The sequence below is a fragment of the Paenibacillus sp. FSL L8-0333 genome (genome assembly GCF_037965665.1).
GTDB classification, from domain to species: Bacteria; Bacillota; Bacilli; order Paenibacillales; family Paenibacillaceae; genus Paenibacillus_AQ; species Paenibacillus_AQ odorifer.
Window position 1 is genome coordinate 2,998,915 of sequence record NZ_CP150186.1, and the last position, 56,849, is coordinate 3,055,763.

At 45.7% G+C, this 56,849-nt stretch carries 64 protein-coding genes and 1 tRNA gene (2 of these 65 only partly in view); 56 read left to right on the plus strand and 9 right to left on the minus strand.

The window, feature by feature from the left end:
* A protein-coding gene (locus NYE72_RS13280; protein WP_036686451.1) for a pentapeptide repeat-containing protein crosses the window boundary here: on the plus strand, positions 1-564 show its 3' portion. Its footprint begins 45 nt before the window's first position; only the last 564 of its 609 coding nucleotides appear in the window; the start codon falls outside the window, past its left edge; it ends in the stop codon at positions 562-564.
* Between the two features lie 405 nt (positions 565-969).
* Here NYE72_RS13280 and NYE72_RS13285 read toward each other — a convergent pair whose 3' ends face one another.
* Together NYE72_RS13285 and NYE72_RS13290 are read right to left on the minus strand one after the other, a co-directional pair.
* On the minus strand, positions 970-2,061 hold the full coding sequence (locus NYE72_RS13285; protein WP_339212078.1) for an anthranilate phosphoribosyltransferase: 1,092 nt from the start codon (positions 2,059-2,061) through the stop codon (positions 970-972).
* A 9-nt stretch (positions 2,062-2,070) separates the two neighbouring features.
* A complete protein-coding gene (locus NYE72_RS13290; RefSeq protein ID WP_036686455.1) occupies positions 2,071-2,667 on the minus strand; it encodes an ANTAR domain-containing protein in 597 nt (198 codons plus the stop codon).
* Between the two features lie 283 nt (positions 2,668-2,950).
* Between NYE72_RS13290 and nirB the strand changes: the two genes are divergently transcribed.
* The 9 genes from nirB (at position 2,951) to NYE72_RS13335 (ending at position 10,874) form a co-directional block, all read left to right on the plus strand.
* Positions 2,951-5,377, plus strand: a complete 2,427-nt coding sequence (nirB, locus tag NYE72_RS13295) for a nitrite reductase large subunit NirB (protein ID WP_339212080.1) — start codon at positions 2,951-2,953, stop codon at positions 5,375-5,377.
* A gap of 13 nt (positions 5,378-5,390) precedes the next feature.
* Positions 5,391-5,708 (plus strand): nitrite reductase small subunit NirD, encoded by a 318-nt coding sequence (gene nirD, locus NYE72_RS13300; RefSeq protein WP_170914222.1) that lies wholly within the window; start codon positions 5,391-5,393, stop codon positions 5,706-5,708.
* A 28-nt stretch (positions 5,709-5,736) separates the two neighbouring features.
* Positions 5,737-6,612: a formate/nitrite transporter family protein gene (locus NYE72_RS13305; RefSeq protein WP_076143994.1), complete on the plus strand. Its 876-nt coding sequence runs from the start codon at positions 5,737-5,739 to the stop codon at positions 6,610-6,612.
* On the plus strand, positions 6,609-7,376 hold the full coding sequence (cobA, locus tag NYE72_RS13310) for a uroporphyrinogen-III C-methyltransferase (protein ID WP_038570588.1): 768 nt from the start codon (positions 6,609-6,611) through the stop codon (positions 7,374-7,376). The genes NYE72_RS13305 and cobA overlap by 4 nt, the downstream gene beginning before the upstream one ends.
* A 437-nt stretch (positions 7,377-7,813) precedes the next feature.
* Positions 7,814-8,623 (plus strand): glycoside hydrolase family 73 protein, encoded by an 810-nt coding sequence (locus NYE72_RS13315; protein ID WP_339211856.1) that lies wholly within the window; start codon positions 7,814-7,816, stop codon positions 8,621-8,623.
* A gap of 20 nt (positions 8,624-8,643) precedes the next feature.
* Positions 8,644-8,928 (plus strand): holin, encoded by a 285-nt coding sequence (locus tag NYE72_RS13320; protein WP_076101776.1) that lies wholly within the window; start codon positions 8,644-8,646, stop codon positions 8,926-8,928.
* A gap of 112 nt (positions 8,929-9,040) precedes the next feature.
* Positions 9,041-9,463 carry a hypothetical protein gene (locus NYE72_RS13325; RefSeq protein ID WP_036686469.1) on the plus strand — a complete coding sequence of 141 codons (423 nt, stop codon included), beginning with the start codon at positions 9,041-9,043 and terminating at the stop codon, positions 9,461-9,463.
* Positions 9,464-9,585: 122 nt separating this feature from the next.
* On the plus strand, positions 9,586-9,690 hold the full coding sequence (locus NYE72_RS13330; RefSeq protein WP_080742482.1) for a sporulation protein YjcZ: 105 nt from the start codon (positions 9,586-9,588) through the stop codon (positions 9,688-9,690).
* Between the two features lie 227 nt (positions 9,691-9,917).
* Positions 9,918-10,874: an alpha/beta hydrolase gene (locus NYE72_RS13335; RefSeq protein WP_339211857.1), complete on the plus strand. Its 957-nt coding sequence runs from the start codon at positions 9,918-9,920 to the stop codon at positions 10,872-10,874.
* A 211-nt stretch (positions 10,875-11,085) separates the two neighbouring features.
* Here NYE72_RS13335 and NYE72_RS13340 read toward each other — a convergent pair whose 3' ends face one another.
* Positions 11,086-12,354, minus strand: coding sequence for a site-specific integrase (locus tag NYE72_RS13340; RefSeq protein ID WP_339211859.1), 1,269 nt, complete (start codon positions 12,352-12,354; stop codon positions 11,086-11,088).
* A gap of 512 nt (positions 12,355-12,866) precedes the next feature.
* On the opposite strand from NYE72_RS13340, the gene NYE72_RS13345 reads away from it, so the two are divergent.
* On the plus strand, positions 12,867-12,992 hold the full coding sequence (locus NYE72_RS13345; protein WP_339211861.1) for a hypothetical protein: 126 nt from the start codon (positions 12,867-12,869) through the stop codon (positions 12,990-12,992).
* On the opposite strand, the gene NYE72_RS13350 is transcribed toward NYE72_RS13345, so the two are convergent.
* Positions 12,970-13,398 carry a helix-turn-helix transcriptional regulator gene (locus tag NYE72_RS13350; protein ID WP_076275789.1) on the minus strand — a complete coding sequence of 143 codons (429 nt, stop codon included), beginning with the start codon at positions 13,396-13,398 and terminating at the stop codon, positions 12,970-12,972. The two genes, NYE72_RS13345 and NYE72_RS13350, sit on opposite strands and share 23 nt — an antisense overlap.
* 110 nt (positions 13,399-13,508) lie before the next feature.
* On the opposite strand from NYE72_RS13350, the gene NYE72_RS13355 reads away from it, so the two are divergent.
* The 10 genes from NYE72_RS13355 (at position 13,509) to NYE72_RS13400 (ending at position 19,910) form a co-directional block, all read left to right on the plus strand.
* On the plus strand, positions 13,509-13,727 hold the full coding sequence (locus NYE72_RS13355; RefSeq protein WP_076275788.1) for a helix-turn-helix transcriptional regulator: 219 nt from the start codon (positions 13,509-13,511) through the stop codon (positions 13,725-13,727).
* A 141-nt stretch (positions 13,728-13,868) separates the two neighbouring features.
* Positions 13,869-14,174: a helix-turn-helix domain-containing protein gene (locus tag NYE72_RS13360; protein ID WP_339211862.1), complete on the plus strand. Its 306-nt coding sequence runs from the start codon at positions 13,869-13,871 to the stop codon at positions 14,172-14,174.
* Between the two features lie 10 nt (positions 14,175-14,184).
* Positions 14,185-14,364: a hypothetical protein gene (locus NYE72_RS13365; RefSeq protein ID WP_339211863.1), complete on the plus strand. Its 180-nt coding sequence runs from the start codon at positions 14,185-14,187 to the stop codon at positions 14,362-14,364.
* Positions 14,339-14,497, plus strand: a complete 159-nt coding sequence (locus tag NYE72_RS13370; RefSeq protein WP_339211865.1) for a hypothetical protein — start codon at positions 14,339-14,341, stop codon at positions 14,495-14,497. Before NYE72_RS13365 ends, NYE72_RS13370 begins: the two co-directional genes overlap by 26 nt.
* The gene (locus NYE72_RS13375; protein ID WP_339211866.1) at positions 14,494-15,045 is read left to right on the plus strand and encodes a hypothetical protein; all 552 of its coding nucleotides are present in this window, start codon (positions 14,494-14,496) and stop codon (positions 15,043-15,045) included. The genes NYE72_RS13370 and NYE72_RS13375 overlap by 4 nt, the downstream gene beginning before the upstream one ends.
* Positions 15,046-15,383: 338 nt before the next feature.
* Positions 15,384-15,623 carry a hypothetical protein gene (locus NYE72_RS13380; RefSeq protein WP_339211868.1) on the plus strand — a complete coding sequence of 80 codons (240 nt, stop codon included), beginning with the start codon at positions 15,384-15,386 and terminating at the stop codon, positions 15,621-15,623.
* Positions 15,624-15,642: 19 nt separating this feature from the next.
* Positions 15,643-16,044, plus strand: coding sequence for a hypothetical protein (locus tag NYE72_RS13385; RefSeq protein ID WP_339211870.1), 402 nt, complete (start codon positions 15,643-15,645; stop codon positions 16,042-16,044).
* Positions 16,041-17,234, plus strand: coding sequence for a DUF2800 domain-containing protein (locus tag NYE72_RS13390; protein WP_339211872.1), 1,194 nt, complete (start codon positions 16,041-16,043; stop codon positions 17,232-17,234). The genes NYE72_RS13385 and NYE72_RS13390 overlap by 4 nt, the downstream gene beginning before the upstream one ends.
* Positions 17,235-17,287: 53 nt before the next feature.
* Positions 17,288-17,884: a DUF2815 family protein gene (locus NYE72_RS13395; RefSeq protein ID WP_339211873.1), complete on the plus strand. Its 597-nt coding sequence runs from the start codon at positions 17,288-17,290 to the stop codon at positions 17,882-17,884.
* A gap of 70 nt (positions 17,885-17,954) precedes the next feature.
* Positions 17,955-19,910 carry a DNA polymerase gene (locus NYE72_RS13400; RefSeq protein WP_339211874.1) on the plus strand — a complete coding sequence of 652 codons (1,956 nt, stop codon included), beginning with the start codon at positions 17,955-17,957 and terminating at the stop codon, positions 19,908-19,910.
* Between the two features lie 67 nt (positions 19,911-19,977).
* On the opposite strand, the gene NYE72_RS13405 is transcribed toward NYE72_RS13400, so the two are convergent.
* Positions 19,978-20,877, minus strand: a complete 900-nt coding sequence (locus NYE72_RS13405; protein WP_339211876.1) for a hypothetical protein — start codon at positions 20,875-20,877, stop codon at positions 19,978-19,980.
* Positions 20,878-21,025: 148 nt separating this feature from the next.
* Here NYE72_RS13405 and NYE72_RS13410 point away from each other — a divergent pair, with 148 nt between their 5' ends.
* The 7 genes from NYE72_RS13410 to NYE72_RS13440 all read left to right on the plus strand — a co-directional run bounded on the left by NYE72_RS13410 (position 21,026) and on the right by NYE72_RS13440 (position 26,670).
* The gene (locus tag NYE72_RS13410; RefSeq protein ID WP_339211878.1) at positions 21,026-23,398 is read left to right on the plus strand and encodes a virulence-associated E family protein; all 2,373 of its coding nucleotides are present in this window, start codon (positions 21,026-21,028) and stop codon (positions 23,396-23,398) included.
* Between the two features lie 269 nt (positions 23,399-23,667).
* The gene (locus NYE72_RS13415; protein WP_339211880.1) at positions 23,668-23,955 is read left to right on the plus strand and encodes a VRR-NUC domain-containing protein; all 288 of its coding nucleotides are present in this window, start codon (positions 23,668-23,670) and stop codon (positions 23,953-23,955) included.
* Positions 23,945-25,321: a DEAD/DEAH box helicase gene (locus NYE72_RS13420; RefSeq protein ID WP_339211881.1), complete on the plus strand. Its 1,377-nt coding sequence runs from the start codon at positions 23,945-23,947 to the stop codon at positions 25,319-25,321. The genes NYE72_RS13415 and NYE72_RS13420 overlap by 11 nt, the downstream gene beginning before the upstream one ends.
* Before the next feature lie 5 nt (positions 25,322-25,326).
* Complete coding sequence (locus NYE72_RS13425; protein ID WP_339211883.1) at positions 25,327-25,950, plus strand: DUF1492 domain-containing protein; 624 nt, start codon at positions 25,327-25,329, stop codon at positions 25,948-25,950.
* A 121-nt stretch (positions 25,951-26,071) separates the two neighbouring features.
* Positions 26,072-26,147, plus strand: a tRNA-Pro gene (locus NYE72_RS13430).
* 80 nt (positions 26,148-26,227) lie between these two features.
* Positions 26,228-26,470, plus strand: a complete 243-nt coding sequence (locus NYE72_RS13435; protein ID WP_339211885.1) for a hypothetical protein — start codon at positions 26,228-26,230, stop codon at positions 26,468-26,470.
* Positions 26,467-26,670, plus strand: coding sequence for a hypothetical protein (locus tag NYE72_RS13440; protein ID WP_339211886.1), 204 nt, complete (start codon positions 26,467-26,469; stop codon positions 26,668-26,670). Before NYE72_RS13435 ends, NYE72_RS13440 begins: the two co-directional genes overlap by 4 nt.
* Before the next feature lie 30 nt (positions 26,671-26,700).
* Here the strand turns inward: NYE72_RS13440 and NYE72_RS13445 are convergent, their stop codons facing one another.
* Positions 26,701-27,045 (minus strand): hypothetical protein, encoded by a 345-nt coding sequence (locus tag NYE72_RS13445; RefSeq protein ID WP_339211887.1) that lies wholly within the window; start codon positions 27,043-27,045, stop codon positions 26,701-26,703.
* A gap of 90 nt (positions 27,046-27,135) precedes the next feature.
* Between NYE72_RS13445 and NYE72_RS13450 the strand changes: the two genes are divergently transcribed.
* The 15 genes from NYE72_RS13450 (at position 27,136) to NYE72_RS13520 (ending at position 40,917) form a co-directional block, all read left to right on the plus strand.
* Entirely contained in the window at positions 27,136-27,606 is a 471-nt protein-coding gene (locus tag NYE72_RS13450) for a transposase (protein WP_339211888.1), read from the plus strand.
* Positions 27,603-29,054: a terminase family protein gene (locus tag NYE72_RS13455; RefSeq protein WP_339211889.1), complete on the plus strand. Its 1,452-nt coding sequence runs from the start codon at positions 27,603-27,605 to the stop codon at positions 29,052-29,054. Before NYE72_RS13450 ends, NYE72_RS13455 begins: the two co-directional genes overlap by 4 nt.
* A 222-nt stretch (positions 29,055-29,276) precedes the next feature.
* Positions 29,277-29,495, plus strand: coding sequence for a hypothetical protein (locus tag NYE72_RS13460; protein WP_339211891.1), 219 nt, complete (start codon positions 29,277-29,279; stop codon positions 29,493-29,495).
* Positions 29,492-31,597, plus strand: coding sequence for a hypothetical protein (locus tag NYE72_RS13465; RefSeq protein ID WP_339211892.1), 2,106 nt, complete (start codon positions 29,492-29,494; stop codon positions 31,595-31,597). The genes NYE72_RS13460 and NYE72_RS13465 overlap by 4 nt, the downstream gene beginning before the upstream one ends.
* A gap of 57 nt (positions 31,598-31,654) precedes the next feature.
* Positions 31,655-32,620, plus strand: coding sequence for a hypothetical protein (locus NYE72_RS13470; protein ID WP_339211893.1), 966 nt, complete (start codon positions 31,655-31,657; stop codon positions 32,618-32,620).
* 14 nt (positions 32,621-32,634) lie between these two features.
* Positions 32,635-33,054: a hypothetical protein gene (locus tag NYE72_RS13475; protein WP_339211894.1), complete on the plus strand. Its 420-nt coding sequence runs from the start codon at positions 32,635-32,637 to the stop codon at positions 33,052-33,054.
* A 20-nt stretch (positions 33,055-33,074) separates the two neighbouring features.
* Complete coding sequence (locus NYE72_RS13480; protein ID WP_339211895.1) at positions 33,075-34,037, plus strand: Mu-like prophage major head subunit gpT family protein; 963 nt, start codon at positions 33,075-33,077, stop codon at positions 34,035-34,037.
* Positions 34,038-34,088: 51 nt separating this feature from the next.
* The gene (locus NYE72_RS13485) at positions 34,089-34,286 is read left to right on the plus strand and encodes a hypothetical protein (protein ID WP_339211896.1); all 198 of its coding nucleotides are present in this window, start codon (positions 34,089-34,091) and stop codon (positions 34,284-34,286) included.
* The gene (locus NYE72_RS13490) at positions 34,267-34,656 is read left to right on the plus strand and encodes a head fiber protein (RefSeq protein WP_339211898.1); all 390 of its coding nucleotides are present in this window, start codon (positions 34,267-34,269) and stop codon (positions 34,654-34,656) included. The genes NYE72_RS13485 and NYE72_RS13490 overlap by 20 nt, the downstream gene beginning before the upstream one ends.
* Positions 34,657-34,669: 13 nt before the next feature.
* Entirely contained in the window at positions 34,670-35,272 is a 603-nt protein-coding gene (locus tag NYE72_RS13495) for a hypothetical protein (RefSeq protein ID WP_339211899.1), read from the plus strand.
* A 2-nt stretch (positions 35,273-35,274) separates the two neighbouring features.
* On the plus strand, positions 35,275-37,278 hold the full coding sequence (locus NYE72_RS13500) for a polysaccharide deacetylase family protein (protein WP_339211900.1): 2,004 nt from the start codon (positions 35,275-35,277) through the stop codon (positions 37,276-37,278).
* A 168-nt stretch (positions 37,279-37,446) separates the two neighbouring features.
* Entirely contained in the window at positions 37,447-38,667 is a 1,221-nt protein-coding gene (locus NYE72_RS13505) for a hypothetical protein (protein ID WP_339211902.1), read from the plus strand.
* Positions 38,668-38,732: 65 nt separating this feature from the next.
* Positions 38,733-39,290: a hypothetical protein gene (locus tag NYE72_RS13510; protein ID WP_339211903.1), complete on the plus strand. Its 558-nt coding sequence runs from the start codon at positions 38,733-38,735 to the stop codon at positions 39,288-39,290.
* The gene (locus tag NYE72_RS13515) at positions 39,287-40,687 is read left to right on the plus strand and encodes a hypothetical protein (protein WP_339211904.1); all 1,401 of its coding nucleotides are present in this window, start codon (positions 39,287-39,289) and stop codon (positions 40,685-40,687) included. Before NYE72_RS13510 ends, NYE72_RS13515 begins: the two co-directional genes overlap by 4 nt.
* Positions 40,688-40,704: 17 nt before the next feature.
* Entirely contained in the window at positions 40,705-40,917 is a 213-nt protein-coding gene (locus NYE72_RS13520) for a hypothetical protein (protein ID WP_339211905.1), read from the plus strand.
* On the opposite strand, the gene NYE72_RS13525 is transcribed toward NYE72_RS13520, so the two are convergent.
* The gene (locus NYE72_RS13525) at positions 40,904-41,170 is read right to left on the minus strand and encodes a hypothetical protein (protein ID WP_339211906.1); all 267 of its coding nucleotides are present in this window, start codon (positions 41,168-41,170) and stop codon (positions 40,904-40,906) included. The genes NYE72_RS13520 and NYE72_RS13525 overlap by 14 nt on opposite strands.
* 68 nt (positions 41,171-41,238) lie before the next feature.
* On the opposite strand from NYE72_RS13525, the gene NYE72_RS13530 reads away from it, so the two are divergent.
* The 12 genes from NYE72_RS13530 to coaD all read left to right on the plus strand — a co-directional run bounded on the left by NYE72_RS13530 (position 41,239) and on the right by coaD (position 53,358).
* Positions 41,239-42,015: a hypothetical protein gene (locus NYE72_RS13530; RefSeq protein WP_339211907.1), complete on the plus strand. Its 777-nt coding sequence runs from the start codon at positions 41,239-41,241 to the stop codon at positions 42,013-42,015.
* Between the two features lie 41 nt (positions 42,016-42,056).
* On the plus strand, positions 42,057-42,581 hold the full coding sequence (locus tag NYE72_RS13535; RefSeq protein WP_339211908.1) for a hypothetical protein: 525 nt from the start codon (positions 42,057-42,059) through the stop codon (positions 42,579-42,581).
* 61 nt (positions 42,582-42,642) lie between these two features.
* The gene (locus tag NYE72_RS13540; protein WP_339211909.1) at positions 42,643-44,223 is read left to right on the plus strand and encodes a hypothetical protein; all 1,581 of its coding nucleotides are present in this window, start codon (positions 42,643-42,645) and stop codon (positions 44,221-44,223) included.
* A gap of 92 nt (positions 44,224-44,315) precedes the next feature.
* Positions 44,316-44,603: a transglycosylase SLT domain-containing protein gene (locus tag NYE72_RS13545; RefSeq protein ID WP_339211911.1), complete on the plus strand. Its 288-nt coding sequence runs from the start codon at positions 44,316-44,318 to the stop codon at positions 44,601-44,603.
* A gap of 10 nt (positions 44,604-44,613) precedes the next feature.
* Positions 44,614-49,278, plus strand: coding sequence for an LPD38 domain-containing protein (locus NYE72_RS13550; protein ID WP_339211912.1), 4,665 nt, complete (start codon positions 44,614-44,616; stop codon positions 49,276-49,278).
* A gap of 63 nt (positions 49,279-49,341) precedes the next feature.
* The gene (locus NYE72_RS13555; protein ID WP_076275754.1) at positions 49,342-49,626 is read left to right on the plus strand and encodes a hemolysin XhlA family protein; all 285 of its coding nucleotides are present in this window, start codon (positions 49,342-49,344) and stop codon (positions 49,624-49,626) included.
* Positions 49,627-49,629: 3 nt separating this feature from the next.
* Complete coding sequence (locus tag NYE72_RS13560) at positions 49,630-50,265, plus strand: lysozyme (RefSeq protein WP_339211914.1); 636 nt, start codon at positions 49,630-49,632, stop codon at positions 50,263-50,265.
* A gap of 14 nt (positions 50,266-50,279) precedes the next feature.
* Positions 50,280-50,558 carry a holin gene (locus tag NYE72_RS13565; protein ID WP_339211915.1) on the plus strand — a complete coding sequence of 93 codons (279 nt, stop codon included), beginning with the start codon at positions 50,280-50,282 and terminating at the stop codon, positions 50,556-50,558.
* 144 nt (positions 50,559-50,702) lie between these two features.
* Positions 50,703-51,377 (plus strand): hypothetical protein, encoded by a 675-nt coding sequence (locus tag NYE72_RS13570; RefSeq protein ID WP_339211916.1) that lies wholly within the window; start codon positions 50,703-50,705, stop codon positions 51,375-51,377.
* A gap of 88 nt (positions 51,378-51,465) precedes the next feature.
* Positions 51,466-51,804 (plus strand): YolD-like family protein, encoded by a 339-nt coding sequence (locus NYE72_RS13575; protein ID WP_339211918.1) that lies wholly within the window; start codon positions 51,466-51,468, stop codon positions 51,802-51,804.
* A gap of 449 nt (positions 51,805-52,253) precedes the next feature.
* Positions 52,254-52,862, plus strand: a complete 609-nt coding sequence (rsmD, locus tag NYE72_RS13580; protein ID WP_036686473.1) for a 16S rRNA (guanine(966)-N(2))-methyltransferase RsmD — start codon at positions 52,254-52,256, stop codon at positions 52,860-52,862.
* Positions 52,846-53,358 (plus strand): pantetheine-phosphate adenylyltransferase, encoded by a 513-nt coding sequence (gene coaD / locus NYE72_RS13585; protein ID WP_036686476.1) that lies wholly within the window; start codon positions 52,846-52,848, stop codon positions 53,356-53,358. The genes rsmD and coaD overlap by 17 nt, the downstream gene beginning before the upstream one ends.
* Here coaD and NYE72_RS13590 read toward each other — a convergent pair.
* A complete protein-coding gene (locus tag NYE72_RS13590; protein WP_339211920.1) occupies positions 53,336-54,562 on the minus strand; it encodes a nucleoside recognition domain-containing protein in 1,227 nt (408 codons plus the stop codon). The genes coaD and NYE72_RS13590 overlap by 23 nt on opposite strands.
* Before the next feature lie 152 nt (positions 54,563-54,714).
* Between NYE72_RS13590 and NYE72_RS13595 the strand changes: the two genes are divergently transcribed.
* Entirely contained in the window at positions 54,715-55,752 is a 1,038-nt protein-coding gene (locus NYE72_RS13595) for a SepM family pheromone-processing serine protease (RefSeq protein ID WP_339211921.1), read from the plus strand.
* On the opposite strand, the gene NYE72_RS13600 is transcribed toward NYE72_RS13595, so the two are convergent.
* On the minus strand, positions 55,742-56,849 hold the 3' portion of the coding sequence (locus NYE72_RS13600; RefSeq protein WP_076273825.1) for a nucleotidyltransferase. It continues 131 nt past the right edge of the window; the window shows 1,108 of its 1,239 coding nt (coding positions 132-1,239); its start codon lies off the right edge, out of view; it ends in the stop codon at positions 55,742-55,744. The two genes, NYE72_RS13595 and NYE72_RS13600, sit on opposite strands and share 11 nt — an antisense overlap.

The following is a 56,849-nucleotide window of genomic DNA, read 5'->3' on the forward strand; positions in this document are numbered from 1 at the left end:
CAAGGAAGCTTGCAGGATGGTGAGTTAAATAACTGCACATTCGAGCAATGCTCCTTCAAAGGCACTTCTATGGAAGAGATGAACTCTATTGGCTGTCGATTTATTGATTGTGATTTTACAGGAGCCATGCTTAATGCGTCTCACCATAAAGGTTCAGCTTTTACCAATTGTAAATTTACGGGAGCGAACCTGTTTGTATCTAAATTTGAAGATTGCAAGATGGTAGGATCGGATTTCTCAAACGCTTATTTGGACGGAATCTCGCTGCTTGGAGGGGACTGGTCGTACACGAACCTTAGACATACCAATCTAAGCAGACAGGATCTGCGGGGGATTCGATTTACAGAAGCGGATTTAATGGGCTGTAATTTGCAAAAAAGTGACTTGCGTGGAGCGGATTTGAGCCGTGTACAATTGTCTCAATGCAAGCTTAAGGGAGCGGATATGCGGGAAGCGATTGTTGAAGGCATTGATTTAAAGAGTCTGGATCTACAGGGAGTGCGGATGGATATGGAACAGGCGGTACTCTTGGCACGTTCATTTGGGGCAAAAGTAGGGAATTAGTAAATAGGGGCATCAGTTGCTAGTACTTTAGCGATGGGTGCTCTTTTTAATTGAATTTGAAGGATTTCATCAGGAAAGATGCCTAAAGACCTCCGCTAGCAAACCAATGCTTAGAGCGGAGGTGGTGGCAAACGCAGATTATTATAATTAACTCACTGCTGAACCTATGTATTATTGCATATGAAATATTATGCGTTAACGTAACCGTTTTCTGGGTTTTGCCCACCATTTGATCCATAAGAATCCATCATCATCACGAAAAAACTTTATACCTACCCAGCGTAAGGGTGTCCATACTTCTTTAAAATAATATGAAGGCATAGTCTGTTAGACCCTCCTATATAGTAAATTATTACTATATATTACGCTAATTCTACGGGATTCACAAGCTAGATTTACTAATAATTACATATTGTCCGGGTAAAATGAGGTGATAATGCATTGTGCAGGACCTAAGGCACCGCTTGTGCTACCGAGAAGTGCACCCCTCCATTTCACATATACGCTCCAAGCTTCACCATTATCCAATAAGCTTTTGCAGGTATACAGCCCTTCCTCGATAGAGTTGACCTTTCCAGCTAGATGTAATCTTGCTGCACCGTTCAGTAGAGTTTGATTATAGAAAGCCATGTGACCGCCGCCCTGTAGAACTGCCTCAGCTGTCATTAGCTGTTGATGTGGTGTCCAATGGACTTCAGGAACAATTGTATCCAAACCAAATCCTTCCGGATCAATAATATCAAGAGCCGCCACACCGTTCTCGACAGTGTAAACGCGGGTAGGTCGGTCGATGAAAAGATCCTCGGAGCCTTCCACCCCTTGGACAATTAACGCCTTTTGATAACCAAGCTTTATGAGTAATCTAGATAATCGGTCAAAGACTGTATTATGGTATATCCCGAAGATAATAAAAGGAGAGCAGGCATAGTCAATCAGCTTCTCGGCGGTGTTGAATAAGGTTCTCATACCAATTTCCTCACGGATGCTGCGAAGGTCGCCTAGAGGAGGGCACCATTCTTCAGCATCGGCAAATAGTACATTACTCTTGTTAGCAGCTGAAATGGCTTTTGTACGTTCTAGCGCAGTTTTCTCAATCCCAGATTGATAGATGATATCTTGTAAAGTGATTCCCCATTTAGGAGGCAGAGAAGCAGTACCGTGTAGTGTGACTGGCAGTCCGGCCGCGGACAATAGAAATGCAGTGGGAAAAGTTGCGATGAATGAGGATTTTCTACCATCATAGGGTCCGGCGCAATCAAGACCTTTCGCAAAAAGGGGTTCGCGATGCGCATATTTACGTAAAACGTAGACGAAAGCTTCAAGTTCTTCTACGCTTTCTAGCTTAATCCGCTCAGCAGCCAGAAAGGCTCCAATCTGAGCAGGAGATGCTGTTCGTCCGAGTATAGATTCTGCGGCATATGTAGACTCTTCATAATTTAAATCTCGGGCGCCTCTTTTGCCTCGGGCGACTTCTTTTAAAATGTTGATCATAGGTATATTCCCCCCTTAGGTTTGATCTTGCAGTAATTGATAGACTCTAACGATTGAAGTAGCTACATCAACCATACGTTTACGTTCATTCATTGCTTGTTTACGGAGAAGATCATAAGCTTCAGATTCGGAAATATTCTTGACCTTGGACAGGATACCTTTAGCCATATCAATCCATTTCCGTTCTTCGATTCGAGCATGCAGCTGTTCTCGCTCTTTACGCCATTGTTGTCTTTCGAAACATTGCTTGGCACTGAAATGAAGGATCCAATGAATCTCCTGTGAGAGCATGGAAGGCGATAATACACCATCCACCATGATATTATCTTCACATGCAGCAAGTGAAAGTGTGGCTGTTTCGTCAGTACACCACCAAAGGATTGGTGCAATCTTATGACTCATAAGTAAAGTACCCCAGCTATTGATCTCTGTGATGGGTAAATGGAGTATGGAAGCATCAGCGTCTTTGATCCGTGCCACAGCTTCTTCTTGTGTAACGGCCACTGTGACAATATATCCGGAGGAACGGAGAATGGCATCCGTTTTACTATTTGAGCGCTCGGCTGTGTCCTTCTCTGTCGTGCTATTCTGAATAATCAACAGGGAATGCATAGTTCGACGCCCTTTCTTAATCGTTATGTTATTTTATATAACACAGAAACGATGGGTTGTCGACGAATTTAAGATTTTTAAATTTTATATGTCATAATTGTTGACGTTCTCTGATTCCTGTTGTATAGTCGGTTTAACAAATTAATCATTCACGAATACAACGGTGTATTCGACTGAAGCGGCAATGGTGCCTGCTTTCACTTATCGCAATGGAAATGTAAGTTTCCGTGTGGAGTGGAGCGGGCTTTTTGGGTTTTCCAAACGGAGAGGAGAGATATAGATGATAGCTGCGCGCAAGAAACTGGTGTTAGTCGGCAATGGAATGGCGGGGGTTCGTACGATTGAACATTTGCTCAAATTAAATCCTGAGGGGTATGAGATTACCATCTTTGGTTCGGAACCTTATCCTAACTATAACCGGATCATGTTATCTTCCGTTCTTGCTGGTGGAGCGAATATGAGTGAGATCATCATCAATGATCTGGAGTGGTATCACAGCCAAGGTATTAAGTTGTATATGGGACATACGGTGACTTCAATAGACAGTGAGAGTCGAAAGGTATATTCCGATAAGGGGATCACTGCCGAATACGATGAGTTAATCCTAGCTACAGGATCGAATCCCTTTATGTTGCCTATACCGGGTGCGGATAAAGAAGGGGTCATTGCTTTTCGTGATATTAAGGATTGCCAGATCATGCAGGAGACTGCAGGATCTTATAAAAAGGCGATTGTCATCGGTGCAGGCCTGCTAGGGCTGGAAGCGGCTAGAGGTCTGTTACATCTGGGAATGGAAGTCACTGTAGTGCATATCCACGATTATATTATGGAGCGCCAGCTGGACGAAGCTGCATCAGTAATGCTCAGAAGAGAGCTGGAAGCTCAAGGAATGAGATTTCTGCTCCATAAGCAGTCCGAGGCGATTTTAGGTAAGAAGAGAGTAAGAGGTTTACTATTCACAGATGGTAGCACAGCCGATGCGGATCTTATTGTCATGGCAGTTGGGATTAAACCAAATGTTGAATTGGCAAAGAAAAGTGGTGTGCAGATCAACCGCGGAATTATCGTAAATGATTATATGGAGACGAATATCCCCGGTATCTTTGCTCTGGGGGAATGTGCCGAGCACCGAGGAATCGCTTATGGTCTGGTAGCTCCTTTATATGAACAAGGTGCCGTATTAGCAAAAAGGCTGGCTGGAGTTAAGGTTGAAGGATACATGGGTTCTGTAACTTCTACCAAGCTGAAAGTATCTGGTGTTGATGTATTCTCAGCAGGACAATTCACCGAGCCGGACGGATCCAGGGCGCTGCGATATCAGGATGAAATAGAAGGAGTCTACAAAAAGCTAGTTATACAAGATGACATGTTAATCGGGGCAGTACTATTTGGTGATACCAGCGACGGTGCTCACTTGTTCTCGATAATTAAGAATAAAGAAAATATTAGTGGAAGAGAAAAGGAACTGTTATTAGGAATCTCAGCGGATGTGTTCTCATCGACGCAAGGGAATCGGTTGGAAGTTATGCCGGAAGATGAAATCATTTGTGGATGTAATGGTGTTTCGAAGGGGACTATTGCTGAAGTGATTGAGTCTGGAGGCTGTACCAGTGTAGGACAAATTAAGGCGTGCACCAAAGCATCCGCTTCCTGTGGGGGCTGTAAACCACTTGTAGAAGGGTTATTGCAACTCTATGCAGGTGATGCGGTCACCGTAGTTAAAGAAGGAATATGTGGCTGTACAACGCTGAACCGTGATGAAATTGTTTCTGAGATAAAAAGAATGAAGCTAATGACAGTTAAAGAAGTGATGAATGTTCTGGAGTGGAGTCAGGAGGAAGGTTGCGCGAAATGCCGCCCGTCGCTGAACTATTATCTGGGCATGTTGTGGCCTGAGGAATATATAGACGAGAAAGAGTCTCGTTATACAAACGAGCGATATCACGCCAACATTCAGAAGGACGGGACTTACTCTGTGGTTCCGCGAATCTATGGGGGGGTAACTTCACCTGCAGAATTGAAGAAGATTGCAGAGGTTGCCGAGAAATTTGCTGTTCCTATGGTGAAGTTTACTGGAGGACAAAGACTAGATTTGCTTGGCGTTAAGAAGGAAGACTTGCCTAAGATGTGGGAGGAGCTTGATATGCCTTCCGGGCATGCTTATGGCAAAACGTTACGTACAGTGAAGACCTGTGTGGGGTCTACCTTCTGCCGATTTGGCACTCAGGATGCGATCAGTATGGGGATTACACTGGAAAAACAATTCGAACGCCTGAATACGCCGGGTAAAGTGAAACTTGCGGTTTCCGGATGCCCTCGTAATTGTGCGGAAGCGACGATTAAAGATTTTGGTGTTGTGGCGATAGATGGTGGATGGGAACTGCATATTGGTGGGAATGGAGGGGTACATGTGCGGGCCACGGATCTTCTATGTGTGGTGAAGACTGAAGAAGAGGTAGTTGAATGGGCAAGTGCGTTCTTACAATATTACCGTGAGCAGGCCGGCTGGAATGAGAGAACTGCACACTGGGTCGAACGAGTAGGGGTAGACAATATAAAGAAAGCTCTTGAAAGTCAGGAGGAGCGCTTGGCGCTCAAAGAACGAATTGAGACAGTGCTGGGGCTCACTACTGATCCTTGGAAACAAATTGTGAATGAGCCAGAACTACGTAAGAATTTCGAAGCTATTGCACAAATAGAGAGTGTTTAAAGGGGGGCTAATGATGACTATAACCAAAATGCTCGTTGGTAAAGTAACTGATATTGATACAAGGGGTTCACGAACTTTTAGGGTCAATGACATGGAGATCGCGTTATTTCGACTTTCAGATGGTGAGGTTCTTGCGGTAGAGAATAAATGTCCTCATAAAGGTGGCGCATTATCCGAAGGGATGGTATGTGGTACGAAGGTTCACTGTCCTCTGCACGACTGGAAGATTGACCTGCATAGTGGAGTTGCTATGGAGCCGGATAAAGGCTGTGTTGTTACATTTGATGTAGAAATTGATCCTAATAGTGGTTCGATCTATGTAACCATTTAAAGAAAAGACCGTTGAAGGGGGATTAATCATGGATTATATCAAACCACGTGAAGTGCTGAACGCTATGATTGAAAGCGGCAAGAACAAAGCAGAGTTATCTATCCTGCAGTTATTGGTGAGAGGCAGTCTGGGTGGAGCGATTCTGGCTTGTGCTACTACACTTGCATTTACAGCTGCGGCGCAGACCGGGATTCCTATGGTAGGAGCTATTATTTTTCCGGTAGGGTTCGTAATGATTATTCTACTTGGTCTAGAGCTAGTGACAGGCAGTTTTGCGCTGATCCCTCTGGCGGTTCTGGAAAAGAAGACAACAACGAAGCGGATGTTGAACAACTATTTATGGGTTATATTCGGACATCTGCTCGGTTGTGCGGTATACGCTGTTCTTTATGGCCTTACGATTACAAAAATGGGCACAGATATGAGTCATCCAATGATTCAAACCCTCATTAATACAAGTGAGGCCAAGACCATTGCCTATAAAAATATGGGTGGAGACGGAATGCTGTTAGTTATTATTAAAGCCATGCTCTGTAACTGGATGGTTACCTTAGGGGCTGTTATGGCTATGACTTCGAGCTCTACCTCCGGTAAAATCATTGCCATGTGGCTGCCAATCCTAACTTTTTTTGGACAGGGGTTTGAGCACACCGTCGTAAATATGTTCGTGATCCCTGCAGGGATGATGCTGGGAGCGAGTGTTAGCTTTGGTGACTGGTGGTTATGGAACGGCATTCCTGTTCTCCTTGGAAATTTTATTGGAGGTGTTCTGTTTACTGGAATTCTATTCTATCTCTCTCAAAAAAATTTCAAGGGCAGTCGCTTAACTCCTGCGTCTGATGTATCGACGGGTCGCGGAGATTCTGTTGTGCTGGAACAGGTTGTGTTGGAGAAAACGATATGAAGCCGGGATGCGTAGCTATAGTTGGAGCGGGACCGGGAGATCCAGAACTTATAACGATAAAAGCGATGCGGCGAATCCAAGAAGCAGACGTTATTTTATATGATCGCTTGGTAAATGAAGAATTGCTTAACTATGCCAAAGCCGGAGTAGTAGTAATCTATTGTGGTAAATCTCCAGGCCAGCATTCAATGTCACAGGAGAAAATTAACGGGCTACTCATTCAATATGCTAGCGAAGGCCGTAGAGTCGTCCGACTCAAGGGTGGAGACCCCTTCGTATTCGGCAGAGGCGGGGAAGAAGCACTGGCTGTCGTGCAAGCTGGTATTCCTTATGAAGTCATTCCGGGTATAACTTCCGCAATCGGTGTAGCCGCTTCCGCTGGAATTCCCCTGACACATCGTGGTATTGCAGCGTCTTTTGCCGTCGTCACGGGTAGTCGCTGCCCTGAGCATGTTGCCCCTATACAATGGAACCGGTTAGCACATAGTGTAGATACTCTTGTTATTTATATGGGAGTTAGTCAATTAAGCCATATTCGTGAACAACTCTTAATACACGGAAAAGATGCCCAAACACCGATTGCGTTGATTGAGAATGGTACATTTGCTTGCCAACGAACAGTGACAGGCACGCTGGAGAATATCGATAAGCTGGCAGTGGCCACAAAGATTAAAAATCCTGCTCTTATTATAGTAGGGGAAGTTGTGAAGGTGAGAGAGCAGCTGATACATTTACAGGGATTAGTGAGATCGGAAATTAGCTAAACACGGGAAAAGTGCTTGATCACAGTGGATAGCAGATGTCGATGTCATGAAAAGATAAAGGAGCAGCGGTTCTCCAATAATAGGAGAACCGCTGCTCCTTTTTTGGAGCGTTGTTTGGCTGCTTTTACACCGCCGAGTCATATTCAGTCTGCTTAAGCTTAAGGACCCGGATGACGTTATTAGCATGTATTTAACCATTTGAGCATGGTTTCGGACCCCAGTGACACTATTCCATATGAAGAGCATGATATTGAGTGATTTTGGTGCCAATTGCGGCTATGGAGTCCGTTAACATTCCAAATGTGAGCTAATGCTGCGTATAAGGTCAGCTGAGTCCTATAGCGGATACGAATCTAGTAAAAAAACAATGTTAGTAGGGGATAAGCACAGTCATTTTATGATGCCTCGCATTTAATAAATGGAGAGGATGTGATGAGATGACAGAAGGCGAGTTTATAGCGAAGATTGCAAATTTTGCTGTAAAGGACATGCAGCTCACTAAGGTTCCCGCTTCGTTAACCATTGCTCAAGCGGCTCTGGAGTCAGGCTGGGGCAGCAGTGGATTGACTGTGAAAGCGAATAATTTGTTTGGGATCAAAGGAAGTGGACCTGCTGGCAGCATTACTGTACAAACTACTGAATATATTAACGGTAAAGCTGTTAAAGTTAATGCCCCTTTTCGAGCCTACAACAACTGGGGAGAATCTATCGCGGATCACTCCGACTTGATTGTGAATGGAGTCTCATGGAATCGCAACCTTTACAGCAAGGTTCTCGGTGCGAGTGGCAAGGTGGCCGCACAAGAGATTGCCGCAGCTGGCTACGCTACTGATCCGAACTATGCAGCTAAGCTGATTCAAATTATGAATACCTATAATCTGTATAAATATGATGACAAATCCATGGGAGGAGATGATGAGATGTCCGCAGAGGATAAGCAAAAGCTTGTTAGTCTAGAATCGGAAGTAAAGGAACTGCGTGCCCTTATTGCAGTTCTTACAGCTAGCAGGGATACGTTGAAAACAGGTGTGCAAGAACAGGGGCAGTCGATCACTAAGCTTACAGATCGGGTGGCATTAAATGAAAATCGAGCAGTCATGAATGTCCCTGCATGGGCTGAGGCGGCTGTGAAAACAGCGACTGCGGCAGGACTTCTCGATACTCCATCGGGTGGCAGTTACGATTTCTATCGCATATTAACGGTGCTGAACCGTGCAGGTTTACTTGTAACAGAAAGTGAAAAATGAAATAAGGAGGATTAAAAAACATGTATAACGATGCTCTCAACAGTGTGCTTGCCTTTGCTTCAGTCCTAGCTGTTTTTGTAATGGCACTAGTACAACTTGTGAAGAATAGCATTGAACTTCCGCGGAACATTGTGCCAGTTGTGGGGTTGGCTATTGGCTTGCTGGTTGGAGCAGTTGCCTATCCGTTCACTGATATGAATCTGATTCTGCGACTCTGGGCGGGGGGGCTTGCGGGACTATCAGCGACCGGGTTGTTTGAACTGGCGTTTAATAAAAGGGATGGGACGAAAAAAGATGATAAATAGATTTTGCCTATGAGTTTTATAAAACAATCGTTTTACACTGGTAATGTGGCTATGCATTCTATCGAGAACACTAATATATTATGGTATGCCAATATATAAAGGGGGTGCAACGATGGGAACTTACCTTGATGCAAGAACATCTCAAAATGCCAGCCTCGCCAACTCTATATCTATTCCTATTACGGTACTTAACACGCCGCAGCTCTTTGGACAGATTGGGTTGTTAACGGCTGGAGTGACTACCAATCCACGCGTTCTTCTTAAAGGAACGATATCTGTAACGCTTCCGTTAGCTTTAGTAGGTATCACAATTACGATTGTAAGAGGAACTTTGGCTACTGATCCAAAAGTGTATTCTGCTACTTCTACTTTTTCTCTTAGTCTTCTGGCTCCGCAAGTAATAACCTTTTCAGCAGCGGATTTCTTACCAGCCATTACACCTCAGCTCACTTATACAGCATTTGTATCTTCTAATCTTCTCGGTACAGTACGTGTGGGTCCGGAAAGCTTTGATGGTATTTTAGTTTCTGATTAGATGTTGAGCTCATAACCTCGCTGGTAGCCCAGTGGAGGTCTTTTTTTTAACCGTACGCCCAATCTTCTAGGGGGATAAATACATATTATATATTGTATTCTAAATACGGAGGAGGTCTTCTCATGGGTGCTGAATATGGTCAGGTTGGTGGCGCTTTTACTTCTACAGGCGCAATCTTAGTATTGTTCATCTTATTAGTAATTATTACAAGTGCATGTATGTTCTAAATTTCTAAAATAGCAGGGCTCCATGTTGGCATTTTGCCGACTTGGGGCTTTTTTTGTAAATGTTGTGTCCATTAAAGCAATATAAATTAATAAATTAAAAGAATACTAATCACGTAGTGAATAACATGAGTTTACAATACTGTGATTTTGAATATTCAAATATACATGGTATCTTAGTCTGATAACATAGATTAATACTGTTAAATTTTATTTAGGAGAGAGCTAGTTTGAAGAAAAAAATGATGATCGGAATTTCTTCTGTTATTGTACTTTTAATCATTGTTGTGACTGTGGGAAGTTTTTATTTCTATCATGTTGCTATTGCACGTGCTTCAAAGGATTTCTTAAATGAAAGCCCTGACCTGCAGTCCAGTCCAGAGGTAGAACAATCTAAAGATACCTCGAAGGCAGACCAAGAGTGGTGGGATACCCAGAGCTTTGATAGATGGGAGATAGATTCTGATGACGGAATACAGCTTAAAGCGTACTATTTAGCTGCCCCTGAACATTCCGATAAGACAGTGATTGTTGCTCATGGGTATGCTGGAAATGCAACTCAAATGAGTGGATATGCCAGAATGTATTATGAGAGACTTGGATATAATATTTTGCTGCCGGATGCCAGAGGACATGGTGAAAGTGGCGGTGACTATATCGGATTTGGATGGCCTGAACGTAAGGATTACCTGAAGTGGATTCAGAGTGCCCTAAAAGCAAATGGTGAGGATACACAGATCATCCTGCACGGTGTTTCCATGGGGGGAGCTACCGTTATGATGACAAGCGGAGAGGATTTACCAGCTAATGTTAAAGCAATTGTGGAAGATTGCGGTTATACCTCAGTGAAGGACGAGCTTACCTTTCAATTAAAAAGAATGTACCATCTCCCCGCCTTTCCAATTGTAGATACGACCAGTATGCTAACAAAGATTCGGGCAGGTTATTCCTTTAGTGAAGCCTCGGCTTTAGAACAGGTGAAGAAATCTAAAACGCCAACCCTGTTTATTCATGGCGATAATGATACTTTTGTTCCTACGGAAATGGTTCATACCGTATATGAAAATAGTCCGGTCGAGAAGGAGCTTTACATCGTTCCTAATGCGGGCCACGGAGAAGCTTTCCGCATGGACCCGGTTAAGTATGAGAGCGTAGTTACTGAGTTTATCGGAAGATTTGTGAAATAGTTGCTGCTGAAAAGGCTGCCGAAAGGGTAGTCTTTTTGTGTTTATAAAACCGTTAAACATAAATTCGGGGCCCTATCTCTAGGGCCCCTTTCATGGGAGATGATAAGGAACCTGTTTTTACACATCCGTTATACTTAATAAATGCCCGTGTTAAAAGGGTTTTATAAAAATTTAGTTCATACAATATCACACTGTATCACACTATATAAAATCATTTGCCACCTTCTGTGCCACCCTGAGAGGCAGAAGAAGGCCTTTTTGCAAAGACATCATCGAACACCGCAGCTGCTGCCACATCAGCGGACTCTATAACATGTCCGTATACATCCATTGTGGTGCCTATCTTGGAGTGTCCTATTCGCTTAGATATAATCTTCGCATGAATCCCACGGTTAATCAGAATTGTAACTGAGGTATGCCGGATATCATGAAATCGGATATATCTTAAACCGTGCTTCGCAACAAAACTTCTCCACTTATCCGTGATTGTCTTAGGGTAATAAGGCATACCAGTCGGGTGGCAAAAGAGAAAACTATACTTTTCATTGACCCATTCCTCAGAATTCTCTTCACGCATCTTGTCCCATACTGCTTTATACTCCTGGAGCTCAATCATCAAAGACTCTGGGATATTGATCCTTCTGATCGAGCTTTCATTTTTAGGTCTTTTTATATTTGGTACGGAGTCCTTGAAATTAGGTATGGATTGTCTAATCTCTATCTGTCTTTTCTCAAACTTTATGTGCTTCCACTCCAGTCCCAACAACTCAGCTCTTCGCATCCCCATAGTAAAAGCAAGGCTAATTAATACGCCGAACTGAAAAGTTGAACCATTTTTAAACTGCATCGGACCAGATTCCAATGCTGAGAATACTAAGTTTGACTCTTCTTCGTCATAAACGTTAATGATCTTTCGAGGTGCCTCTTTCGGTTTTGGTACATCACTCATCGGGTCGGGCTTTAACCCATACCATTCAGTAGCCTTTACGAACATACTCTTCATGACTCTGTAGACATAAACCTTAGTAGGCGCACCAACACGTTTTTTCTTATCCTTCAACTCTTTAAGATCTTGGATAAATTCAATTATCTCAAAAGAAGTGATGTCATTTATATAGGCCTCTTTAAAGTAGGGAAGTATACGTTTTTCAGCATGATGTAAGTAACTCGTTTGCGTGGTATCTTCTAAATCCACGAGTACAAATTCTTGTTTCCAGCGTTCAATCAGTGTTTCCATCTTTACCTTATTGCTTCTACTTACAGCTTTAAGTCCCTGTTCAGTGTGTAGACCTAATTCAGCCATAAACTTTATTAACTCTTTCTCTGCAACCCGTTTTGACTTGGTGTGAACAACTTTAGTTTTTCGGACTCTCTTTTTCTTTCGTGTTCGATTGCCGTTTTCATCGAGCTTGAAATCTGTCGGTTCCAAGTCAACAACTAACCTATATGTGCCATTATCTCTTTCCTCAACCCATGGCATATAAACGCCTCCCTTATTATGTTAAATATTGTATGTAATTACCGCTGTCCAATGTGGGTAAATATGCCAAAATTCGACAACAAATGTTGTAAGAGTCTGCTATATTAGGTATGTGAAGTAATAATATACGTATGTATGTATTTAACAGTTACGATTTATCGGAACTTTACCGTAAGAGCAGCTACGCTACTCTGCTACCGCCAGCCCCACACAAACAGATCATCCACACTACATCGGAGGTGATGAGCTATTATTATAGCCCGCGTGATTGTAATGTTGTATTTCTGAAGATTAACAATTTCAGAAATACGCTGTTTACTTATACCGGTTACTTCAGCAAGCCATTGCTGATTTTTCCCTAGTCGGTGTAAGTGTTCGGGGATGCGGCAGCGTACGGGTATAGGCTCCATCGTACGTTACCCCTTATTTAATTATAGTTTATTTGAGATTTACGAACAAGCGTTCCTGTGTTACTATAATATTACAATCTTCTATGACTGGACGTGACACCTATGAATGACGAATTCATGGTTATATTTGGCGAATTTGAAGAGCTAGAAGATGAGCGCCCAGAAGATGTGTTCGCTTTTATAAAAGAGACTTACAAAAGACAACTTAATCTTCAGCAACAATCCTAATCATCTTTTCTAACATTTCTTTCTTATGGGGATCGGTTAAGTCGATTTTATACTTCTCAACTAGCTCCCTAATCACTCCTTCGGATACTGTCTTTGGTACTTCTGGAGTGACTCGTTTTTGAAGATCATTTTCTAGTTGTTCATATACCGACTCATCGGTGTAGCCATCGGCGTACATATCACTGGTTAAAGTTAAAATGCCTTCAGAATGTGGGCGCCCTAACAAGAAGTCCACAGTAACCCTGTGAAAGACAGCAAGCTTATCGAGCATTTCAATATCAGGATTTGATATGCTTTGTTCCCAAGCATTGTAACGAGCTCTTTTAACACCTAATGCTTCAGCCATTTGTTCTTGGGTAAGACCTTTTTTATTTCTTAATGCGGCGATCCTCTGGCCCAACTTCATAGTCTTAATCAAACCTTCCTTTTTAAATGGTAATTTTTTTATCAAAATGTATTGACGATAATATTATTATCAAATATAATCAATGTACGGCAAAGGAGGTGGTGAGTAATATGACCAAACGGCGACTGAAACTAATCGCTTGTCGTGAGAAAATCGGTGATCGAAAAAAAGTTGCCGCTGATTTAAACATCTCTGTTGTTTATCTTAGGATGCTTGAAACCGGAGCGTTAAAACCAGGTCGCGACTTGATGCTTAGGATATCCAATTATTTTGAAAAGCCTTTGGAATACCTGTTTCCCGATTTGTTTTCTCAAGACGGGTCTGTTTAGCTATGCCCTACATGATAATATTATTATCTTTCCTGATTATAGGCGATAAAAATATTATCGTCAATATGGTGACCTAAAATTTTCTTTTTTATTCCAATTGATAATATTTTTATCAATTTAGCGGCTAGGAGGAAAATTACGATGACCGCGAACGATTTAATTAGTGAGATTAAAGAGCGGCTTATTGCAGAGATAATGCCGGTTGCAAAAAAGAGCGCCGATATACAGTACGCTGACCGAATTAAAAAAGCTACATTATCTGCTGATGAAGCAGCTGAGTATATCGGCATCTCTAAAACTCTTCTTTACACAATGGCTAAGGAAAAAAGAATCCCGTGGTTCCCTGTAGGGGTTGCAGGGTCACAGAAACCCCAAATGCGATTTAGGCTATCGGCGCTGGACAGCTGGATGGATGACCAAGAAAAGATGAATTATCAGAACTCTTGAGGTGATTAAATTGCAAATTAACATTCAAGCCGAATTGGCTGCTGCTAAGCATCACCTAGATCGTGCTATCCAGGCAAGTGATACCCATCATCTTAGTAAGCTTGGTGCAGCACGATATGAAATCGTTGAAACAATGATTCGGATGCATAAGGAGGCTGAAATAAATGCCGCAACAAGCTGTGTCAGCTGACCAGATGTGGAGACGTATGGAGCTTCGCCGAAGACGGTGGCAAATCCAGAATGGACGTTTGCTAGTAGATGAGCCTGAGGCTGCGGTCTGGTGGCTGAATCGAGAGATCGCGGAATTGGAGGCGGGACAGTGAAGACTCTGCACTTTACTTATGATCCATTAGCTCTTATCAGAATCGTTCTACAACGATTTGTGGAAGAGACGATTCAAGGGAAGTTCTACAAAGCGAAGCAATTTGCCTGTTATGAATACCTGACAAAGCTATCCGATGAAGGTTTGGAGAATCTGCTTCATGAGTACACGAAGCGACATGAGCTTGAAGCCATCACCTTAGCAGATTGGCGGAAAGACGGGAAGCTGATCTTCGACATCATATTTGAACTTCCGGAATACCAACAGCTTGAGATCGACTTCAAGAAGCGTGGATATGGATCAACGGGTCTCGGAGTACTAGATGTGGGGAGAAACACCTTCTATGACTGCGCGTTCGTTCAGCACTGGCCGACAATTCAGCGCATCATTGAAACAGAATACCCCAGATATCATGAACCACTTCAGAAGATGTATATCTTCGAATCCCTGATGGAACATGACGGGGTAACTCGTGAAGAATTGGAAAACTTCATCACGAATAACTTTGAGCTGTTCGGTGGCACCAAGCCGCTACAGGAATACTTGTAAGTCCATGAGGGGGAGGTGAGACAGGAAAATGAGTAAAGTAACTGGTCCACTTGAAGTTGTTGATTATTGCGCTAACCCGAAATGTGAAGCCGAAATTCTACTAGGTCAAAGAGTTGTAAAGCACGGAAAGGATCTCTACTGCGGTAACAACTGTTTGTGTAGGGCCTTGGTGCTGTTGTGATCAAAGCAGACGATAACCTTGAAAGGGGTGATGCTTCAAGTGAACACGAAAATGACCCAACGGGGTAGGAGCCGTTAGGTCATCGATTCAAATATTACATTATGAAGCCAGTGTAACACTTAACGAATTATCTTTCAAGATGAAGGAAGGGATAAGAATGATCGGAATCCATCCTATTCATCGCCGCTTAGCTGCACTTACATTCAAGTCTGATATCCAACCGCTCTCTGAAGCAGAGCAAATCGAACTATTCCAATGTCTTAAAGTTAACGCACAGATTGTCTATCAACTTGATAAATACAAGTCTTTGTCCTTTTTGGCTCATGAGACTGGTGATTTTGATTGGGAAATGGATCTGTGTGCAAGGATCGAAGCTATTGAGAACCGCATGAAATAAAAATTAGGAGGACTCATACATGCCCGTACAAATAACGATTACTGGTGAAAACGCGAAGGAAGCCTTGCAGGAGATTGGTGGGCTGGCATTTGCTTTGGTTGGAGCTGCTGCACCGGAAACCAATAAGTCAGCTAAGACCCAGACACAGACCGCGCCGAAAACTACTGAAAAGAAAATAGAAGATCCTGTGAAAACTCAAGTCAGTTCTGAGCCGGAGACTCATCAAAAAGAGGTCACTGGTGACAAGGAGAACATTCCTACTATTGTGGAGCTCCGGGAAAAAGCTGCGGCAGTTGCTAAAGCGGATAAGGCAAACGGTCCAAAAATCAAGACTATGCTTTCTGAGTATGGGTATGACGCCGTGTCGAAAGTGGATGAAAAAGACCGCGCAGCTGTCATGAAAGCTTTGGAAGTTATATGAATGCCCCTGCTCACAGTGAGCGGGCTCATGCCCTATTAGGCGCTTCGAAAGCTAGTCAATGGCTCAACTGTCCACCTAGTGCCAAGCTGCAAGAGACCATCCCAGAGTCTGAAAGTGATTTTGCCAAAGAGGGCACTGTCGCTCATGAGTTGGCTGAGGTAAAACTGCAGTTGCTCCTTGTGCCGAATAACTCCAAACGGCGTAAGGAGCTAGAGAAGGTGCTCGCCAAGGTGAAAGAAAATCCATTCTACTGTTCAGAAATGGAGTCAGCTACTACCGATTACACCGATATCGTGGCTGAGCGCTTCATGACTGCGAAAGCTCGATCTGTGGACGCCGTGATCTTATTTGAAGAACGGCTGGACTTTAGTGAATGGGTGCCGGATGGTTTTGGCACTGGTGACGTTGTGATCATCAGCGATGGTGTCATGGAAGTTATTGACCTGAAATATGGAAAGGGTGTATCGGTGTCAGCTATCGGTAACTCACAAATGCGACTCTATGCTTTGGGCGCTTGGCAAGCTTATGACTTCCTCTATGGAGTTGAGGAGATCCACATGACTATTGTCCAGCCTCGCCTGGATTCAGTCAGTACCGACGAGATGGCAACACTTGCATTGTTGGAGTGGGCAGAGAATATTGTTCGTCCGGCTGCTGCACTGGCCGCGGTTGGAGAAGGCGAGTTTGCTCCCGGTGATCACTGCCGCTGGTGCAAGGTGAAAGCGAACTGCCGCGCTCGTGCTGATGCGAACATGGCTGCTCTGGCTTATGAGTTCAAAGACCCGGCGCTACTGACCTTGGAGGAGGTCGGCTCCATCCTATTCGTAGCAGAACAGCTTAAGACTTGGGCGAAGGACGTAGAGGACTATGCGTTTTCTCAGGCTAAGAATGGGCAGCAGATTCCACTTTGGAAGTTGGTAGAGGGGCGGAGTAATCGAGTCTTCTCAGATAAAGAGGCGGTCAAGACAAAGTTACTAGACGCTGGATTTGAGGCTGATAAGATCCTCAAGCCGCGAGAATTAGTGGCACTGGGAGAACTGGAGAAAACGATTGTTGGCAAAAAGCAGTTCAAAGAGCTGCTTTCAGATTTGGTCATTAAGCCATCTGGCAAACCAGTTCTTGCTCCAGAGAGTGATCCACGGGCAGAACTTAACAGTGTCGATAAGGACTTTGCGAACGAAGAGTTCTAAAACGTAAACACCTGAAAAATTCATAATAGAAACCCATAAAGGAGAATGTTCAAATGGCAGAGGTTAGCACAAAGATTATTACTGGTAAGGTTCGCCTGTCCTATGCAAATGTCTGGGAACCGACAGAAGATGACGGTGGTGTGCTCTGGTACAACACATCTATCCTTATTCCAAAGGATGACAAAGACACGCTTCGTAAGATTAAAACAGTTGTAGATCATCTCAAGGAACAAGCAAAGGCCAAATATAACGGCAAGCTTCCAACGAATTTCAAATCACCGTTGCGGGATGGTGACGATGAGAAACCAGACAATCCGGAATACGCCGGACAGTATTTCTTTAGTGCTAAGAGTAAGAACAAGCCTGGGATTGCGAAGCCTGTTGGGAAGAACGGAGACGGAACAACAAAGTTCCAAGAAATCAGTGATACTACAGAAGTTTATTCTGGTTGCTATGTCAGAGTCAGCATTAACTTTTACCTTTTTGACACTAAGGGTAACAAGGGTATTGCAGCCGGTCTAAATAATATTGTCAAGGTGCAAGACGGTGAGTTCTTGGGCGGACGCAGTAACCTGAATGATGATTTTGCAGGAGTGGAATTCGATGACGACATCGTAGATATCAGCGGTGATGAGGACTTTTTGAATTAATCAGTCTAGAAGGGGATGCCGCAAGGGTCCCCTTTTCTTAACCATAAATACCGGAGATGGAGGAAGGAATGTGACTGTTCTTCAAATAGATGTAGAAACATTCTCAAGCGTGGACTTAAAAAGCTGTGGTTTGCACAAGTATGTCGAATCCTCAGATTTTGAAATTTTACTATTTGCTTATGCCTATGATGATGAGCCTGTGACGGTTGTAGATCTTACCGACTTTCAAGAACTGCCAGACTTTATTCTTAATGATCTGATTGATCCAGCTATTACAAAGACCGCCTTCAATGCAGCATTTGAACGAGCATCTATTAAACGTCATTTCGGAGTCGAGTGTAATCCGTTTCAGTGGCGTTGTACAATGGTCCACTCGCTGACACTAGGGCTTCCAGGGTCGCTGGATCAATCGGCTAAGGTTCTGGGGCTTGATGCACAGAAGGACAGCAAGGGTAAGGCACTGATCAAGTACTTCAGCGTTCCCTGCAAGCCTACAAAAGCCAATGGTCAGCGAACACGGAATTATCCGCACCATGATCCTGAGAAGTGGGAGGATTACAAGAGTTATAACGGTCAGGACGTTGTTGTTGAACGCGAAGTACGGTGGAAACTGGAGCGTTTCCCTGTTCCAGAACGGGAGTGGCGATTGTGGGCACTAGATCAACGGATTAACGATTCGGGCGTCCGACTAGACCCGACACTGATCCATCATGCAATTGCTTGTGCGGAGCAGTACACCGCTCGATTGGTCGCTGAGGCTCGGGAGCTAACAGGACTGGATAATCCGAACAGCTTGTCTCAGGTGAAGGCCTGGTTAGCTGAACGCGGGCTGGAGACGCCTGACGGGATGGGTAAGGAGTTTATGCCTGTACTGTTGGACGCCGCACCTGACGAAGAGACACGGCGCATGTTAGAGCTTCGACAGGAAATGGGAAAGACCAGTAATTCAAAGTATGACGCCATGGCGCGGGCTCTTTGTTTGGATGACAGGGTGCGCGGGATCTTGCAGTTCGCAGGTGCCGGCCGCACTTGGCGATGGGCTGGACGAAATGTCCAGATGCATAACTTGCCTCAGAACCACATCGAAGATCTGCAGCTTGCGCGGGAAGTGCTCCGGTCTGGAGATTATGAACTCCTTGAGCTTTTATATGGCGCGTTACCGTTTGTACTTTCTCAACTGGTCCGAACAGCACTGATCCCTTCTGAAGGTAGCACTTTCAAGGTTGCAGACTTTGCAGCAATCGAGGCTCGTGTGATTGCTTGGCTGGCTGATGAACTGTGGGTACTGGATGTATTCCAAGGACACGGCAAGATATATGAGGCTACAGCTTCCCGTATGTTCGGTGTTCCTCTTGAAACCATCGTTAAGGGCCATGAGAACTACCGTTACCGTGCGCCGGGTAAAGTCGCCACGTTGGCTTGCGGCTTCGGGGGTGGGGCAGTGGCACTGGAGAAGATGGATAAGAACAAGGAAATTTCGCCAGATCAATATGATCGACTGGTTAGACAGTGGCGGGATGCCAACCCAAAGATTAAACAACTCTGGTATCGTGCAGAGGCTGCGGCAATGGAAGCTGTTCAGTGTAAATCGATAGTAGAACTGGCGCATGGAGTTCGTTATCGCTATGCAGGCGGAACATTGTTCGCAGACCTACCGAGTGGGCACAGCCTTTCGTACCCGCAGGCAGAAATTAAGTTTGATTCCAAGTTTCAAAAAGACGGTCTGTCCTTCTACGCACTGAATGACCGTAGTCAATGGGTTCAGCAACGCACCTGGGGTGGAACATTAGTAGAGAATTTAGTTCAAGCAATTGCTCGTGACTGTCTGGCTGAGAGTATGTTTCGCCTTGATGATGTTGGCTACACAATTCCACTACATGTTCATGATGAAATTGTAGCAGATTGTCCGAAGGGATTTGGATCGGTGGAGGAGATGACGGAGATAATGAGTCGGCCGATTGATTGGGCGCCAGGACTGCCCTTGAAGGCAGCCGGCTTTGAATGTGAGTTTTACCAGAAGGATTAAAAATAATCTCGAAATTTGTACTTTCAAGATGTAAAGTGCGAGGTTAGTACTATATTTAAAAATTTAATCACAGTGCATTTGAATTTTTAGTAGAATTCCCCAAACTTTTAACAAAAATATAGTTATCTTCTAGAGAATTGGAATCTACCTTTTTAATTAGATTTTTTTGCTCAGCTTTGGATATTACTGTATCTGCTATACTTTCAGCGATATCAGTGTCCATCTTAGGGAAGCGTAGTAGTCTAATTAAATTCGTTCTTCTTCTGCCTCTGCCTCTGTAAGAGTCCATTAAATAAATCATCAAATGTTCTTTAGTGAAGATTATCGGTACTGACTCTTCAGTATCATTTCTTACTTCATTAGCTATAAAACTTTTAAAAACTTTATTCTGATAGAATGCTGTATTCGTATTTCGCAGAAATCTTTCTTGCTTTTGTTCAAAACTGTATAAACCATACCATAAAATCACAGTTCCCATTAAAGCGTAAAACCAAATATAAGTAAACATTAAGCTTTCTACGTTAATTAACTGACCTAAAATAGGGTGATCTTTAACTTGATTGGGGAAAATCCACATTGCACTAAGTACCGCAGTTATAGTTGCAGTTGTGATTTTTGGTAATCTGAATTTTTTTCTAATAACTCCCATACTTCTATCCACTCTTTGAGCAAATATTAGGTCAGTGTCTCTACTACTTGTTGTCTGTGCTATTTGCTTAGTAAATGTTTCAATAAGTTCTTTTGCATCATTTACTGTTATTAAAGACGTACCAGATGCTGTTTGTTTATCAATAAATTCTATCGCACCATTGTACTTATAGTATTGTTCTTCGGTATCCGGATCAATAAATGCTCCGCCATTTTTATCAGGATGAATAGCCGCCATTTTTTTTACTAATTCAGTTCTTAATTCTAAGAGAGTGTATCCTTTTAATTCAAAATCTCTTTTGATTGACTCTATGTCCATGTATATTCCTAACACCTTTCTGTGCTGAATTGTTAACTAAGGGATAATATACCATAGAAAGATTGGAAGGTGAATATTGGAAGTGAGTGCTGTATTGAAATAACCAGAACAGTATTTATTTGAGTAGAAAACAGATTGAGGTGACACCATGCAAGAGCTAGATATCAGCTTTGGTAAGAGCCGAAGCGACACCAACTGGAAAACAGAATACTTGTCATGGGACGAATTTGTAGACCGGCTACGCAAAGTTCGCCGGACTGCCGAGACGACCGCCGAATATGATCGTTGGGATAATATCCGGCGCGGTAATGCCAAGGATGGACCTGCATTTGTTGGCGGACTGGTTCGAGGTGGTCGGCGCAAAAAAGAGAACATCGACAGTCGCTGGCTGATTACACTGGATGTGGATCACGGGGATGAAGATTTCTTCTCCATGGTAGATCTGATGATTGGTGGCACCGCCTACGCGATTTATACCACTCATAGCTACCGTCCCGATCGGCTTAAGTACAGGTTCATTCTTCCTGCAAGCCGGGCAATGACACCGGATGAATACGCAGCGGTCAGTCGGAAGATGGCAGAGATAATCGGTATGTCCTATTTTGACAAGACAACATTTGAGGTGCATCGACTGATGTTCCTCCCCTCTTGCTCTAAAGATGCTCAGCCGCCTGAGATGGTGGTTGCTGAGGGTGAACCTGTAGACGTTGACGCGTTTCTCGCAGAGTACACAGATTGCGCCGATGTGATGCAATGGCCGAGACATCCAGATGAGAAGTCAGGCCCACAACTTAACAGTAAGAAGGTGCAGGATCCCCGGGAGAAAACCGGAACGATCGGACTGTTCTGCCGGGCTTATGATATTGAGGAAGGCATAGCGGAGTTTCTTTCCGAGGAGTATAGTCCGGGTTCTATGCCTTACCGCTACACATACAACCGAGGCACCAGCGGGAACGGCTTGGAAGTCTTCCCAGATCAGGAGCTCGCTTATTCACATCAAGATAGTGACCCGGCAGCGGATGGTCGCAGTTACAATATATTTGACCTAGTTCGTATTCATAAGTTTGGTCATCTAGACGAACGAGTGAACGAGAAGACCAATATCTCCAAGTTACCAAGCGTTACGGCTATGGAGTCCTGGGCTATACAGCTACCAGAAGTTAAACGGGAGCGCATGGCGGAGATCCAGGAGTCTTTCGGTGAATTCAACGATGATCCGGAGGAAGACAGGGAAACTGAAGACGATTCTTGGAAGGATAAACTGGAGTTTCATAGTAAGACTGGTGATTTGCTTTCAACCGCAGGGAATGTGGAACTGGTGTTGTCGCACGAGGAGTGGCGTGGGGTGCTCGGATATGATGCTTTCGGTAATACGGAAGTGATCCGGCGCCCGTTGCCCTGGAGAGATCGAGAACGTGCTCACTCTGATTACGAACCTTGGCTTGGGGCAGATGACAAACGACTGCAACACTGGTTCGCCAAAGTACACAAGCTGCGCGGTGCTGCTACCATTCAAAACGCTTTTACTGAGGTCGCCCATACTAATAAGTTCCACCCCATAAAAGAATACATCGAAGAACAGACATGGGATGGAGTGTCCCGAGTAGATACGTTCTTTATTGACTATCTGGGCGCTGATGATGATCACTATGTCCGGCAGGTGACCCGAAAGTCGATTCTGGCAGCTGTTTCGCGGCTTTACCGACCTGGATGCAAGTTTGACGAAATGCTAGTACTAGTAGGTCCGCAGGGAGCCGGCAAGAGTAGTCTTTTGGCTAAGCTGGGCCGTAAATGGTTTAGTGACTCTCTGCGCACGTTCGAGAATAAGGAAGCCGGGGAGCATCTACAGTCTGGATGGATCTTTGAGATTGGAGAATTGTCAGCCATGAAGAAGTCTGAGGTGGATGAGGTTAAGGCGTTTCTATCGAAGACTGAGGACCGTTACCGGGTGGCCTATGACCGCCAGGTGTCGGAGTTTCCTCGCAAATGCGTTTTCTTTGGAACAACAAACACCCGTGATTTCTTGAGAGATACCACAGGGAACCGCCGCTTTTGGCCTGTAGAGGTGTTTCCTGATAGAGCAAAGTTTAGCCATTGGGAGCACTTAACAGATAACCTGGTAGGCCAGATATGGGCGGAGGCGCTACAGCTATTTAAGGCGGGGGAATCTTTGGCGCTGGATAAGCTTTCTAAAGATGAGGCGCTGCGGCTGCAAGCTGCACATATGGAAATTGATCCGCGCGAAGGTGTTATTCAGGAATGGCTGGACAGCCCTGTTGGTGATGAGTTCGGGGAGATCATGGGTGATCAGCGTAATCGGGTGTGTGCATCCCAAATATGGACAGAGTGCCTACACAATAGAACCGGGCAGTTGTCCAGGTGGGAGGCTCGTGAGATATGCGACATTATGCGCCGCATGCCAGGGTGGGTAGAACGCAAAGGTAAGGCCCGCATACCAGATTACGGGGTGCAGCTAGTTTTTGAGAGAGCTTCAGCATTGTATCCATATCTAGTGAAATGAAGCAACACTGTGGAAACATCGGCAACACCGTAAGTTGCTTCATGTTGCTGATAGTTGCCATGAGAATAGTAGCCTGTGGAAACACCACAAACCATTGATACATCAGAATTTATATTCATAGGTTGCTAATGTTGCTATATAAACTCTCTGTAACAATGAATATTAAATAGCATAGGAACAGGTAATATATGTAAATACGTATTCCTATGCTAACGTGAATAGCGCTCTATACGCGTGCACGTGAACCAACAGCAACGGAGGTTTTGATTATGCTGGAAAGAGAAATAGAATCTGCGCTTGGTAAGTCAGTCAAAGCTCTCGGAGGTCTTTACTGGAAATTCGTCTCCCCCGGGATGAACGGCGTACCGGATAGAATAATTGCTTTACCTGGCGGGCTGACCGTATACGTTGAGCTGAAGAAGCCTGGAGAACAACCCAGACCTTTGCAGCTGAAACGTCACCAAGAGCTTCGTGAACGTGGGCACCTGGTATACGTGATTGATACACTTGAAGGTGTACACGCCTTTATCCAAGAGGTGTGCATCCATGGAGTATAAGGCTCACACCTATCAGGATTACGCAACACTCCGGATCCTGGACACCAACTTTATCGCCTTGTTGCTTGAAATGGGTCTTGGGAAAACGGTAAGCACCTTAACAGCCATTGACCGATTACTATATGACCTTTTCGATGCGTCACGGGTACTAGTCATCGCACCACTTCGAGTAGCAGAAGACACTTGGGCACGGGAGACTGCCAAATGGGATCATCTGCAGCATTTGCGAATCTCAAAGGTACTGGGCAGCGCAGTCGCCCGCCGCAAAGCACTGAAAGCTGATGCGGACCTTTGGGTCATCAATCGCGAAAATGTGGAGTGGCTTGTCAGCGAGTATGGTAGTGAATGGCCGTTTGATACGGTTGTTATCGACGAATTGTCCAGTTTCAAGAATCCGAGTTCCAAAAGGTTTAAGGCACTGCGAAGAGTACGGCCCTTCATGAAGAGGGTCATCGGTTTGACGGGCACACCCGCACCAAACGGACTAATGGATCTTTGGGCACCCATGTATCTGCTGGATCAGGGAGAACGCCTTGGTAAGACGATCACCAGTTATCGGGATCGATATTTCAATGCTGGTAGTCGCGGTGGACATGTGGTCTACGAGTGGAAAGAGAAGGAAGAAGCTGAGGATCGGATATACGAAGCGATCGGTGATATCGCCGTCAGCATGAAGGCTGAGGATTGGCTAGAGCTTCCTGAGCGAATTGATCGCACAATTCCGATTCCGTTATCTCCAAAAGCCCGGGAGCAGTACAAGAAACTAGAACGCGAGCTGCTACTGCCGTTCATTGATTCCGATGTCGTGGCGAACACTGCCGCCGTACTGTCTGGGAAGCTGCTGCAAATGGCATCGGGAGCTGTGTACGACGAAGACAAAGGTGTTAAACATATCCATGATGCAAAACTAGATGCATTAGAAGACATTATCGAAGCAGCTAACGGTAAGCCTGTCATGGTGTTCTATAACTTTAAGCACAGTCTAAGTCGGATCCAAGTCCAGTTCCCACAGGCGCAGATCCTACGAAAAGGAGCAGCTGGTAATGAAGATATTAGGGCTTGGAACAATGACGAAATCCCGCTGCTGCTGCTTCATCCGAAGAGTGCAGGACATGGGCTTAACCTTCAAGATTCTAGTTGCCGGACTGTTGTATGGTTCGATCAGATTTGGAGCTTGGAGGAGGACCAGCAGGCTAATGCCCGTGTGCATCGGCAGGGAGTTAAACATAACATCGTCGTGGTCCGGCTGGTGGCCGAAGATACAATGGACGGAGAAGCAGTTGATGCACTGGAACGTAAAGCTGACGGTCAAGATTCTTTAATGGCAGCTGTCAAAGCACGAATTGATAAAATAGCAAAGGAGTGAGCTCCATGAGCAGTATAGAAGATAAAACGGTAGAGCAGCGAGTCATTGAGCAGCTTAAGGAGTACCCACAAAAACGAGCACGAATAATGGCTCTTTCAACGTACAGCATTGGTTCTGGTATTATCGTCAACCGGCTGGAGGAAGATGATCAGCTTCAAGAATTGCATCGGCGTTTACGGGATCTGCCGAGTTATCTATATCTCAACAAGAAAGAACAAAGGTTGGAAACTACCGCGCATGCTTATCTAACCCGATACCCAGCTGGTTTAAAAGCACAGTTGGAGGCGATCCCGACTATTGGTGCAGATGCCGAGGATGAAAAGCTGCTGCGGGAGCTTCGTCGGAAGGTCAAAAGGGTAATTGATGCCCGAGGTTGTAACTTGAACCAACTGGAAGAAGTACTGGAGCGCGTGGCAGAGCTTCAGGATCTTCGAACTGAGGTCGACTGGATTGACGGAGTGCTGGAATTGTTGGAGGAATATAAGCCAGGTTACCCAAGGATTATGCGTATGATATTTTTCGAGAATAAGACCAATCAGGAAATGATGGACGAACTGAAAATGTCAAAGTCAGCTTTTTACAAAATCAAGCGGAAAGCGATTAAAGAATATGTGTCTTTAGCAAGATAGAAGAGAACTGCACTTTTTGTGGACAATTTACGGACTAAATTAGGAACACAAGCCCTTTTTCCCGTGTTAAGATGATATTGTGAAATAGTTGTAAGAGAGGGCAAAACCCTCTCTTGATTGCACGGATGTGGAGAAGTTTGGCCGTTCTCGCCTGTCTTGGACACAGGAGCTCACAGGTTCAAATCCTGTCATTCGTATTGATTCATAACCTAGCTTCACACTAAGCCGCTACCGGATCTCGGAGCGGTATTTTTTATGACTAGAGAGGATGATTTGATTGGCTAAGTATCGCAAGAAGCCAGTCGTGATTGAAGCCATCAAGTTTGAAACAATTGGTGATGTGTATGACTTTACTGAAGGTAATATGACGCAGCCGTTAAACGGAAAAGTAGGGATAATTACGCTTGAAGGAACGATATGGGCATCACCTGGAGACTACATCATCAAAGGTGTAAACGGTGAGTTCTATCCTTGCAAACCTGACATCTTTGTAAAAACTTATGAGGAGGTAACCGAATGAATCCAGTAATCGAGAACAATTTCAGCTACCATGCCCCGAAACCTGAACAACCTGATATTTACGAACAGATCCGTGAGAAGGCGAAGGAACTGGCCTATTTGATCGAAGAAGTAACGCCGAAGAGCCGTGAGCAGTCCCTGGCAATGACAAACCTAGAACAATCCGTATTTTGGGCGAATGCGGCTGTAGCGAGGAACTAAAAAGAGCCCCTTAAAGGGGCATCGTTAAATTTAATACGGTGCGTTGATATGATGTTCTAAACTAGAATAAACATGGTTCAATGTACTTTTATATTCATCTAGTTGACTAACCATCTCTTTGTACTTTTGACGGGATTTGTCCTTAATTGAAATGGAATTAAATATAAGATTAATGTCATATAACAATGAGTCAATACTTGGTACAAGGTCATCATGGTTAGAAGCGAAACCATCGAGTACTACACGATCATCAATACCGAAATCAGGCACATCAGGATCTAAGTCGATGTATTCCATCGCATTGTTATAGTATTTTGAAATGTCATCGAAGCGTGTAAGTAAGATTTTAAAAGTATTATTGTTAACTTCAGGCATTAATGCACCAGCTTTCAATTTTTATTGGGATGCTGTTCTTGGAATTAAAGATACCCTAAGGTTAATTAAATTGTAAAGGAGCTGCTTGTGATGGCGGTAAGCAAATATCAATCTCATGTCGAACCCAAATTGCTACTCATCCAAGCATGGGCTCGTGATGGGTATACCGAAGAGCAGACTGCGCTGAAGCTTGGCGTGGCTTATTCGACGTTCAGGGTATACAAGGATAAGTACCCGGCACTTTCGGCAGCCTTAAAAAAAGGTCAAGAGGTAGCTGACGTTGAGGTAGAGAATGCCTTGTTCAAACGGGCAGTTGGATACCGATATGACGAAGTGATCAGGGAGCCTGGAACTGTTGTTGATGAAGAGACAGGAGAAGAAAAGCGCGTGATGGTCGAGACCAAGCGCGTGACCAAAGAGGTGCAGCCGGATGTTACTGCGCAGATCTTCTGGCTGAAGAACCGGAAACCCGAACAGTGGCGGGATAAGAAAGACATTGATGCTAATGTGGATGGCAGCCTAAACGTTGTTTTTGCGCCAGGAATGGAGGTATCTGAATGACACAGACTGTGGTTATTCCTTATAAGCCACAACCGCGTCAACAGGTGTATCATCAGACCAATGACATTGACGAGTTGCTGTACGGCGGCGCTGCTGGTGGCGGTAAATCAGAGGCAACGATATGGGATGCACTGAAGTATGCCATGCAGTATAAGGGCAGCCGACAAATTATCTTTCGGCGAACCTTTCCGGATCTCCAGCGTTCAATCATCGCCCGGACGATTGTGGTTTACCCTAAGGAGCTCGGAAAATATAATCAGTCAAAGCATGAGTGGGTGTTTGTTAATGGCTCTGTGATCGAGTTAGCCTACTTTGACAGTGACATGCATAAGGCCAATTATGCCGGCGCTGAGTACGATGTAATCCGCTGGGAAGAAGTTACACACTTCGAAGAAGGTTGGTACACTTTCATGTTATCACGGCTACGGGGATCTACTCCATATCCTAGATATATCAAGAGTACAACCAATCCAGGAAGTGTTGGCCATGCTTGGGTGAAGAAACGATTCATCGACATTGGAGAGTGGGAAAAAGTGCACCACATCCACGAGACGAATGACGAAGGAGAGTTACTGTACCACCCTGATACAGGTGAGCCAATCATATCTAGACGTATTTTTATTCCCGCTAAAGTACAGGATAACCCAGCATTGCTGGAGGCTGATCCCAATTATATCGTCCGGCTTATGCAGCTTCCTGAGCAGGAACGAAAGCAGCTGCTAGATGGGGATTGGGATACCTTTGCGGGTCAATATTTTAGTGAATTCAGCCGCTCTTTGCATATTGTGGAACCATTTGATATTCCAAAGACATGGAAACGATTTAGGGCACTGGATGAAGGTTATACAGACCCATTCATCTGCCTCTGGATTGCTTTGGCACCTGATGGTACAGCCTATCTCTATCGAGAGTTAGCCAAGACAAAGCTGCTAACGTCAGAGCAAGTAGGACTAGTGCGGCTTAACAGTCCCGTCACTGAGGAATATGAGTACAACGTGGCTGATACAAGTTTCTGGAACCGATCAAAAACGGAAAAGATTACGCCGGCAGAAATATTTGCTCAGAAAGGCGTAACACTCATCCAGGCAAAGAAGGAACGAGTTAATGGCTGGAAGCGTCTGAGAGAGTGGCTACATCCTTATGATGCCATTGATCATGTAACAGGAAATGTCTACAAGGCAACCAAGCTGAAGATATTCTCCACTTGCATTAAGGCGATCGAAGCTATACCATCCATGGTTCACGACGATAAGAAGGTCGAGGATGTGGCAGCTCATCCGCTGGATCACATACCCGATGCGCTTCGATACTGGTGCATGAGTCGCGCGACGGATACAAAGGCTACAGAAGCCTGGTCAGCAGATCCAGATCAGCTCAGTGATCGGCGCCGTGATTTTGAATCCGACGATGATGAGGACGAGCCTTTCAAGGTTCAGGGCTTTTGGTAATTCCATATACAGTGTTTATGCAAGACTACTGTACAAAAGACAGAGTTTGGTGAATATGTCCAGCACTGAAAACCCTTGATACATAAGGGTTTCATTCACGAAGTAGATAAACTCCATATGCATACGTTATACATTTACCCATAAACCCGCGCGGTTGTGGGGTTTTTGTTTTTCAGTATTAAAACGATTATACAAACTTTATGCAGAGGGAAGGCGATAAAAATGGTAATTGGACTGGTAGCGATGACCTTTGCGGCTATCGCTTTTTCTGCGTGGCGGCTGCAGGTACAGGATAGGATTATCGTCGATCTGCAGAATCGTCTGATGGCTCGCAACTACACTGAGTATGCGGCACACCTTCCACGGGTAGAGCGGCCGCCAGAGGAACAAGAATACAAGCCGAAGTCCTGGTATGACGATGGAGTAGGTGATAACGAATGACATTAATACAGAATGCTTATGATCGTCTCAAAGGGATATTCGATAACGAAGACACCAAGCAACGTACCGTGGATCCAAACACTCCCGAGCAGCAGGTGCTGTATGAGACGGTGATGTCCGACTTTAATGTGTTTAAAGCCGATCGGCAACCTGTGGAAGATTACTGGCGTGAAGAGCAGCGTTTCTATAAGGGGGATCACTGGTATGGACTTCGTTCAGATAGTACTTCCAGGCAGCGGCCCAACGCGGTCGAGAATATTGCCTGGTCACAGATCGAAGCTATTGTCGGTAAGCTTTGTGGATGGATGCCTTATCCGGACTTCGAGGGCGTAGAGCCAGGAGATGATTCTGCTGCTCGAAACCTAAATGATTACGTGCCTAAGGAGTTACGGCAGATTAAATTCAAGGCCAAACACATCCGCGCAGTACGGAGGATGGTCATTCATGGGCCGCTGATCTATAAGACAATCTTTGACCCTAGCATTGAAGGTGGCAGAGGAAAGAATCGATACCAAGGCCGCAACGATATCATTCCGGTGGATCTTGGCAGCTTCTACCCTGACCCACGTATTAGGGATTTTCTGTATCTACAGGATGGAGCAGCACACATCATTAAGGTTCCTCAACCGCTAGAGTATTTCCGCAAGCGTTGGCCTGAGCAAGGAGCCAAGGTGGAGCCTGACAACGGTGGCGGAGAGGATGTTTTCGAGGTAGACGGAATCAGTTCCGATGGTTTTAACCATGACGTTTCGCTAGGTTCTCCTAATAAAGCTGAGCGCCGGCAGACTGCAGGCCTCATTGAGTATTGGTACCGAGGCCTGCCAAAGATTGTGACACAGGAAGATAACGATCTGTTCACAGAGGCAGCTGCTGACAAACTAGCCCACGGTGTAGATCCTTCCGAGGATATCGCCAAAGCAGCAGGTAACATGGAAGGCATTCACTGTATTTACGTTTCAACTTCTGGGGTGTTCCTGGAGCATAAGGCGTATATGTATGACCATGGCCAGTATCCCTTCCAGGCACGTACTCTGTTTCCGGACGAGGCAAATCTATGGGGCAAGGGGTTCATGCGCGATATGATTAAGCCCCAGATCTTCAAGAACAAATATGCTGAGATCGCCATCGAAACCATGGCCAGACAGGGCAATGGAGCGATCATGTACGAGGATGGAGCTATCACGAAGCCACAGACCTGGCAGGAACGTCGTAGCCAGCCGGGTGCCATGCTCCCCGTAGCGCAGGGACGGCTGAATGACGTTAAGGAGATCCAAGGTACCAATATCCCAGGTAGTCTGTTTAACGCCCTGTCTTATTACGACGAGATGTTGCAGAAGGTCCCGGGGCAGTTCGATAGTTCCAACGGTGCTTCCAATGCTAGTGTAACCAGTGGAGAACAGGCTAAAGCTCTTATGTCAGCTGCCGGTACACGTCTTAATACTGCATCGGACACCATCCAGGAGACGCTGGAGGAAGTCTTTGGGCAGTACATTGAATTGATGGCACAGTTTTACACTGAGGAACGTATCGTGCGCGTCACTGGACGTCAGGTATCCATAAGCCGGGATTCCATTGTAGGATCCGTTCCTGCATCGTATGAGACAGGCAATGAGGTTCCCGATCCAGTGTCAGGTGAACCGATGCCAGAGGAATTATCCGTCAAAGAAGAGTATGTGCCTGAGTTTGATATCACGGTGCATATCGGGACGGAGAAGCCGCAGGATCGTGAATACTGGATGCAGCTCGCCTTTAATATGCTGCAGGTGGTTGACCCGATCACCAAGCTACCGATGATCGATGCAGAGGGCATCCGATACGTCATCCAGAACGGTCGTATGGAGCCAATGGACGTTATCAAGGAACGCATTGAGCAAGCATCTGGTCGCGAACAACAGATGCAGGAACAGCTTGCCCAAGCCCAACAAGCTGTGCAACAGAATCAGGCGCTTCAACAGCAAGTGGCTCAGCTTCAAGGTATGAGTCAGCAGCAGTATCAAGAAGAACAACAGTTTAGCCGCTCCATCCAGCAACAGAAAGTTGACCTAGAGGCCGCGAAGGTCGCTAGTGGATTGATGCAAAATATACAGCCTGGCCAAGGGTGAGAATCCTTTGGCCTATTTTACTGCCGCCAGCCATAGCGGATAAGGAGGATGTTTGTAATGGGAGACACAATCGACCCGAACGCCAGCCATAGCGAAGAGGTAGAAGATCAGTTAGACAATGAGGACGAGCAGTCAGTTAGGGATTATTACAAGGCTTTTGGCATTGATTATTCCGAGGATACTGACGAAGATCCTGACAATGACGACCTTGAAGAAACAGATGAGGAAGTAGATCCCGCCATAGATCAGCTGCCGGCATCTGGAGTTAAGGGAGTTACCGTCAAACATAACGGACAGGACGTAACAGTCGATGAAGAAAAGGTTCCAGAGTTCCTGCAGATGGGTCTCAATTATGACAAGATCAAAGGCCGTAATCAACAATACGAGAGCGCTTTGGATCGCCTTGCACACCAACAAGGATATAAGGATCATGCTGAGCTACTGGCTAACCTCGACAAGATCGAACAACAGCAAGTGCAGCGCCAGCAAGATCAATTTGATCAGCTGAAACAGCGATTGCGCCAAGAAGCTGAGGACGCCGCTATTGATCCGGATGCCTTAGAGCAGTATTTAGACAACCATCCCATATTGAAACAAGCTCGTCAGGTGATTGAGCGTGAACAGACAGCTCAGCAGACAAGGCAACTGGAGACTGTGCAGCAACAAGCCGTACAGGGCTGGGAGTCACTCTTTGCTAAATATCCTGACTTAGCAGATCAAGTCAATGCAGACGGTACGGGGGCAACCTGGTTGACTGCTGACATGCAGGCAAAGCTGCAGAGAGGCTATGACCCCATAGATGCTTATGAGCTAGTTCATCGTGATAGCTTGACGGCTGTAACCCGCAAGCAGGCCAAACAGGAGGTCATCAAGCAAACCCGACTGAATAAGCGTGGACAATCGCTTGGTGCCGCAGGAGCTCCACTGGAAGCTGAGGTTCCTCAAGAGTTGCAAGATGCTTTCAAAATGTTCGGACTAGATCCGAACGAGGCCGCAAAGTATTCCAAGAATTTTAAACGATAAGGAGGCGGTATGTTATGCCGCAAGGATTCAGATACGTATACAACGATTATGGTAAAGATCCGACTCGGATTACTGAGTTCCTCATGAAGGATGATGAAGCCGGTTCTGCAGGTGAGGCGATCAAATTAGTGTCTGGACGAGTAACAAAGGCGGCACCTACGGATCCCATCGCGGGTTTTTTGACTGCAAATGTAGTTGCAGGTACCGATAAAGAGACGGAATTCATCTTGGCTCGCGAAGGTGACTGGTATGACGCTCCTTATTCGGGTAGCCCAGCTGCTGGTTTTGTTCAGGGTGTGACCGGAGTGGTGCTGGCAGCAGATGGCTTGTCTGCGAATGCAGCTACTGTCACCGGCGGGGCATTGTCGGTGTTGTCGATTAACACAAATAAAAAGACTGCGCGGGTTAAAGTTAAGAACCGCCAGTTCTCTTAAGAGAGAAAGGGGACTAAATTATGCAAACTGCACTTCGATGGGATCCGAGAGTTCTGGAGCCTGTATTTAAAGGACTCTACAATCAAGCTATGAAGAATAAGAAAGACTATATTAAGCTGATGTACAATGTCACCAATTCCACGAAAGCTATGGAGTCTTATAACGGAATCGGTGGAGAGGGCCTGATGGAAGAGTGGAAACATTCTAACAACCAGGTTTTCTACGAGGACATCGACGAATTGTGGCAGAAGGTCATCAAAAACCGCAAGTTCTCCGATGGACGAATCATCGAGAAGGACTTCGTGGAAGACCTTCAGCTGACAGAGATCAAGCGCCGTATTGTGTCCCTCGCGGATGGGGTTTACAAGACACAGCAGTTACAGGGTGTGGAGTTCCTGAATAACGCTTTTGCTGCTACAGGCCCGAACTGGCGCGGACGTATTGACAGTTATCTCGGACCTGATGGAAAGCCTTTGGTGGCGACAGATCATCCGTATAGCCCAACCAATAGCACAGATACCCAATCAAACAAAAGTACGCAGCCTCTAACGGTCGATTCGTGGGACGAGACTGCGGTGGCAATGCAAGAATGGAAAGATGACAAGGGAAATCCAATGGCGGTTATTCCAGATACGTTGATTGTTGCTCCATATAACGCTCGTGCAGCTTTCAAGATCGCTGGTCTTCCAGATAAAGATCTGCCAGCCTACGAACCAGGAAGCAATCACTTCGACGCTAACATGTACCAAGGGCATATCAAGGTTATCGTCAATCCGTTCATTAATCCGTCCAAGCGTAAGAACTGGTTTGCGGTGGATTCGGCACGCCTTCAACAATTTAATATCTGGCAATGGCGCCGGAAGCCAGAAGACGGTAGTATTACAGACTTTGATACCGAGGTCACAAAGCATAAGGTTGTTGGTCGCTGGGCATATGGCTTTATCAACTATTCATTCATTTACGGCCATGAAGTTACAGAATAATCAACTGGCGGGGGCTTAGCGGCTCCCGCTTTATTGTTTGGAGGAATGAACATGCCATATCCTTTTCGAGATGAACTGGATGTATTGAACGCCATTTATGCCGAGCTTGTACAGGCCAAAGGACAAATCTCTCGAAAACCTTCCAGCGCATCGATCCGATACAGCCGACGAGTACGCTCACGTGCAATATCAGTAAAGACTACAGCCAAACCGAAAGGAAGTGTTAAGAATGTCACTACCAAAAAGTAGAATGCCAGACTTTTATGAAGTAATAGCCGCAGCTGATGCACCGGCGCTGCCTCACGGGAGGTATCCGAGTTACATTGTGTTCCTGGATGCCGAGGGCCAACCGATTGACCTTGGTGGATCTACTGTAGTCGCATGGTCTGCGATTACGGGAAAACCTACTGTTATTGCTGCCGGAGCCGATGCTGCAGCTGCACGTACAGCTATTGGAGCCGGTACACCCTATACACTACCGGCTGCTACGGCTTCAGTGTCCGGAGGAGTAAAACAGGCAGCCACACAAGCAAGCAGCACCGCTACAGACGTTGCGGGGTTAGTGGCTGACCTCAATGCGCTTCTTGCCAAACTAAAGTCTGCCGGAATCATGGCTTAAGGAGCGACGCCACATGAAGGTTAGTGATGTAGTAGAAGAGATTATTGAGAAGTCGCCGCACTTCCTATCTCCGCAGTCCATTCTGCGAAAGGTCACAGCAGTGCGTGATCGACTGTTGCGTCAGTCTACGGCAGCTCAGCGGCAATCCGGTACAATCTGTACGGCCATTGACTTGCATAAGGGACAGATTGAATATGTTCTCCCATGCTCACCAGATTCTGTGGTGGATGTGGATGTCCGAGTTTCTGCTTATCGAGGTGGAGACTGTAAAGACTATCGACGTATTTCGCTCCGGCAGTTCGATCAGAAGGCTAACAAGTCCTATTACTATTTCACGGCTGGAAAAATCGGAATCATGCCGGTACCAGAGTACGATACGGCATACGGAATTAAGATATTCCACCTTCCTGTTCTGAACCCGTTGACTTTCGAAGATATGGAAGGTGACACAGGATTTGATCCGGATTATGACATGCTCCTGGTGTATGGCGTTCTGAGGGAGATAACCAGTGGAAACGAAGCACAGGAGAATAACACAAAGTACCTGCAGCTTTTAGCTGATTACACAGCAGCAAATAGCGGGTATGAGACTCATGAAGTGAAAGAGAGGTGGTAGATATGAGCGACCGTTATCCATGGCGTGATACAAGTGAAGACATTAGCGCAGGGAAGCCACCTCAGTGGGAAACACCAGGAGGCGCTCAGGAGAAAGTAGATACTGGGATTGAGGACTTCGCCCAGCTTCCTGAGATTGGGGTGGTGGACAACTCTATTACAGCTCGCAAGATCCGTCCGTCCGCTGTAGTCACGGAAAAAATCGCCCCGAAAGCAATAACGCTGGATAAGATGGCTCCGGCTCCTCTGGATGCTGCAAATCATACCTATACAGGCGTAGTGGCCGCTGCTACAGTTAAAGAGGCCATAGATAAATCCAGTGACCGGGTGGAATACTTCATCGAGCATAGCGGGGACAGTGTTGTTGAACTTGTGGATGCACGCATTCCAGAGAACGGCGCACCCTATCCAAAATTAGGGGATCGGCTCAATGCCACTGATACGCAGTTGGCGGAAACTGTCGATATTATGCAAGGACGAAGTAACTATATAGGTGGTATGTTTACGATTGTTGATGATGATTCACCAAATACCTTTTTTACTCGCTGGAAGCCGATTCTTGATGCTACTGATATTAAAATAAGCCAGGCTGTGAACACGTCATTCGTCGGCACATCGGGGCATATGACATTAGCGCAGCTTAAACAGCTCAAGGCAGAGGGTCATGATATTCTGTCTCACGGTTATACGCATCCAGACTTGAATACGACCTCACTCGCAGATATTGAAACAGAGTGGCAATTAAGTAAGCAGTATCTTATTGATAACGATCTCGGAGACGGCCTGGGGCTTGTTTATCCTACAGGATTGTTTAGTATATCTGATCCTGCAAAGGCAATAGCCGTAAAGGCTTTGACTCGAAAATATTATCGATACGGAATCGATGCAGTCGCGGGCGCCACAGCAATTAATACTCTACCTGTGGATAGCTTTGAAGTGCTTCGGATGTTTGTCGATCCGGCAACCGTTACCTTAGCTTCAATAAAGACATATATCGATGACGCATTTGCTAACAATAAATGGTACATTTTACTTACCCATTGCGGGTTGAGCTGGAACGACACCACTAGTCCAACCAACCTGACGGCTATTATTAATTACGTCAAAGGACTTGGAATGCCGATTCTAAATTATAGAGAGGCAGAGGAGCTTGTCGGTAACTCCATCAGCCAAGGAGATACACGCACTAAGAATTTCAGCTTTGTGGGTAAGAACGGAGCAACTCGCAACTCGGTAATCGCAAATCGAACAGCTTTATCCAGAACGATGACGGTAAGCAGCATGGATGCACCGATCTCAGAATATGAACCGTACTCGCGAACTACCACTTCAATTACAAACTTGCAGGATACATTTTTAAGCGGCGGCGGTGTGATGGAAGTAACCCGAGGGAATGTCGCTTACTCTTTTGCACTCTTCTATCCGGCGCTGAACACCTCGGTGTATAGACGATATTGGCAAGACGGTAGCTCTACATGGTCAGCTTGGAAACAAGTCGGTGATATAACTCCAGCATACGCTATGAAAAGCGGTGGTATGAATGCCGCAATCTCCGAATATGAGACGCACAAGCTTTCTGCTGTACAAATACCTTCAGGAAGTGATTCTTTCCTTTCCACAGGCGGTGTGCTGTCTGTGTATCGTGGCGATACGGCCTACTCCTACGCAATTTACCATCCAGCGCTTAGCAATAAGATGTATAAGCGGTACTGGATTGATGGTAGCTCAACGTGGTCGGCTTGGACGGAGATCAGCGACACAGTGATACAGGCTACGAACATGGACGCAGCCATCACAACGTACACGGCTAAAAAGTGGACGGACGTACAGGTCGCCGCAGCTCAAGATACACTCTTATCTGCTGGTGGCTTAATGCGAATTTATCGGGGTGATGCGTTTTACTCTTTTGCACTGTTCTATCCTCTCAATTCGGATGCCGTGTATCGGCGTAGATGGACCGAGGGTTCGAGTTCTTGGACGACATGGGTTAAGATAAGCGTTGTATAAGATGTATTGCAGTAATTGCTAAATTAAACAACCTATTAGTAAAAGAGTGGTACACGCGCCGCCCAGGTAATATTGGCATGTTTGAATAAATGAGTTAAATATAATTGTTTTCCTTTCAATATTGGTATAGTATCCTAGTGGTATATATAAGGATATGGAGGATTAAAATTGAAAAAAATACTTATTTATTTCATTCTTTTGTTTCTTAGCAGCTCATTGTATCTAACCGATAAGTTCAACTCATTGGGAAGTGTAATGATATCTGCTATGGTTTTGTTGATAGTTCCTATTATTCTTTTGTCTGGAAAATCTAAATTTAAAGCGAACCCCACTAGTTTGTTTATCATGGGCTTGTATTTATTAGCCTGCGGATTTTCGGCAATTCACAATACAGACTTGAGCCTATTATTTAGTGCTGCTATGCTATTTATTTTATACATTGCAGCACTCGTAATTATCCCTGCCATGGGTGTGAATGTTAATAAACTTGTATTTCGTGCGCTCTTTATAAGCCATTTACCAATTATCGTAATACCTCTAGGTTTAAGTGGTTTAAACACTTCTCCTTACCGTGGTATATTTTACAATCCAAATTCTTTGGGGAGTGTGGCAGCAACATTATTTATTGCTTTTTTCGCATTATACACATACAAGCTAGAAGAATCTCTCGCTAATAAAGTAAAGTTTAGGCAAGGAGTCATCTATTTAATCGCTTTATTTTTATTGCTATTCTTAATCATTCTATCTGGTAGTCGGACTAGTCTTTTAGCAGTAATGATCACCGTTTTAATAGGGACATTTTTCTTATCTGTAAGGCTAATAAAGGTTCGGAGATTTTGGGCGACACTATTGAAAACTGCCGTTTTTACAATGATTGGAGGTGTGTTTTTATTTTTACTAATAAGACTAACACCTGTGTATACTTACTTTTATAATAACATTTTATATAAATTTGAACTTAAACTTGCTCGCGGTGATGTACTAGACCAACGCAGTTTATCATGGTCTCAAACTATACGTGAAGCTGGGTTATTCGGTCAAGGAAGTGATTATTTTAATACTCGCACCGTTGTGGCAGCACACAATACGTTCATAAATATCTTAGGTGAGACTGGATGGGTATCACTGATATTTTTCGGAATTTTCTTGGTTTATGTTTTTTTTGCGGCCTATCGATATGCTATAAGTGACATAAAAGACAAGTATAAATACCTTCCTTTACTGATGATTTTCGGTTTTACTTTAATGTCTATGGGGGAAGTAATGTCATTTAAGGTTAGTATGCTTGTAATGTTCTTCAGTCTTGCATCGACAGTAGATTATAAACTTAGATTGCCTGAGTTATCAGAGAATCAGAAATATGATCAAAAATTGATTAGGTTTCAGTAGGACCATACTGCGCAACAGTCTCTTCATTAAAAGAGGCTGTTTTTATTTTGAAAGAAGGTGATGTCTTGAACATCCAACAGATCATTACTGAGGCCGACATCCTGGTCCCGAATGATGTGCCTACTACCGATAAGGCAGTGGCATTGACGGGAATCAACCAGGATTTTTTTAATGTCGTGAAGATCCCGAAGATTGCTCGTTTCACATCAGTAGCAGCTCAGGGTGATTACACGCTGTCATCGGATGTGCGACAAAAGAATATAGACCTGTTGATGATCGGAATGTTCCGGTACATGAGCATGGATAGTGCAGCCATTACGCCGAGGCAGAACGCCTTCAGCTTTGATGATGCCTCTCATGTTCTCTCTGTATGGCCGGCTCCATACGGTACGCTAGAGGGTTTTCTACGCTACTACCGGATTGGGACAACCAACTTTTCAGCGGATAATCTTTCCGCAATTCCAGATGCGCCGGAGGAGTACCACTGGACTTATGTGTTAGCGCTGGCAGCTTACCTTGCAAATACACAGGATGACGTAGGCAAGGCAGCCAACTATGAGGATCAATATAAAGCAGCGTGGAACGTGGCGGCTCAGAACTATCAAGTGGGTGATTCCAAATGAAGCCGATCCAGTATGGCAAGACGCAGGCTCAAGAGCTCTCTGGCATCCATCAGCCTATTCCAATTCGGGAGTTTCACGGTGTCAGCACCTTTGATCCGTTGTCGCTATCTGACAGTTATTTCACAGACATGCGGAATATGACTTCTGATGACTTTCCGGCTCTTGTGACACGGCCGGGATACTCGGTACTTGGAGCAGCCGGTACAAAAGTTCTCGGAATGGGCGTCTGGAAGGACAAAGAGCTTCATGTTGTGTTTAATGACGGCACTTGGCAGCGCTGGAACGGATCCTCTTGGGCGACATTGGCCAGCGGACTGGACACCGCAGCGGACTGGAGCTTCACCAACTTTCAGGGTAACTTGGATGACGTGAATCTAATTGGTTGCAATGGTGTCAATGCCATGAAGCGCTATGATGGCGGTAGCGTGCAGGATTTATCCGGTGCCCCTGCAAACGGAAAATACATCACCACCTATCAGAACAGGTTATGGTGTGCTGTTGGCATTGAGCTATGGTCCTGCGCATTGGATAACCCGACATCATGGGATGACTTCGACGGTAACTTAAATGATAGCTACCGAAAGACGATGGAATCTAGCAAGGGCGAAGAGATCAACATGCTGACCGGTTCACTGTCCAAGTTGACTATCGGTATGCCGGGGAGCTTACATGAGCTATATGGCGGATTACCGCAAGATTTCAACACGAAGCAAATCACAGAAGATCTGGGACTGGCCAACAATAAGAGTGCCATCACACAGGAAGGCTTCCTGCGCTTCATGCATAAGACCGGCATTTACGAGTATGGTGGCGGCACACTACCCACCAAAGCATTTAGTGACCGAATTGGGAAGCTGCTCTCTGGCATTACAACGGAGAGCGTGGCCGGATCAGACGGAACGAAGCTGTACTTTAACCTTCCTCCTGATCGACTTATGGTCTATGACCCCCGTTCAGGTGTAGATGCATGGTCTATTTGGCGTGATATTTCAGCTACTCAGATTATTACTATGGGTAATCAACTATATATTGGTGACGCTCAGGGGCGCGTGCTTCGCCTGGAAGGCACGACAGATGGCGGGAATGGGGTTACATGGTCAGCAACAACGAAGCCGTTCAACAGTGGCAGCCTGGCTCAGCGTCAACGCTGGTATAAGCTTTGGATCATGCTCGAGCTGTCAGGTAGTCTGCAGGTGCATTTATCGCCATCTATCAGTGGAGAAGATTGGACACTGGTGCAGGATATTCCCGACAGCACACAACCTCTGATCAGGCGAGTCATTATTCCCGTATCCAGCTTCACGCGCGAAAATTGGATACGGGTTCGCTTCAGCGGCGTAGGCTGGGCACGGCTGCATGAATTTACTCGGCAGGGGCGTCAGCTGCCAATACGATAATAAGGAGAGTGAACAAAATGATTAAGGTAGGAACAACATTTTGCCCGTATTGCGAGACACAACGTTCTGATTCAAACATGGATGGTCGTTGCCGTTTCTGTAACACTGAATTGGTAAACAAAGAAGTGGAGCTGCCCGACCTAGACAGCTCCACGATTGAAAAAGCTAAGCAATGGAAAGAGGATCATAAGCCTGTATGCTGTCAAGGAAATGGATCTAGTGAGCGCTAAGCCATTTCCAGACTTCGGGGTCGACCTGCCCACCTGTTGGATCTTTTTCGATCGGTGTAACAACCAGACCATCGCCCAAGTCCATGACTCGAGTAAGTCTTGGTACAATTTGATCGGAGCGTAGAGTTGTCGCCACGAAATATACAGACTCCAACGGCTTTATGAACGGACCTAGGTTTTCTATTGCCTCCCATAAGGCTGCATAGTCTTTACCTGGGTCGTTCAAATCATAAGAAATTAAGTAGATGCTCATTTTATCCCTCCCTTCTGACCTATAGGATTCGACAGAATGGGGGTATTTTCCTACAAGGAGTCGATCAGATGTCCATATGGAGTGAAGCACCACGTATTCAGGCACCGCCAACAGATCCAGCCGCGTTACCAGCCTATGTGAAGGATCTGGCTAATACAACGGCGAAAATGGCGAAGGATCTTGAGTTTATCCTTAACGGTAATATCGCTTTTGATAATATCAGGGCCGAGAGCATCGAGACTCAGAACCTGAAGGCTGGAGCTGTGACAGCCGAGAAGATTACTGTGGCCGAATTGTCAGCGATCAGCGCAAATTTAGGACATATTACAGCTGGGCTTATAGAGTCGATTAAAATCTATGGTTCGTATATCGCTACACGAAAGACAGGATACCCGAAGGCAGAGCTCAATGATAACGGAGACCTTGTAGCTGTTTGGACTGATGCAGAAAACTATGTAACTATAGAACCGGGGGTATCAGGAGAACCTACCGTTACCTTTCGTAAAAATGGTTCTCCTTCATTAATTCTTGGTCCGGCATTTGGGTTTACTGCGCTTCTTGCTACTTTAGATTTGCTTGTAGGGTCGCAATCAGGAAGTTTAAGTCTCAGATGTGGATCAGGGCCATTGGATAGTGTAAGCGTTCCTTCCTGGTCGAAGACTAGAAGTGTTGAAGAAGGTCAGAGCTTAGCTGTAGCATTATCGAGTAAAGCCACTTCTGGTGCATCTACAGGATCTGGTGGCGGAGCGAATGCTGGGATCCCTATCGGAACGAAGTTAGCGATAGAAGGTGGTGGTTACGTAGTTTGGAATGGTGTGCCTTCTCATTCACACACTCAAAATTAAATGGTATACTTGTTCCAAAATATAACATTGAGGTGCGAATAATGAAGAAAATCATAGTTTCCTTTCTAGCAGGCGCGTTGATGATGGTATCTGTTCAAGCATTCGGTTCGTCAGTCTCTCAGATCGGTAAGAAGATCCAGACAGAATATACGGTTACTATAGATGGTAAAAAGTTGACAGTTCCAGCCATTGCAGTAGACGGTCAGAGTTTTGCGCCGGTTAGAGCGTTCGGGAATGAAGCTGGATATGAAGTATCAGTAAATGGTAAAGATATCTTTTTGAATAAGGGGGATGATTCAATAGTGGGATCACAAGAACAGATTGTCACTCCAAGTGCGGCTCCTGTGGCTACTCCCCAGCCTTCTCTGACGGGTAACCAGAATAAGCTTGCAACATTACATTCAAAAATCCTTTATATCGCCGGAGATATTGGAGTAACTGAAGCGCAGCTCAAGGACGACCCCAACAATACTGAACTAAAAACGAAGCTGGAGAAGCTTAAATCTGAATATGCCGAACTACTAGCGCAGAAGGCAGCGATCGAACAGGAAGAACTAAATAATTAATCCGCAATGATAAGGGCTCTCTATGAGGGCTCTTTTTTATGCACAGAAAGGAGCTGAGACCATGGCGACAACTAGCCCATATACAACGGGCATCCGGAGTGCTTTAAACAATAAAGGCGTCGATAACTCACGGGTCGGCTATAAAGATGGATTCGTTACTGTTGACGGTAAGAACTTTTTAAAAGCTGACTTGAATAATAAAGGAACCACATACACCTCACAGGCTAACTTCGATAAAGCCATTGGTGGACTAAACTTGGGGAATCAGCCAACAGCTTCTCCAGTCTCACCAGCTTCAGTAAGTCCTATGGCGCAGGCAGCTGCGAACGTCACAGGAAAACAGGCAGTGTATACGCCGCCATCCAATCAAGCTGTAAAGACACTCGGGAAGATCGGGACCGGCATTGATCAATCAGCAGGGTTCCAGTTCACGACTCCAGAGGCTTTCAGCTATAATGCGGAATCAGATCCGGCTTACCAGTCTCAACTAGCCCTAGCTAAGCAGAATGCAGCCGACCAGCAGATCGATACGAATGCTATGTTGCGGGCTTCTGGTCAAGGTAAATCCAGCTACAGTGAGACGGTTGCCAATCAGATAGGTAATAAGGCGATGTCCACGTTATCAGATACCATAATTCCGCAGTTAATGCAGCAAGCATATCAGCGTTATACAGATGATGCTAATCGGAATCTACAGACACAACAGCTCAACTATGGAGTGTCTCAGGATCAGCTCTCGAATCTTTCTAGCTTGTACGGATTGCAGAATCAGGAGTATTTCCAGAACCCGCTTATCGAATCAGAGACGACTGGCAACTATCTTCCGGAAGAGGCCAAAGCAGCGATCAGTAATCTCATGGGACTGAAAGGGCAAGCAGAAACTAAAGGGGTGACCGCAGCTGAACGTGCCGACTACAGTCAACAGGCAGACGCAATCCGGTCGTACCTAGATTCGATTGGCATTGATTCCACCAAATACGGAGCCAATATCAGCGCAGCTCAGGCTTCACAAGTTACGCCTGGTATTCGTACATTACAGGGTCAACAGCTTGACCAGCAAAACGAACAACAGCAATGGGAGAATCGTTTCAACTATGGTCAGGCGACTGGTCAGTTTAGTAACGGTCAGAAGACGCTTCAAGCACAGCAGATGGATACGGCGAATAGCCAGTACGCGGAGCAGTTCGCTTATCAGAAAGCGCGTGATGCCATTACGGATCAACGTTGGAAAACAGAGTTTGATGAGAACGTACGCCAGTATGGACTTGGTTATGGATTACAACAACTCTCGCAGTCTAGTGATGATGCATACCGTCAGGCCCAGTTGGCGCTCTCGCAAGACGATAATGCCCGGCAGTGGCTCACATACGGGGATAATCAAACAGGCACGACATCAACGAAGTATGACGGACTTACAGCTAGTCAGGCGATTAGCAGCCTGAGAGATGCATTCACCGTGGAAGATGATAAAACGGGTACAAAATCCATCCCAACTGATACAGCCACCAAGGAGAAAATATATCAACAGGCAATGTCACTCGGCCTACCTGACGGACAGGACTCACAGGTTATGATCTCCCTTGGCCTGACTTCACAAGATATTGCCGCTTATGACAAGAAATACGGAGTCTCGGGAAACTGAGTAGCCCCGGTAGCGCCGGGGCATATTCCAACTACTACAAAGCTGATAAGGATTCCAAAGCGAATCCGAAGAACTATTCTACAGCAGTTTCAGTGGTATCCAAAGCTATTCAGTCGGGCGGGTATTCCAGCGATTGGCTCAAGCCGGTGCTGGAACTGGTCGCCCGTGAATCCTCCTTTAACCCTAATGCGAAGAATCCTAAGTCTTCAGCGGCGGGGTTATTTCAGTTCCTTGATGGCACCAGAAAAGATTACGGTGGCAGCAGTGTAGACTGGAGCGATCCATATCAGCAAGCGATTGCCGGATTGAAATACATTAAGAGCCGTTACGGTGATCCGGTCAAGGCGCTGCAATTCTGGGATAAAAATCAGTGGTATTGAGGTGGTATTTATGGCAACGCGATATGAACAATTTGTAGCTGGTCAGCGTAAAAGAGCAGAAGATATCAGGCAGCAGGCGCTTGCTGGTACGTTAAAGCCTGCTGTGTCCAGTTCTCCCCAAAGCCGTTCGGATCGTTTTCGCCAACGGCAGGCTGAACTTGCAGCCGAAGGTGATCCATTAGCACCTGTACGCAAGGAATTATTGGATACAACGCTAAGCAGCGTAGGGATTGGACAACAACCTATAGTCGATATGTCCCCCAAACCCGTGTCAACGCCAGTAGGTATTCAGCCTAAAATGGTAGATTTTAAACAGGATCAAGCGAATCAAAGAGCTGCAGCAGCGCAAACTCCTTCACCATTTGAAGGTAAAACACTTGCTCCAGTTACCGGAAATCTAAACAGTAGCATTCAATCTACGTTACAAGGGAAGCTTCCAGCGGCTTCTCTCTTGCAACAAACTGGTGGCGGACCTGCTAATGCTTCACAGCTACCCGGAGCAACTGAATATGATATCCGTGACAAAAGGATAGATGATACTAACATTCCAGAGGTGTTGAAACTACCTTCTCGTGCACTGAACAAACTGGCATTCGATACGCCACTTGGGCTAGCGGTCTCCCGATCATTGGCTGGAAACTCTGGTGCGACTCAAAGAGACTCAACAGGAAACAAAGTCGTGGATAAAATAACAGATTTGGTTAATGACTTTGTAACTCCAATGTTGACGCCTACAGGTGCCCCAGTTGGTACAGGGCCGAATGTAGGTACGTATGAAGTCGCAGGTAAAGCACTGAGTAAAGGAACAGGTCAAGCTGCCGTAAATAAGATTGCTCAGGGCATCAGCAAAATTGCACCTAAGGTTAGTCCAGATACCGCTCAGACCATTGCCAGACAAGGATTGACGGAGACGATAGCAGGACCGCTCCAAGGTGTCGGAATTGGCTTGGCGAACCAGCAGGATAGTAATGAACAAATCAGGGACAACGCGCTATACGGAGCAGCAGGTGGTGCTCTGCTTGGTTTTGGCGGTGCTGCTGCTGGCGCGGGTTTACGTAACCTATTCCGGGCAAACGGCATTCCTGAAAGTGAGGTTGCAGAACTGCTCGCGCTTCCAGAAGGTCGCGGTACTATTCGACAGAAGGCAGCTACTGAAAGATCCACACTTGCCGCTGGAACAGATCCGGTAGTGAGTCCTTACGCTTACGAGTTACCAGAGGCTTCAGCCGGTACAAGAGCAGCCGCTGACAATGTTGCTAATGGTCGTAACGGACTCAGAGAGATTGATCAGTCCATTCATGAGCTGCAAACAAGCTATGAACAAGCCGTCATTGATGAATATAAGCTGCTGAAAGAACAACTGAATACTCGGGGAGGTGTGGAGCAGGGGAACATTTATCGTAGTGCAGATGGAGAAGTGATTGGTCGAACTGGCCGACAATCCAATAACCCACGGTGGTATCAGGAGTTTTACGCGGCAAACGGAAAACGTCCTTCTAATAAAGAGCTCTATGCTCTAGCTCGTGAGCGCGTTGATAACGGATTTGTCGATGATGCAGGTCAATTACCAAGCTGGAAGGAACAGAATGGTTATGATGAGAAACTGGCAGGACTTACCCAGGCACGCCAAACACTAGCGGGAAGCGTTAAGGAGCTGGATCCAGCGCTGCGGGTGACGGATTCTCCACTCGTAGCTAATGAGCTGAAGGACCTCCGGCAAACAGGATCAAATCAAGTTAAGAAGCCGATAGAGGAGTCGGTTTTGCCTGTTTCAGAGCCAGAAGTGCAGTTGACAGCACGAGAACAGGAGATTAATAGTAAGCCGCTTAGTGCTTTGACTCAGGAAGATATTGATTATCTATTAGAACGTTCCAAGGAACGAGAATTTACTACTCCATCAGTAGAAGAATCATCTCAATCCGCTCGACCGAATGGCGCCTGGCAGCGATTGCTACAGGAGACAACTGAACAAACGCCAATTTCAAAATCTGATCCACTACAAATTAGTGAGCCAATACTACGACCTAACCAGTTTGAAGATAACTCAGGATTAGGTATTGCTGCTGGACAGCGAGTAAATCCGTATGACTCACTCAAAACGGATACGCGCTCCCAGTTAGTCAGTCGGCAGAAAAAGGAAACACCATCTATTACCGGATTAAGAGATCGTGCCTACACAGCGCTGGTGGATGATCTGCACGGCTTGAATAAACAAGACAAACTACTGGAGGAGATTATGGGTGAGAAACTACCATCCAATCAGCGTATACATGATCTCGGTCTGGCTTCTCGCGGTGCTGATGTAGTCTCCAAGCGAATCATTACTGATGGTCTGGTGGATTCTCAAGGACAAGTGGTAGGAGAGTCTTTGAAGAGTATTCTTGCTCCTATGAAGTCTTTAATGAAGAAAAACAAGCATATCTATGTGGATTTCGAGGATTACCTTCTCAACAAACACGCTGTCACTCGTTTCGATCGTGGAGAAAAAGTTTTTCGTGATGATCTAGGCTGGACACCAGAGTTCGGCACTCAGAAGGCAGCAGAGTATGAGGAGATGTTCCCAGAGTTTAAGAAAATGGCTGACGACTTATACGCCTTCCAGAATCAGATGGTGCAGTCTTGGCTTGTGGATACCGGTATGATCTCTCAGGATGTGGCCAACACCTGGTTCGAGGCGAATCCTTATTACGTGCCAAACAAACGTTACTTTAGTGAGCTGGAGAAGACAGGTAAGAGTAAAGGTGGTAAGTCAAAGCAAGGGTACGGTAACCAATCTGTACCCGTCAAAGGTTATCAGACAGGTGGATCTCAGCGCCCAATTATCAGCCCGATTGAAGCCATGATCGAGAATGTAGATGGCTTTGTAAAGTCGGCTAAACGCAATCAAGTCATGCAGCAGTATGTCCACAATATCGAACGCGCACCAGAAGATTTTGCTGATTGGGCTGAGGTGGTTAAACAGCCAGAAAATCCGGAGGACATTGCTAAGATCGCCCTAGAGGATGGAGGGCTTGAGGAAGTCTTGTTCCGCTTCAGCGCTGATTTTGACAAAGCTATGCAGCGAACTCAACTGGATAAGGATAATGTGGTCCGTGCCTTAATTGATGGTGAGCCAGTGCATGTCAAGATCAAGGATAAGCAGCTGCTCAGTGCCTTAACAGCATTAGGACCCGAACAGTCAGGTGTGGTGTTGCGGTGGATAGGGAAACTGACCAATACAATGAAGCTGCTGACCACGGGGAACAACCCTGTATTTTCTTTAACGCGAAATCTCTTTCGAGATATTCCGCAGGCCTACATTGCTTCCACTACATCGGATAATCCGATTGCATTTGCTTCCGATTTGATCAGCTCGGCGATAGACATCGGCTTGAGACGTGGAGCATATAAGGACTTCCTGAATGCCGGAGGCGGTCATGCTTCAGCGATAGCTGCAGATCGAGATTTGCTCCGTCAGAGCAAAAACGCTGTACTGCCGCAATCTGGTTTTACTCGAGCTCATCGGACGTTGCGGGATGGATATGAGAACTTTTTAAATGCTGTGGAAATTGCTCCACGGCTATCAGAATTTAAACGGATCCAAGCGCAGGGAGGAGATCTGCACGCCGCGCTGATGGCAGCGCAGGATTTGACAGTCAACTTTAAGCGGCGCGGGGCATTGTCAGGGGAAGTGGATAAAATCTTTCCTTATTTCAATGCGGCCATGCAAGGCTTGGATAAAACTGTACGAACCTACAAGGATAATCCGACTAAAGCTATCATGAAGTCGGTACTGGCTGTTACGTTGCCAACCCTAGCTTTGTATGCTTTAAACTATGATGATCCGGAATACAAAAAACTAAGTAATCGTACAAAAGATGCCTTCCTTATGATTCCAAGAGGTGACGGTACATTCATCAAGATTGCCAAGCCGCAGGAGCAGGGATCTATATTTTCTGATATTCCAGAAAGGCTCATGCGCCTGTTTGCCGAAGAGGACCCAGCGGCATTTCGAGATTTTGCCGATCGGATACGGACAACGTTCATACCGCCAGGAGTTCAAGGTATGACAGGTAAACGAGGGGTTATTGGTGGTTTGCTTGGCGATACGATTCTTGGGCCAGGTGTTGACGTTGTAGCCAATGAATCTTGGTCTGGTGCTTCAGTGGTTCCAGCTTACCTTGATAATCTTTCTCCGGGGCTTCAAGCAGATGCGAAAACGACGAACATCGCCCGGAAGATTGGTGAGTTGACTTATGGAACGCCGATAGAGCAGTCTCCTAAGAAGTTGGACTACCTTGCCCGACAATACTCCGGTTGGCTTGGTCAATTCGGTCAGCCACTGCTCTCTTCTGGCGGCGATGCGGGATATGCCCTAGAACAGCAAATGGTCGCTGATCCTGTCTTCAGTAATGACTTATCTTCAGAATTCTACCATTACAAGGACAAGCTGGATCAAGCTAATAACGACAGAGACCTGAAGGATCTGCCAGACTGGTATAACGATGGGCTCCGCAAAAAGCTAGCCAAGATAAGTAAACAGATGTCAGCGATCCGGGCAGATATGCGAGATGTCCAGGGTGACAAATCTCTCAGCAACAAGGCTAAGCGCGACGAACTACGTAAGCTGCAGCAGTCTATCAATGATATGGCTGAGCGAGGTAACGATCTGGCCAGAGATACAGTTCCATACTAACTCAGGCACGTCCTTCGGGGCGTGTCTTTTATATACCAGTAGATGCAGAGAGGGGGAGTGACAATGCCAGGAGGAGGTGGAGTCGTGGGAACAGAGGATAAGTTGGTAGAGATTCAAATTCAACTTGCGAGAATCGAGAAGACTCTTGAAGCCGTACCGACATTGACCAATACAATAGAGGCTACAAGGGATTTGGCGCGGGAAGCAATACAGTCAGCCAAATCAGCACATCACCGTTTGGATCGAATCGAAGACGGGCAGCGTTGGCTATGGCGCACTGTTGGTGCATCAGCTATCACTTTGGTCATTGGGGCGATAATCGCCGCTATTAAATTTACAGGGGGTTAATACATGAATCGCAAAATATCGCAAGCTGGTGTCGATCTTATAAAGTCTTTCGAGGGTTGTCGGTTGACGGCTTATAAGCCTGTGCCTACTGAAGAGTATTACACGATCGGTTGGGGTCACTATGGTAAAGACATCACTAAGGGGATGACTATCACGCAGGCCAAGGCTGACAGTATGCTGGTCACCGATTTGGCGAAATACGAGGCTTATGTAAATGATCCGGCGTATGTGCCGGTGACAGCTCAACTCAATCAAAATCAATTTGATACACTGACAAGTTTTTGTTATAACTGCGGTCCTGGTAATTTACGAACTCTGTGTAAAGGTCGCACGATCGCTCAGATTGCACAAAACATCACCAAGTATGATAAATCTAGCGGTACGGTTCTGGCGGGACTGGTGCGCCGGCGCAAGGCTGAGTTGGATCTATTCAATAAGACTGATGAAGCCCAAGAGGCTCCCAAGGAGGATGACACTTTGGAACTGACCAAATATCAATGGACAACGCTAAGTACTCAAGTCAAGGCACTCCTGGATGCGGGTACGATTAATGACTCGACTTGGTTAGATAAGATTGATAGTAAGACGCTAACGACATCTGAGCTTGCGTGGCTGACGTTTATCGTTTCCAAAAAGTAAGAGGAGGAATAATCATGCAAAATGAAGTTTTGAACAACGTACTTACATTTGCTACTTTGATTTCTGTATTTGTATTGGCTCTGGTGCAGCTCGTGAAGACTGCTATAAATGTTCCCAAGAACCTACTACCCTTTATAGGTTTGGTGATTGGATTGGTGATTGGTACAGTTGCATACCCGTTTACTGACCTTAATTTAACTCTACGGCTTTGGGGTGGTGGATTGGCGGGTCTCTCTGCAACTGGTTTATTTGAGCTTGCGTTTAGTAATAGAACTGGAACAACTAAAGAATAGCATTTACAGATTGTCCCAATCGTGATAATCTTTCATTACACAGTCGGAAGCATCGGCGAGTGTTGTCCGAAAGAATCGGCGAAAAGCCTTGTTAGCTTCAGCTATCAGGGCTTTTTTTTTAATTGTACCAAAGGAGGACTATACTTGGTCGACAAAATTAAGAAGGTGAGTAATCCGCTCACTATTATCGCGATATTTGCTGGACTTGCAGAGATTGCTGCCACTGTGGCACTGGGATTAATCGATCCGGAAATCCAGAGAATATTTATTTGGTTTGTAATGCTATTTCCTGCTCTGTTAGTTATCTCTTTTTTTCTGGTTCTGTGGTTCAAGCCTGAACACCTATATGCTCCAAGCGACTATATTGATGAAAATAACTTCATGAAAAATGTTGCTAAATTTCAGGTTGTCAAATACGTAAATGCTGCGATGGATAAACTAAGTGATGCTTCAATTCAACCTGAAGTTAAAAATGAACTTCTTTCGGATTTAAATAATGCCAAAGAGGCTGTTGATAACATGGATAATAAAGTTAATAGATTTAGCCAAAAACAAGTTGTGGATTACGTTCTGAAACGCAAACCAGTTTTAAAAATACTTGAATTACTTTATATACGTTCTGAACTCTCAGTTAAAGAGATCGCAGGAACTCTAGGTATTAGTTCTGCTACAGCAACTGGTCACATTAGCAGAATGGAAGGTCTCATGTTAGTAGCAATAACAAGAGAAGAAAGTATACTCAATGTTACTATAACCTCACGGGGTAAATATATACTGGATTCTATATCAAATGTTGAAATAAATGATCTGACTTCATAATTAAAGTCTCTGCTAATACAGAGGCTTTTTTTTTCTTGTTGAATAAAGAACATTTGTTCGCATATAATAATCCAATGGAGGTGATCAGATGGAACGCAAGAAACTTGAAGGTAATGGTTTGTGGGAGAGTAGCCGTATGATGTTACCAGAACATAAAGTACGGATCAATCAGGATGACAGAGAGCAACAACGAAGAGTGAAACCGGAGATTGATCCCCAGGAGTGGGAATTGATTGATCTAGCTTTGTATCATTCAATGGCAGATCATGCACCAGTTACCCTGACCATATTTGACACATATGTGGACCGTCAGGCTAAGGGCATTGTTATGAAAGTGGATAGACAGCTCAAGCGAATCAAGCTACGGTGGTCAGAGGATGACTGGGATTGGATCGATATGTCGGAAATTATTGCTGCCTCCTATTAGATGAAAAAACAGTATGATACAAAATGCCACCTTATTACAGCGAAAAGAATGGTTTGCCACCCTAAATGCCACCATAGAGTATTTTAGAAGGTGGGTTTTCTTTGGATATTCAAATAATCCCTTGCTATACAAGGCTTTATAAACATAAATTCGGGGCTCTCTTTCGAGAGCCCCTTTCATGGGAGAGGAGAAACCGGACGAAGAGCTTATGGGGAAACGTAAGCCTGCTCCGCGGTTGTCTACGACATTTGTGGTGTCGATAATTACATGATGTCCCTGGAAGTCCAATCTTATACATTAAGATGACTTATTTCTCTGAATAAGCTGTTTCGCCTTCTTATTTCATATCTAGACAAATTTTTTATTTCATCGCGCAAATGTGTTACGATAGGCGTGGACTTATGCCCTTTTGGGCATAACAAACAGAGATATAGAGCGGGTGAATAACAGTGAGAGTGGTATCGGGAAGTGCAAAAGGAAGGCCGCTGAAGAGTGTTCCAGGAAGTGGGACAAGGCCTACGACCGATAAGGTGAAGGAAGCTGTATTTAGCATGGTAGGCCCATATTTTGAAGGTGGAGCGGTGCTGGATTTATTCGCCGGTACTGGCGGTTTGGGGATCGAAGCCTTAAGCAGAGGGATGGAAAGCGGCGTATTTGTTGATATGGATCCTAAAAGTATCGACACGATCCGCGCCAATCTGAAGGCTACCAAGCTGGAAGAACAAGCGCAGGTGTACCGTAATGAAGCTGGAAGGGCGCTAGGTGCGCTGGAGAAGCGGGGAAAAGTTTTTGATTTGGTCTTTTTGGACCCTCCCTATCGCTTGAAGCACGGGGATGAACTTATGCTTATGATGGTCGAAAAAGGAATGCTGCAAGAGGACGCGATTATTGTTCTGGAGCATGAATCAAGTTATGCCTATCCTGAAGATATTCCAGGATTTTATAGGCTGCGTCAGGCCGTATACGGAGAAACGACAATTTCTATTTACCAGTATGAAGCTAATCCTACAGAGGAAAGTGAAGCTGGTGAGGAGGTAGAGAATGAGTCAGCAAATTAGAAAAGAACGTGTTGCCATTTATCCAGGTACCTTTGATCCCGTGACTATGGGACATATGGATATTATTCGGCGCGCATCCAAGCAATTCGACCGTTTGATTGTAACGGTGCTTAATAATTTGAGTAAAAACCCGCTGTTTACTGTAGATGAACGGACAGAGCTATTAAGACAGGCGACCGCTGATATTCCCAATGTGGAAATTGACAGCTTCCGTGATCTGTTAGTGAATTATGTTCGTCAAAAAGATGCTCAGGTCATAGTTCGGGGTATCCGTACCGTTACTGACTTTGAATATGAGCTGCAAAACGCATCGATCAACCATAGCCTGGATCCCGATGCGGAAACGATTTTTATGATGACTAATCCGAAATATTCCTACTTAAGTTCCAGTGTTGTTAAAGAGATCGCCCATTTCGGCGGGAATGTGACTGATTTTGTGACGCCTGAGGTTGAACAAGCGATGAAGCGTAAATTTAACCGAGTCGATGGCGAATAGTACTTACCAGATAAGTTCCAGCAGATAATCCCAACAGTATGATGAGCAGAAGTGCTTGCAGACTTAGCAGCTGTGGAAAAGAGCTCCATATGTCCGTAACATTCATGGTGCCGGTTGGAGTCGGGCGTGAGTCTGCAAGTGCTGGTAAAGCAGCTTTACGGATAGCCAGCAATGGTTTCCAGAGCAATATAGTTAACAGAAAAGCATAAAGTCCATGCATCAGACGAACCGTAGCGTAGGGTAGAAATCTGACTCTGGCTTGTTTGAGCATGGTCAGCACCTGTAGTTGCGCACATAGTCCGCTCCAGCCCAGTGCAGCAGACAGCAAAGCTATCCCGAGCATACTAGAGGGACCTGTTCCAATGCTTTCCAGCCCTTTGCTGATTGAGTCGGCGCCTAAATGAATTTCCAGTAGGCTTGCTGGCAGAGCAGCTGGCAATGCGGGAAGTACAGTAGTGATGATATTGATGACTACAGCGAACATAATCATGTAACCGCCCACGACCATCAGACTTTGCACGGCATTAGCTACGGACTCACCGAGAAGCTTGCCGAAGCTGCGACCGTCTTTTGCTCTGGCATCTGTTGCTGCAAGCTGAACACGACTATATAAAGAAGGACGTTTGGTGTTCGCAGAAATCTTATCAACTGGTTTCGTGTTCGCTGACCGTCCCTTTAACAGAGCATCGGTATAGCTGGCTAGAAGTCCAGAGATCCAATGGATGGCCAGCAGGAAATAACCTGCTGAATTACTGTGTAGAAAAGCTATGCCAATTACTATAAGCATGGTTACTGGGCTGGCGAAGTGTGTAAGTGCTGCAAGTCGAGCGGCTTCCTTGTCAGAGATGCTGTTCTGCTTGTGTAGCTGGATGACCCCTCCAGCTCCACCGGGGAATCCGGCTGTGATTCCGAGTGCCAAGGTCCAGCCGCTGGCACCGGGCAGACGAAAGACCTTTTTCATCAATGGCTCCAGAAGCACTCCAAAACCATGCACGAAACCCGAAGCGGTAAGCATCTCTGACAACATCAGGAAGGGGAGCAGGGCAGGGAATACGAGTGTCCACCAAAGCTTCAATCCTTGGAGTGAAGCCTCAAAGGAGCTCTCTGGTGAGATAATAATTGCAATGGCTATCAGGATTGCCATAATCCCGGGTATAAATGGTGTGGAGCGTGTAGCTAGTCGGCGTATTTGAATATTTTTCATTTCTCAGATCACCTCTTCATAACTTAAGGCATGGACGATGTGTTATCAATTTATGCAGAGTAGACAACCATCATGCCAAACCACTAGTCGAAGCGGTAATGAAGTTCAATCATTCATATCCTAAATGTGCCGCGGGAAAGAAGGGAAGAGCAGTGAAGCAACTGAAGCATCGGCCGGGTTTCCGCGCCACAGCTTATCTGTTTACGTTTGTAGTTATCGTGTATGTATTTGTCTTTATGAACACCCCGTACATCGTATATCAGCCAGGCAGTGCATCTGAAGTTGCCCCTATGATTAAGGTGGAGAATGCCGATCCGGCTGAAGAAGGAACGTTTATGATGACTACGGTGTCTGCTAGTTATGCTAATGTGGCCTTATTGGTCGCCTCTGCTTTTAATTCCAATTCAGAGGTTGTGCGAAAAGAAACCCGGCTAGGGGATAAGTCAGAAGACGAATATGCTGCGGAGCAGGTTTTTTATATGAATAGCTCACAGTCTTATTCTGTTCAGGCTGCTTATCATGCGGCGGGAATTCCATATGAGGATGTAGTGGATTATCTCTACGTCTTTTCGGTTCCTGTAGAAAGTAATAAAGGACAATTTCTGCCGGGTGATAAAATCATTAGCGTAGAGGGACAAAAAGTGCCCGATCCTGAAGCACTGTCTAAACTGCTCTCCACTAAAAAAATCGGAGATCAAGTCGCTGTTGTTTTGCAAAGAAATGGCAAGGAAGTTAAAGAACGAGTGACGCTGGTTGAAATAAAGGATAAAGAGGGCGCGGCCGTTCGACCTGGTTTTGGAGTCACTATTGCCGCCGTTCAAAAAGTAAAACCAAAAGAAGCAGGGAAAGCTGTCAGTTTTGTAGATACAAATGTTGGCGGACCTTCGGCAGGGCTAATGTTCACTATGGAAATTTACAATCGCCTTACTTTTGGTGATTTAACTAAAGGCCATAGGGTTGCAGGGACGGGTACGATTAACGCTGAGGGTGTGGTAGGTGCTATCGGTGGAGTGAAACACAAGATCGTGGCTGCGGACCGAGAAGGGGCGGAGATTTTTTTCGTGCCTGTTAAGAATTATGACGAAGCCAAAGCAAAAGCTGATAAAATCGGCACATCTATGAAGCTGGTGCCTGTATCTACGCTGGATGAGGCGCTGAAGTATATGGAGGAACTGCCGGTCAAACCATGACCGGAGGTTCCAAATAATCGCGGTACATATCAATTCTGCGGGGTTCCTTAAAAGCTCCCGCGAAAGCGGAAGCGGCTTGAAGATCTCGCTCAAGTTGCGGATGGGAACAAAGGGACGGGCGCATGACGATGGGCAACGTAGCTTTTTGTTTCATCTCTTTAAGCAGTGCTCGTCCGCTTTCTCTAAAACCAAGAATGCGAATATATCCGGGCCCCTCTGCTAGTATGGAAGGGGTCATTTCTTTTTTAGAATGATTTAACAGAACATGTAGCAGCAGCCGTTGGAGCCGTGTATGCGTGTAGCGCTTGCTCTTAAGGGTGTGAAGCAGGCCTGAAAGTGAGAATTGCTCCAACTCAGGTAAAAGCCGCAGTATCCGGTTCTCCAAGCCTTCATTCATATCGTGGATTGCTTGTAACTCGGCAGCGGTATGGGTAGACAGCAGATGGCGGAGCGGGATATTGAAGCTCTCTAAGCTCAGAGGACCCCTTCCGGCTGCATGCTCTCTTTCCAAAATGGACACGCTATAATCCGGCATATAAGCAGCAGGAGAGCCACCTTCTTGCAGCAGCTTGCGGATGGCCGTCGCACTTGCGATAGAAGAGTCGGCTTGTAATGGATCATGGAAGCCTGCTGCCGTGCGCGGAACGGTTAGTGGCATTATCTTGCTGTGCAGCCGCTGCAAGGCGATAAGATAATGCAGGCCAAGGCTGTTATTCGGCTGGCGTAGCAGCTCGCCTGCATCTCCGGGACTCTCCGTTTCCGGGAGAGTCCCTTCAAAGGCCACCGCCGCCGCTGCGCTGTAGGCGGCGGGAAAGCTTGCTCCGAGCGCCATGCGGCGGCGGATCTCGCTCTGAAGCTCGCTACTTTCCTCAGCCAGATATCTGGCCAGCGGGAGCAGCGAGCCCAAAGTGCCGGCTTCGGAGCCGAAGCACAAGCTGTCCACGACCCCGGTCGCTTCCAGCAGTGCAACTGCTCCGAACGCGAACCACTCGGCTGGCTGGACGGCATAGGCCACCGGCAGCTCAATGACGAGGTCGGCGCCCATATGCAGCGCCATCTCTGTCCGGGCCTGCTTGCTAACCGCCGCCGGCTCGCCG

Excerpts from the sequence above, each read along its gene's own strand:
- NYE72_RS13290 (WP_036686455.1), bottom strand. The coding sequence starts at position 2,667 with ATGCATTCCCTGTTGATTATTCAGAATAGCACGACAGAGAAGGACACA.
- nirD (WP_170914222.1), top strand. The coding sequence starts at position 5,391 with ATGACTATAACCAAAATGCTCGTTGGTAAAGTAACTGATATTGATACA.
- NYE72_RS13305 (WP_076143994.1), top strand. The coding sequence starts at position 5,737 with ATGGATTATATCAAACCACGTGAAGTGCTGAACGCTATGATTGAAAGC.
- cobA (WP_038570588.1), top strand. The coding sequence starts at position 6,609 with ATGAAGCCGGGATGCGTAGCTATAGTTGGAGCGGGACCGGGAGATCCA.
- NYE72_RS13315 (WP_339211856.1), top strand. The coding sequence starts at position 7,814 with ATGACAGAAGGCGAGTTTATAGCGAAGATTGCAAATTTTGCTGTAAAG.
- NYE72_RS13320 (WP_076101776.1), top strand. The coding sequence starts at position 8,644 with ATGTATAACGATGCTCTCAACAGTGTGCTTGCCTTTGCTTCAGTCCTA.
- NYE72_RS13325 (WP_036686469.1), top strand. The coding sequence starts at position 9,041 with ATGGGAACTTACCTTGATGCAAGAACATCTCAAAATGCCAGCCTCGCC.
- NYE72_RS13330 (WP_080742482.1), top strand. The coding sequence starts at position 9,586 with ATGGGTGCTGAATATGGTCAGGTTGGTGGCGCTTTTACTTCTACAGGC.
- NYE72_RS13340 (WP_339211859.1), bottom strand. The coding sequence starts at position 12,354 with ATGCCATGGGTTGAGGAAAGAGATAATGGCACATATAGGTTAGTTGTT.
- NYE72_RS13345 (WP_339211861.1), top strand. The coding sequence starts at position 12,867 with ATGAATGACGAATTCATGGTTATATTTGGCGAATTTGAAGAGCTAGAA.
- NYE72_RS13350 (WP_076275789.1), bottom strand. The coding sequence starts at position 13,398 with ATGAAGTTGGGCCAGAGGATCGCCGCATTAAGAAATAAAAAAGGTCTT.
- NYE72_RS13355 (WP_076275788.1), top strand. The coding sequence starts at position 13,509 with ATGACCAAACGGCGACTGAAACTAATCGCTTGTCGTGAGAAAATCGGT.
- NYE72_RS13360 (WP_339211862.1), top strand. The coding sequence starts at position 13,869 with ATGACCGCGAACGATTTAATTAGTGAGATTAAAGAGCGGCTTATTGCA.
- NYE72_RS13370 (WP_339211865.1), top strand. The coding sequence starts at position 14,339 with ATGCCGCAACAAGCTGTGTCAGCTGACCAGATGTGGAGACGTATGGAG.
- NYE72_RS13380 (WP_339211868.1), top strand. The coding sequence starts at position 15,384 with ATGATCGGAATCCATCCTATTCATCGCCGCTTAGCTGCACTTACATTC.
- NYE72_RS13385 (WP_339211870.1), top strand. The coding sequence starts at position 15,643 with ATGCCCGTACAAATAACGATTACTGGTGAAAACGCGAAGGAAGCCTTG.
- NYE72_RS13390 (WP_339211872.1), top strand. The coding sequence starts at position 16,041 with ATGAATGCCCCTGCTCACAGTGAGCGGGCTCATGCCCTATTAGGCGCT.
- NYE72_RS13395 (WP_339211873.1), top strand. The coding sequence starts at position 17,288 with ATGGCAGAGGTTAGCACAAAGATTATTACTGGTAAGGTTCGCCTGTCC.
- NYE72_RS13405 (WP_339211876.1), bottom strand. The coding sequence starts at position 20,877 with ATGGACATAGAGTCAATCAAAAGAGATTTTGAATTAAAAGGATACACT.
- NYE72_RS13410 (WP_339211878.1), top strand. The coding sequence starts at position 21,026 with ATGCAAGAGCTAGATATCAGCTTTGGTAAGAGCCGAAGCGACACCAAC.
- NYE72_RS13415 (WP_339211880.1), top strand. The coding sequence starts at position 23,668 with ATGCTGGAAAGAGAAATAGAATCTGCGCTTGGTAAGTCAGTCAAAGCT.
- NYE72_RS13420 (WP_339211881.1), top strand. The coding sequence starts at position 23,945 with ATGGAGTATAAGGCTCACACCTATCAGGATTACGCAACACTCCGGATC.
- NYE72_RS13425 (WP_339211883.1), top strand. The coding sequence starts at position 25,327 with ATGAGCAGTATAGAAGATAAAACGGTAGAGCAGCGAGTCATTGAGCAG.
- NYE72_RS13440 (WP_339211886.1), top strand. The coding sequence starts at position 26,467 with ATGAATCCAGTAATCGAGAACAATTTCAGCTACCATGCCCCGAAACCT.
- NYE72_RS13445 (WP_339211887.1), bottom strand. The coding sequence starts at position 27,045 with ATGCCTGAAGTTAACAATAATACTTTTAAAATCTTACTTACACGCTTC.
- NYE72_RS13450 (WP_339211888.1), top strand. The coding sequence starts at position 27,136 with ATGGCGGTAAGCAAATATCAATCTCATGTCGAACCCAAATTGCTACTC.
- NYE72_RS13455 (WP_339211889.1), top strand. The coding sequence starts at position 27,603 with ATGACACAGACTGTGGTTATTCCTTATAAGCCACAACCGCGTCAACAG.
- NYE72_RS13460 (WP_339211891.1), top strand. The coding sequence starts at position 29,277 with ATGGTAATTGGACTGGTAGCGATGACCTTTGCGGCTATCGCTTTTTCT.
- NYE72_RS13465 (WP_339211892.1), top strand. The coding sequence starts at position 29,492 with ATGACATTAATACAGAATGCTTATGATCGTCTCAAAGGGATATTCGAT.
- NYE72_RS13470 (WP_339211893.1), top strand. The coding sequence starts at position 31,655 with ATGGGAGACACAATCGACCCGAACGCCAGCCATAGCGAAGAGGTAGAA.
- NYE72_RS13475 (WP_339211894.1), top strand. The coding sequence starts at position 32,635 with ATGCCGCAAGGATTCAGATACGTATACAACGATTATGGTAAAGATCCG.
- NYE72_RS13480 (WP_339211895.1), top strand. The coding sequence starts at position 33,075 with ATGCAAACTGCACTTCGATGGGATCCGAGAGTTCTGGAGCCTGTATTT.
- NYE72_RS13485 (WP_339211896.1), top strand. The coding sequence starts at position 34,089 with ATGCCATATCCTTTTCGAGATGAACTGGATGTATTGAACGCCATTTAT.
- NYE72_RS13490 (WP_339211898.1), top strand. The coding sequence starts at position 34,267 with ATGTCACTACCAAAAAGTAGAATGCCAGACTTTTATGAAGTAATAGCC.
- NYE72_RS13495 (WP_339211899.1), top strand. The coding sequence starts at position 34,670 with ATGAAGGTTAGTGATGTAGTAGAAGAGATTATTGAGAAGTCGCCGCAC.
- NYE72_RS13500 (WP_339211900.1), top strand. The coding sequence starts at position 35,275 with ATGAGCGACCGTTATCCATGGCGTGATACAAGTGAAGACATTAGCGCA.
- NYE72_RS13515 (WP_339211904.1), top strand. The coding sequence starts at position 39,287 with ATGAAGCCGATCCAGTATGGCAAGACGCAGGCTCAAGAGCTCTCTGGC.
- NYE72_RS13520 (WP_339211905.1), top strand. The coding sequence starts at position 40,705 with ATGATTAAGGTAGGAACAACATTTTGCCCGTATTGCGAGACACAACGT.
- NYE72_RS13525 (WP_339211906.1), bottom strand. The coding sequence starts at position 41,170 with ATGAGCATCTACTTAATTTCTTATGATTTGAACGACCCAGGTAAAGAC.
- NYE72_RS13530 (WP_339211907.1), top strand. The coding sequence starts at position 41,239 with ATGTCCATATGGAGTGAAGCACCACGTATTCAGGCACCGCCAACAGAT.
- NYE72_RS13535 (WP_339211908.1), top strand. The coding sequence starts at position 42,057 with ATGAAGAAAATCATAGTTTCCTTTCTAGCAGGCGCGTTGATGATGGTA.
- NYE72_RS13540 (WP_339211909.1), top strand. The coding sequence starts at position 42,643 with ATGGCGACAACTAGCCCATATACAACGGGCATCCGGAGTGCTTTAAAC.
- NYE72_RS13550 (WP_339211912.1), top strand. The coding sequence starts at position 44,614 with ATGGCAACGCGATATGAACAATTTGTAGCTGGTCAGCGTAAAAGAGCA.
- NYE72_RS13555 (WP_076275754.1), top strand. The coding sequence starts at position 49,342 with ATGCCAGGAGGAGGTGGAGTCGTGGGAACAGAGGATAAGTTGGTAGAG.
- NYE72_RS13560 (WP_339211914.1), top strand. The coding sequence starts at position 49,630 with ATGAATCGCAAAATATCGCAAGCTGGTGTCGATCTTATAAAGTCTTTC.
- NYE72_RS13565 (WP_339211915.1), top strand. The coding sequence starts at position 50,280 with ATGCAAAATGAAGTTTTGAACAACGTACTTACATTTGCTACTTTGATT.
- NYE72_RS13575 (WP_339211918.1), top strand. The coding sequence starts at position 51,466 with ATGGAACGCAAGAAACTTGAAGGTAATGGTTTGTGGGAGAGTAGCCGT.
- coaD (WP_036686476.1), top strand. The coding sequence starts at position 52,846 with ATGAGTCAGCAAATTAGAAAAGAACGTGTTGCCATTTATCCAGGTACC.
- NYE72_RS13590 (WP_339211920.1), bottom strand. The coding sequence starts at position 54,562 with ATGAAAAATATTCAAATACGCCGACTAGCTACACGCTCCACACCATTT.